This window comes from Amycolatopsis sp. M39 (assembly GCF_001651785.1).
Classification (GTDB): domain Bacteria; phylum Actinomycetota; class Actinomycetes; order Mycobacteriales; family Pseudonocardiaceae; genus Amycolatopsis; species Amycolatopsis rubida.
Map to the genome: position 1 here is coordinate 1 of NZ_LWSF01000022.1, position 55,881 is coordinate 55,881.

A 55,881-nucleotide genomic window follows, 5' to 3' on the forward strand; every position below is an offset into this window, starting at 1 on the left:
CGGCAAGACGTTCGTCATGCCGGAGCCGTTCATCGTCAAGGACACCGCGAAGATCTACGACCTGCAAGAACCGACAGCGAAGATGAGCAAGTCGGCGGCGACCGGCAACGGGCTCGTCGAGCTGCTCGAGGACCCGAAGCGCTCGGCGAAGAAGATCCGTTCCGCGGTCACCGACACCGGCCGCGAGGTCCGCTTCGACCGCGAGGAGAAGGCAGGCGTCTCCAACCTGCTCACGATCTACTCCGCGCTGACCGACCGCACCGTCGCCGACCTCGAAACCGCCTACGAGGGCAAGGGTTACGGCGACCTCAAGAAGGACCTCGCCGAGGTGCTGGTCGACTGGGTCACGCCGCTGCAGGAGAGCGTGCAGTCCTACTTGGACGATGTCGCCGAGCTGGACCGGATCCTCGCCGCGGGTGCGCACCGGGCGCGCGAGGTCGCGTCGGCCACGCTCGCATCGGTCTACGAGCGGATCGGGTTTCTTCCCGCGGGCTGAGCGGGGCGCACACACTAAGTTCTGGTCCGGGGGGATGGAATAGCGTGAAGTTCACAACCGGTCTGTGGCCGATCAGTGCCGCGACGCTGGTGCTGGTCACCTCGTGCGGCGGAATGTCTGGATCGGACGTCGAAAACGCGAAGGACCCGAACGGCGACGGCCAGACCGTGCAACGGCCGGGTTATGCGAACTCGCAGTATCCAGACCCTGCCCCGATCAAGGAAAAAGCGAACCCGCAGGCGGTGCGGATCGGCGGCAAGCCGGTGGTCCAGGCGTGCAACCTGCTGACCGTCGCGGACCTCGTCTCGCTCGGGATCAGGGCCGGCTCGCGGCCGGACCCCAACGGGGCCACCTTCGAGCGCCGCTACCTGGTGGGGGACGGTTCGGGACCGCTGCGGTCGTCCGAAATCACCTACGCCAAGGCGCTGACCTCGGGGGTGAACCACTGCGTCTACAGCCTGGAAGACAACCAGGGCAATCAGACGCAGGAGGAGCTGGCGGTCGCGGTGTCCCAGCCGGCGTACGTGCCGACCGTGGACACCAAGCCCTACCTCGCCGACGCGGAGCCCAGCCTGACCGTCGGCCCGGTGAAGGTCTTCTCCAAGCGCCGCAAGACGGAGAGCCCGTCGGACGCTTCCGGGGACGCGGTGCTGGTGCTGGGGGACACGCTGGTCGACTTGGACTTCGACCTGAAGGCGGACAAGAGCGCGGGCAAGCTGCAGGATCTCGGCAAGAAGGTCGCCGAGAACTTCGCGAAGCAGGTGAGCGCGCCGGCGGGGGCGAACGTCATCGGCTACGACAGCGCGGCATTCCCGAAATCGGTCGCGCAGCCCTGCCCGATGCTCACGCCCGACGCGGTGACCCCGGCGATCGGCACCGATGCTTCGCCGATGGTCGCCGAAACTCCCGGCACCGCGGTCGGCGACATGATCATGACCAACAGCACCAAGCACAACTACGTGCGGATCGACTGCGAGCGCGGCACCGGTCACGACAACGGCATCGACCGGCGCGCGCTGCACCTGACCGCGATCAGCTTCCTCGGCGAAGACGCGGCGAAGAGCTACCTCGGATCCGCGCCGAACGACGGCCAGTCCGCGCCCGCCCAGGTCGGAGACGAGGGGCAGGTGCGCAGCAAGGGCCAGACCCACGGCGAGGTGCTGTTCCGCAAGGGCCGTTTCGCGTTCAAGCTCTACCTCGCCGACCACAACGCCGCCCCGGACGGCATCAGCGGCGCGGACGCGACCCGGCTGCTGGTTCCCGCCGCGCGGAAGATGCTCTCCGCCTTCCCCGACCAGTAACCGCGCGGGCACGCTCGCGTTGCGGGGTCCGGTTGGCGTAGTTAGCGTTTTCCAGTGGCGAACGAGACTGGTGACAAGGAAAAGCTGCTGCCCCGGCTGCGGCGGAAGTACCCGTGGCTGGATCACCTGATCCGCGCCAACGACTCCTTCAACGAAAACTACGGCAACCATTACGCGGCGGCGATCACGTACTTCAGCGTGCTGTCGGTGATCCCGATCTTCATGGTGGGGTTCGCGATCGTCGGCATGGTGCTCGGGCACAACGAGGCGGTGATCGCCCAGATCACGCACGGGATCGACACTTCGGTGCCGGAGGGCCTGCGCGGCCTGGTCAAGCAGATCACCGACGCGGCGTTGAAGTCCGGCAGCGGCATCGGGATCTTCGGGCTGCTGCTGGCGCTCTACTCCGGCGTCGGCTGGATGGCCAACCTCCGCGACGCGCTCACCGCGCAGTGGGGCCAGGAGAAGAAAGCGGAACCGTTCGTCAGCAAGACGATCAAGGACCTGCTGTCGCTGATCGGGCTCGGGCTGGCGCTGATCGTGTCGTTCGCGATCACCGCGGCGGGCAGCGGTCTCGGCGAACTGCTGCTGAAGCTGGTCGGGCTGGAAGGCCAGGGGTGGGCGAAGCTGCTGCTGCACGTCGCGACGATCGTGCTCAGCCTGATCGCCAACGCGCTGGTCTTCCTCTGGGTGATCGCCCGGCTGCCGCGGGAGCACGTCGCGTTGCGGAGTGCGGTCAAGGGCGCGATCTTCGCCTCCATCGGCTTCGTGATCCTGCAGCAGGTCGCGACGGTGTACCTGACGAGCGTCACGAAGTCGCCGTCGTCCGCGTTGTTCGGTCCGGTGATCGGATTGCTGGTGTTCGCGAACCTGGTGTCGCGGTTCCTGCTGCTGGTGACGGCCTGGACGGCGACCGCGCGGGAGAACCAGCGGCGCGTCGTGCAGCCGCCCGCTCCGGTGTTGCTGGAGCCGCGGGTGACGGTGCAGCACGGGCTCGGGCTCGGCTCGGTGGCGGGCGCGTTCAGCGCCGGTGCGCTGCTGGCCTGGCTGGGCAGGCGGAAGGGCTGATGCGGAAAGGGCCTCCTTGAGCGAATCAAGGAGGCCCTTTTCCGTCGTCATTACGAGCGGACGTTGCGCTTCCGCTGATAGCTGAGGACGAACCCGGCCACAATGATCACGAGCACCGCTACCGTCAGCACCCAGCCGGTCGTCCCGAACGGGTCCGGTTTCCGCGCCGCCGCGCTCGTCGCGCCCGCGGGGGTGACTTCCTTGCCGGACATCGGGGCGGAGTCGGCGGTCAGCGGCTGGTAGGCGATCTGACCGACCGGTTGCGCGCCGTTCTTCTCCAGCGCGAAGCCGTAGTCGAGCAGTTTCGCCGCCTGGTCCACCACTCGCGTCGGACGCTGCTCGGCCCGCATCATCACGATCGCGAGGCGGTGGCCGTCGCGTTCCGCGCCGCCGACGTAGGTGTGCCGCGCGTCGTCCGTGAAGCCCGTTTTCCCGCCGAGGAAACCCGGATACACGCCAAGCAGCTTGTTGTCGTTGAACACCGGGATCGGCGGCTTCCCGTCGATCGCCGGGATCGTGTACGCCTTCGTCGCGACCGCTTTGGCGAACTCCGGCTGCTTCATCGCATGGTGGAAGACCATGCTCAGGTCGTACGCCGAGGTCGACATGCCCGGTCCGTCGAGACCGGACGGGGTCGCCGCGCGAGTGTCCGTCGCGCCGATGCGGGCGGCGAGCGCGTTCATCTTGGCGACCGCCGCGTCGACGCCGCCCAGCGCCGTCGCGAAGGCGTGCGCCACGTCGTTGCCCGAGTGCATCAACAGTCCGTGCAGCAGCTGGTCGACCGTGTAGTGCCCGCCCGCGGTGATGCCGACGCAGGTGCATTCCTGCTCGGCGTCCTCCTTCGTCGGGACGATGACCTGGTCCGGCTTCAGCTCAGTGACCACGACCAGCGCCAGCAGTGTCTTGATCAGCGACGCGGGCCGCTCCCGCGCGTGCGGGTCCTTCGCCGCGACGACCGCACCGGTGTCGAGATCCTGGAGGACCCACGACGCCGAGGTGTCGCCAGGAGGCAGCACGGGCGCGCCCGGCGGGAGGATCGGGCCGCAGCCGCCCAAGCGGTCGCCGCCGACCGGCTGGGCGGGCACCGGAAGCGGCGGTGGGACGATCTGGCCCGGCTTCGGCTTCTCCGAGGTGTCCACCGGTGCCGGCGGCACGGCGTGCTCAGTGCATTGCTCCGCCAGCGCCGGCGCGGCGAGGGCGACGGGCACGGCGACGGCTACGAGGGCTGCGGCGAGTGTCGCGGCGAATGCTCGCAGCGACCGGGCGAAAGCGGGGTGCACCCACGCAATCTAGCGCCGATGGTCCGGCGGCATACTCGAGACATGCGCATTTCACGAGGTACAGCGATGGCCTTGTTCGCTTTCGGCATCTGGTCCTGGATCATTTGGATCACGTTCGCCAAGAATCTGTGGGCCAGCAACCAGTCGTGGGCGGCGGACGGTTCACCCACGGGGTACTTCATCGTGCACGCGGTGCTGACCGTGGTTTCGTTCGTGCTCGGCACCGCGATCGGGCTGCTCGGCTGGCGCGGCATCCGGGCGACCTCGAAGGAACGCGCGAACACCTGATCCGGCGAAGCGTCCTTTGGTCGGTGGCGGGGCGCGTCCGGGCTGGCTTAGTTTCGGGCGACCGACCATGGAGGCTAAATGTCCCGTTTACGTCGATTGCTCGTTCCGGTCGCGGTAGCCGGCGTCGCCGCCGGTGCGGTGGCCGTGCCAGCGTCCGCCGCGCCCGCGCCGTCGTGCGACACCACCAGCACCCAGTACAGCTACGTCGTGCTGTACCAACCGGGCGAGAAGCAGCGTTCGGTCGACGCGGAGCTGACCGCCAAATGCGGCAAGCGGATCGCGTACTACCCGGAGATCGGCGTCGCGGTCGCCAGCTCGCGCAACGCGGATTTCGCCGACCGGATCGGGGTGAAGCGGGCCTACTCAGGGGGCAAGGACGTCGCCGCGAAGGCCGCCGCCCGTGCCGGACTGCGTTCGGCGGTCGGGATGCTGGAGCGGACGGAGAGCGTCGCCGCCGGTGACGATCTGTCGGCTCAGCAATGGGACATGCGGGCCATCCACGCTCCCGAAGCGAACAAGATCAACCCCGGTTCGCGGTCGGTCACCGTCGGCGTGCTGGATTCCGGCATCGACGCCAAACACCCCGCGCTCGCAAATGCGGTAGATGCGCGCTCGTCGACCGGCTGTGTCACCGGCGCGCCGGACGCTTCCGGGTGGGGCCCGACGAACTCCGATCACGGCACACACGTCGCCGGCACCATCGCGGGCAAGGACCCGTCGCGCGGCTTCACCGGCATCGCGCCGGGCGTGCGGCTGGCGTCGGTGAAGGTCGTGAACGACGACGGCTACATCTTCCCGGAGGCAGCGGTCTGTGGCTTTGTCTGGGCCGCGAAGCACGGTTTCCAGGTGACGAACAACAGCTACTACATCGACCCCGGGATGTTCTACTGCCGCAACGAAGCGGGCGATGCTGCCGCGTACGAGGCCGTACGGCGCGCCGTGACTTACTCGACGCAGCGTGGGACTCTCAATGTCGCTGCGGCGGGCAACTCGGGCTTCGACGTCACGAAGCAGACTGTCGACCCGAACCGTCCACACAAGATTGACTCTTCGTGCGGCATCCTGCCTAAGGCGATCGACGGCGTGGTGACGGTGTCTGCGGTTGGTTACGCGGGGACGAAGGCTTACTACTCCAACTACGGCTCGGTCACTGTGACTGCGCCGGGTGGTGACTCGGGACAGGCTCCGCCTTCTGGCCAGGGCGCAGGGTGCCCGCTGTCGACGGTCTTTAACGGCGCTTACGGCACCAAGTGCGGCACTTCGATGGCTTCGCCGCATGCGGCTGGGGTTGCGGCGTTGTTGGCTTCCACGCATCGGCACGCACCGCCGCGCGCTTTGGCGGCTTTGCTTACGGCAGAGGCGGATCCGGTGGCTTGCGATGTGTCGGAATGCTCCGGACCGGCGCGGAACAACTCCTTCTACGGACACGGGCTGGTCAACGCGCTGGACGCGGTCCACTGACGTACGTGAGGGGAACCCTGAGGGAATCAGATTCCCCCAGGGTTCCCCTCACGTACCTTCGGAGGTCAGACGCGCTTGAAGAGGAGGGCGCGTTTTACTTCCTGAATGGCCTTGGTCACCTGGATGCCGCGCGGGCAGGCGTCGGTGCAGTTGAAGGTCGTGCGGCAGCGCCACACGCCTTCGCCGTCGTTCAGGATGTCCAGCCGCTCCTCAGCACCCTCGTCGCGGGAGTCGAAGATGAAGCGGTGGGCGTTGACGATCGCCGCCGGGCCGAAGTACGAGCCGTCGTTCCAGTAGACCGGGCAGGACGACGTGCAGCAGGCGCACAGGATGCACTTGGTGGTGTCGTCGAACCGGTTGCGGTCGGCCTGGGACTGGATCCGCTCGCGGGTCGGCTCGTTGCCGTAGGTGATCAGGTACGGCTTGATCGCCCGGTACGCCTCGAAGAACGGGTCCATGTCGACGTAGAGGTCCTTCAACGTCGTCAAGCCCTTGATCGGGGCGATGGTGATCTCGGTCTTCTTGCCGTTCTTTTCCAGCAGGTCCTTCAGCAGCACCTTGCAGGCCAGCCGGTTGATCCCGTTGATCTGCATCGCATCCGAACCGCACACGCCGTGCGCGCACGAGCGGCGGAAGGAGAACGTGCCGTCGAGGTAGTCCTTGACGTAGAACAGCAGGTTCAGCACGCGGTCGGTCGGCTGCGCCGGGACGTCGTAGGACTCCCAGTGCGGCTCCTGGTCGACCTCCGGGTTGAACCGCAGGATCTTCAGCGTGACCTGGATCGGCGTGTGCTCGTCGGACGCCTTGGCGGAAGGCGCTTCAGGGGTGGCCGTCGTCATCAGTACTTCCGCTCCATCGGTTCGTAGCGGGTGAAGGTGACCGGCTTGTAGTCGAGCCGGATGTCGGACGACAGCCCCTCGCCCTGCTTGTAGGCCATGGTGTGCCGCATGAAGTTCGTGTCGTCGCGGTTCGGGTAGTCCTCGCGGGCGTGGCCGCCGCGGGACTCCTTGCGCGCGATCGCGCCGACGACCAGCACCTCGGCCAGTTCCAGCAGGAAGCCGAGCTCGACGGCCTCGAGCAGGTCGGTGTTGTACCGCTTGCCCTTGTCCGCCACGGTGATCCGCTGGTAGCGCTCCTTGAGCGCCTGGATGTCGGTCAGCGCCTGCTTCAGCGTGTCCTCGGTGCGGTACACCGAAGCGTGCGAGTCCATCGTCTGCTGCATTTCCTTGCGGATGTCGGCGACGCGCTCGTCGCCGTGCTCCGACAGCAGCAGCTCCAGCTGTTCCTCGACCAGGGTGGTCGGGTTCTCCGGCAGCTCGACGTGCTCGTGCGCCAGCGCGTACTCCGCGGCGGCGATGCCCGCGCGGCGGCCGAACACGTTGATGTCCAGCAGCGAGTTCGTGCCGAGGCGGTTCGAACCGTGCACCGACACGCAGGCGACCTCGCCCGCGGCGTACAGGCCGGGGATGACGTGCTCGTTGTCGCGCAGCGCCTCGCCGTGGATGTTGGTCGGGATGCCGCCCATCACGTAGTGACAGGTCGGGAACACCGGCACCGGCTCCTTGACCGGGTCGACGCCCAGGTAGGTGCGGGAGAACTCGGTGATGTCCGGCAGCTTGGTCTCCAGGACCTCGACCGGCAGGTGGGTCACGTCGAGGACGACGTAGTCCTTGTTCGGCCCGCAGCCGCGGCCCTGCAGTACCTCCTGGACCATCGACCGGGCGACGATGTCGCGCGGGGCGAGGTCCTTGATGGTGGGGGCGTAGCGCTCCATGAACCGCTCGCCGTCGGCGTTGCGGAGGATGCCGCCCTCGCCGCGCACCGCCTCGGAGATCAGGATGCCGAGGCCGGCCAGGCCGGTCGGATGGAACTGGAAGAACTCCATGTCCTCCAGCGGAAGGCCCTTGCGGAAGATGATGCCGAGGCCGTCGCCGGTGAGGGTGTGCGCGTTCGAGGTGGTCTTGAAGATCTTGCCCGCGCCGCCGGTGGCGAACACGATCGACTTCGCCTGGAACACGTGCAGTTCGCCGGTGGCCAGCTCGTAGGCGACCACGCCGGTGGCGATCGGGTTGCCGTCCTCGCCCTCGGACAGGACCAGGTCGAGCACGTAGAACTCGTTGAAGAACTCGGTGCCGTGCTTGACGCAGTTTTGGTACAGCGTCTGGAGAATCATGTGCCCGGTGCGGTCCGCGGCGTAGCAGGCGCGGCGCACCGCGGCCTTGCCGTGGTCGCGGGTGTGCCCGCCGAACCGGCGCTGGTCGATCTTGCCCTCGGGCGTCCGGTTGAACGGAAGGCCCATCTTCTCCAGGTCGAGGACGGCGTCGATGGCCTCCTTGGCCATGATCTCCGCGGCGTCCTGGTCGACCAGGTAGTCACCGCCCTTGACGGTGTCGAAGGTGTGCCACTCCCAGTTGTCCTCTTCGACGTTCGCCAGCGCGGCGCACATGCCGCCCTGGGCCGCGCCGGTGTGGGACCGGGTCGGGTACAGCTTGGTGAGGACCGCGGTGCGGGCGCGCTGACCGGATTCGATGGCCGCGCGCATGCCCGCGCCGCCCGCGCCGACGATCACCACGTCGTACTTGTGGAACTGCATAGGGAAAGACTCCGCTAGCTAGTGGTGGGTGCGCCTTCAGGAGGCAGGCATCTCGGGGTCGAAGGTGAAGATCACCATCGTGCCGACGGCCAGGATGAGCGCCATCGAGACGTAGAGCAGGATCTTCAGCCAGAACCGGGTGGAGTCCTTGCGCGCGTAGTCGTCGATGATCGTGCGCAGCCCGTTGCCGCCGTGGATCTCGGCGAGCCACAGCATCGCCAGGTCCCAGAACTGCCAGAACGGCGAGGCCCAGCGGCCGGCGACGAAGCCCCAGTTGATGCGGTGCACGCCGCCGTCGAGGATGTTCATGATGAACAGGTGGCCCAGCACCAGGATGATCAGCGCGAGCCCGGAGATGCGCATGAACAGCCAGCTGTAGAGCTCGAAGTTGCTGCGCCGGGCGGACGGGCGCCGCGGCGAGCGCGGCTTCTCGAGGATCAGAGCGTCGGCCATGGGATCAGGCACCCCCGAAAAGCGTCTCGACGGTGCGCTTCAGCATGAAGAACGCACCCGGAACCATCACGACCACCCATACGACGCCGATGACCCAGAGCATCGTCTTCTGGTACTTCGGGCCCTTGGCCCAGAAGTCGACCAGCAGGACGCGCAGCCCGTTGAGCGCGTGGAACAGCACCGCGCCGACAAGGCCGACCTCGAGCAGGTTCACGATCGGCGTCTTGTACGTCTCGATGACCTGGTCGTAGGTGTTCGGCGACACGCGCACGAGCGCGGTGTCGAGCACGTGCACGAACAGGAAGAAAAAGGTCAGCACGCCGGTGATGCGGTGCAGCACCCAGGACCACATGCCGGGGTCGCCCCGGTAGAAAGTTCCCTGCCGGCGTGAGGCACCCGCCCGATCGCCAGCTCCTGCCCCGCTTTCGGTGGCAGTGCTCGCCGTGGTGGACATCGGTGAACGGCCTCCAACGTCATGACTGTCGTGCCCGGGTGACCGGTGAGGTCCGCACCCGCGGCCGGGGTCGGTCCACTGGGGACAACTCCGGCGACGGTGCCGAGATCAGGGGCCATCGAGCGTGGATGAATGGATGCTAGACCCGACCCCTACGCGCGGCTCACCTCCGGGTTCCTCTCTGTGACAGACCAGACACCGGTGACCAGGCAGACCACTCGGACGTGTGGTCTGGAGCACGTCTGAGCTGGCCGTGCGGGGCTTATTCCGGGAACCGGATTCCCGCAAGGAGTCCTGCCCGGACAGGTCCCGGGACCGGCGGTGCCACGGGGAGTGAGCGCGCGGGTCGCGAGGACGGCTGTTGATCACGGTCGGCGCCNGTCGGCGCCGGATCGGTCGCGGATCGAACCTCCGAGTAAACGTTTGTGTTACGTAGCGTGCCGTTCCTATGGCGGTTACCCGGCGGTTGGGTACGGTCTGCCAGTTGAGCCCGGCGACCGTGACCGGGCCGTTCCTGGATCGTCCGCTGGATCAGCGGGGAGGGAGACACACGGTGCGTCGCATGCGTGGAACCGCGCTGGCCGCCGCGACCATGGCTGGGGTGCTTGCACTGGCCGGGTGCGCGAAGGACACCGGGGGAAGCAACAACAACGCGTCCGGAACGGATGGCAATTCGGGCTCGAACTGCATCACCGCGCCGAAGCCGCCCGCCGCGCCTGCCGCCGCCACGAGCAGCAGCGCCGCCTCGGGCAAGGTCGACGGCAGCAAGCTCAAGGTCGGCCTGGCCTTCGACGTCGGCGGTCGCGGTGACGCTTCCTTCAACGACGCGGCCGCCGCGGGCACCGACCGGGCGAAGTCCGACCTCGGCGTCCCGACGGTCAACGAGAGCACCGCGAGCGCGAGCGAGAGCGAAGCCGCCAAGCAGCAGCGGCTTGAGCAGATGGCGCAGTCGGGCCTGAACCCGATCATCGCGGTCGGCTTCGCCTACGCGCCGTCGGTCAAGGCGATCGCCGCCAAGTACCCGAACACCAAGTTCGCGATCGTCGACGACGACTCGATCACCCTGCCGAACGTCACGCCGCTGGTCTTCGCCGAGGAGCAGGGCTCGTTCCTGGCCGGTGTCGCCGCCGCGTACAAGAGCAAGAAGTGCCACGTCGGCTTCGTCGGCGGCGTGAACACCCCGCTGATCCAGAAGTTCGAGGCGGGCTTCCTGCAGGGCGCGAAGGCCGTTTCGAGCAAGATCAAGGTCGAGGACGAGTACCTGACGCCGGCCGGCGACTTCTCCGGTTTCCAGGACCCGCCGAAGGGCAACGCGAAGGCCGCCGCGGAGATCTCCCGCGGCGCGGACGTCGTCTACCACGCGGCAGGCGCCTCCGGTAAGGGCGTGTTCGACGCGGCGAAGCAGAACAACGCGCTGGCCATCGGCGTCGACTCCGACCAGTACAACCAGAAGACGGTCGCCGCCGACAAGGACATCATCATCACCTCGATGATCAAGCGCGTCGACGTCGCGGTCTTCGAGTACCTCCAGGCCGTCGCGAAGGGCGACCTGAGCACGGTGCCGAAGCGCTTCGACCTCAAGTCCGACGGGGTCGGCTACTCCACCTCCGGCGGCAAGGTCGACGACATCAAGGACGTGCTCGACGGGTACAAGGCCCAGATCGTCTCCGGCGCCATCAAGNGCTCACGACGCGGCAGGGCTCGGAAGGATCTTCCTTCCGGGCCCTCACGCGTTTCCGACAGAACGGGATGTCCCCTCCGATGACCGAGATCGAGGCCGAAGCCGTCCCCGACCGGGGCGTGCCTGCCGTCCAGCTGACCGGGATCACCAAGCGGTTCCCCGGCGTCGTCGCGAACTCCGACGTCAACCTCACCGTCGCGGCGGGCGAGGTGCACGCGCTGTGCGGCGAGAACGGCGCGGGCAAGTCGACCCTGATGAAGATCCTGTACGGGATGCAGCAGCCCGACGAGGGCAGCATCGCCATCAACGGCGGCGAGGTGAGACTGCGCAACCCGCAGGACGCCATCCGCGCCGGGATCGGCATGGTGCACCAGCACTTCATGCTCGCCGACAACCTGACCGTCGCGGAAAACGTGTTCCTCGGCGCGGAGGCGCTGCACGGCATCGGCCGCGCGGCGCGGACGCGCTTGGCGGAACTGTCGAAGCGGACCGGGCTGCACGCGAAGCCGGACGCGCTGCTGGAGGAACTCGGCGTCGCCGACCGCCAGCGCGTCGAGATCGTCAAAGTCCTTTACCGCGGCGCGAAAATCATCATTCTCGACGAGCCGACCGCCGTGCTCGTGCCGCAGGAAGTGGACGCGCTGTTCACGACCGTGCGCGAGATGCAGGCCGACGGCTACACGTTCCTCTTCATCTCGCACAAGCTCGACGAGGTGCGGGCGATCGCCGATACGGTCACCGTGATCCGGCGCGGCACCACGGTCGGCACCGCGGATCCGAAGAGGATCACCAGCCGCGAGCTGGCCGAGATGATGGTCGGTTCGGAGCTGCCGAGCCCGGAGACGCGCGAGTCGACGGTGACCGACCGCGAGGTGCTCGGGGTGCGCGAGCTGCGGCTGTCCGCCGAAGGGTCCGAGCGCAACGTGCTGGACGACATCTCGTTCACCGTGCACGCGGGCGAGGTGCTCGGCATCGCGGGTGTCGAGGGCAACGGCCAGACCGAACTGGTCGAGACGATCATGGGGATGCGCAAGGCGAGCGGCGGCCACATCGAACTGACGCCGCCGGACGGCGAGACGCACGACCTGGTCAAGCTGGGCACGCTCGCCCGGCGCGAGGCGGGCATCGGCTACATCGCCGAAGACCGTACGCGGCACAGCCTGCTGCTCACGCAACCGTTGTGGGTCAACCGCATTCTCGGTTATCAGACGCGAGAACCGGTGTCCGGCGGGCAACTGCTCAACATCGCGGGCGCGCGCGAGGACACCGAACGGATCGTGCGCGAGTACGACGTCCGCACGCCCGGCATCGACGTTCCGGCCGCCGCGCTGTCCGGTGGCAACCAGCAGAAGCTGATCGTCGGCCGCGAACTGTCCGGCAACCCGGTGCTGCTGATCGCTTCGCACCCGACCCGCGGCGTCGACGTCGGCGCGCAGGCGCTGATCTGGGAACAGATCCGCCAGGCGCGTGCCGACGGCCTCGCCGTGCTGCTGATTTCCGCGGACCTCGACGAGCTGATCGGACTGTCCGACACCATTCGCGTGATGCTGCGCGGCCGGCTCGTGAGCGAGGCCAACCCCGCCACCGTTACCCCGCAGGAACTCGGTTCCGCCATGACCGGCGCCGAAGAAGGTGAAGACTCATGAGTTCGTGGCGCACGCGGCTGTTGCCGCCTCTGCTCGCGATCGCGTTCGCGGTGATCCTGTCCGCGATCGCGCTCGTCATCTCCGGCGCCGACCCGTTGCAGGCGTACGGGACGATGATCGGCCAGCTGTTCAAGGGTTCCACCGCGGTCGACACGGTGAACCTCGGATGCGTGTACTACCTGTCCGGCCTGGCCGTGGCGATCGGGTTCCAGATGAACCTGTTCAACATCGGCGTCGAGGGCCAGTACCGGTTCGCCGCCGTGATCGCCGCGATCGTCGGCGGGGCGCTGCAATTGCCGCCGGTCATTCACACCATCGTGATCCTGCTGGTGGCCATCCTTTCCGGCGCGCTGTACGCGACGATCCCGGCGGTGCTCAAGGTGACCCGCGGCGTCAGCGAGGTCATCTCGACGATCATGCTGAACTCGATCGTCGCCGGCATCATCGCCTTCCTGATCAACGCCGACCAGTTCGGCGTGCAGACCGGCAACAACATCGGGACCAGGGTGATCGCGCCGTCCGGCCGGATCCCGGGCATCCCGCTGGGGTCGGGCACGCTGTTCGGGTTCGTGTTCATCGCGATCGTGATCGGCGGCGCGTACTGGTTCATGCTCAACCGCACCAGGTTCGGCTTCGAGCTGAAGGCCAGCGGCGAGTCCGCGACGGCCGCCGCGGCCGGCGGCGTGAGCGCGAAGAAGATGACGCTCATCGCGATGCTGCTCTCCGGTGCGGTGGCCGGTCTGGTCGCCATGCCGGAACTGCTCGGCCGCGACTACAGCTACGGCATCACCGCGACCCAGATGTACGGCTTCACCGGCATCGCGGTCGCGCTGCTCGGCCGCAACCACCCCGGCGGCATCGCGTTCGGCGCGCTGCTGTGGGCGTTCCTGGACACCTCGGCGGTGTCGCTGGAGCAGATCAACGTGTCCAAGGAGATCGCGACGATCATGCAGGGCATCATCGTGCTCTCGGTCGTCGTGGCGTACGAGATCGTGCGCCGGGCCGACCTCGCCGCGGAACAGCGCAGGGTGGGCAGGGCGCTCGCGGGCAACGGCCGCAAGGGCGCCTCGGTCGCGGAAGGCGGTGCGGTGTGACCACCACAGAACTGTCGAGGCCAGGACCGGAGTCAGGGATGCCGGTGCCGGTCAAGCGCAAGCGGCCGCGGATTCCCGGCTGGCTGCGCGGCGTGATCTGGGCCGTGGTCGCGATCGCGGTCATGTCGACCGCGTCGTACGCCACCGGTGTTTCGGCGCTGACGTCCAGCAACACCGCGTCGACCGCGCTGCGGCTGGCGCTGCCGATCCTGCTGTGCGCGCTCGGCGGGCTGTGGGCCGAGCGCGTCGGCGTGATCAACATCGGCCTCGAAGGCATGATGATCCTCGGCACCTGGGGCGCGGCCTGGGGTGCGTACTACGGCGGCGCGTGGGTCGGCCTGCTGGCCGCGATCGCGTTCGGCGCGCTGGGCGGGCTGCTGCACGCGGTGGCGACGGTGACGTTCAACGTCAACCACATCGTCTCCGGGGTCGCGATCAACCTGCTCGGGCTCGGTGTCGCGAAGTATCTGGCGAACCTGATTTTCGAGCCGCTGTCGGGCAACCCGCGCCAGTCGCCGCCGGTGCCGAAGTTCGACACCTATTCGGCGGCCGGGCTTTCGGACTGGCTGGGCTCGCTGGAAGACCAGCAGCGCGTCGGATTGTCCGACGTCGCGGGCATTTTGCGCGGGCTGGTGACCGGGGTCGCGCCGCTGACCATGCTCGCGATCGTGCTGATCCCGGTGAGCTACTGGATTCTCTGGCGCACCCGGTTCGGCCTGCGGCTGCGTTCGTGCGGTGAGAACCCGGTCGCGGCGGAGTCGCTCGGCGTGAACGTGTACCGCTACAAGTACGTCGGCGTGCTGATCTCCGGCGGCTTCGCGGGCATGGGCGGTGCCTCCCTGGTGCTGCTCAAGGGCGGCGCGGACTACCTGGAGAACCAGACCAACGGCCGCGGGTACATCGGTCTGGCCGCGATGATTTTCGGCAACTGGCGACCGGGCGGGCTGCTCGGCGGTGCCGCGCTGTTCGGGTACTCCGACGGTCTGCAGCTCGCCGGCGGCGGTGACGCGGTGCTGGCGTTGCTGTACGGCGCGGTGATTCTGCTGGCGATCATCGTGATCGTGCAGCTGATCCGGAAGCGTTGGCTCGCGGCCGCGCTCGGCGTGGTCGGCGCCGGCATTCTGTACGCGATCTACTGGACCAACGACACGCTGCCGAGCGACTTGATCCCCTACACCGCGCATTTCGTGACGTTGATCGTGCTAGCTGTTGCGTCGCAACGACTTCGGCCGCCCAAGGCGGACGGTGCGCAGTATCGGCGAGGTGAGGGCGACTGATGTCCGAAGTGGACTGGGAAGCTCTGCGAGCTGAGGCGGTCAAGGCGGCTTCGCACGCGTACGCGCCTTATTCGGGACTGCACGTCGGCGTCGCGGCCATTGTGGACGATGGCCGTCAGGTGACCGGTTGCAACGTCGAAAACGCTTCCTACGGTTTGGGTTTGTGCGCTGAGTGCACAATGGCCGGTCAATTGCGACTGTCCGGCGGTGGCCGTTTGGTCGCCGTGGCTTGCCGCAGCGGCGCGGGTGAGCTGTTGATGCCTTGTGGACGCTGCCGCCAGATTCTGTTTGAGCTTGGCGGATCTTCGTGCCTGGTGGACACTCCGCGCGGGGTGCTGCCGATGTCGGAGGTGCTGCCGGACGCGTTCGGGCCGGAGGACCTGCCGTGACGTTCGCCGCGGTAGATGTCATTCGGGCCAAGCGTGACGGCGGACGGCTGAGCGACGAACAGATCGACTGGGTCGTCGACGCCTACACCCGCGGAGTGGTCGCGGAAGAGCAGATGGCCGCACTGGCCATGGCCATTTTCTTGCGCGGCATGGACGACGGCGAGATCGCGCGCTGGACCGGCGCGATGATCGGCTCGGGTTCGCGGCTGTCGCTGGACGTCGCGCGCCCGACCGTGGACAAGCACTCGACCGGCGGGGTCGGCGACAAGATCACCTTGCCGCTGGCTCCGCTGGTCGCCGCGTGCGGTGCCGCGGTGCCGCAGCTGTCCGGTCGCGGACTCGGCCACACCGGCGGGACGCTGGACAAACTGGAGTCGATCCCGGGTTGGCGCGCGGCTTTGTCGCTGGACGAGATCGCGGCGCAGCTGAACTCGGTCGGCGCGGTGGTCTGCGCGGCGACTGAGGGGCTGGCTCCGGCGGACAAGAAGCTGTACGCGCTGCGGGATGTCACGTCGACGGTCGAGTCGGTGCCGTTGATCGCCAGCTCGATCATGAGCAAGAAGATCGCCGAGGGTGCTTCGGGGCTGGTGCTGGATGTGAAGGCCGGCTCCGGGGCGTTCATGAAGACCGTGCCGGAGGCGCAGCTGCTGGCGCGGACGCTCGTGGACATCGGCACCGCGCACGGGGTGGCGTGCACCGCGTTGATCACCGACATGAGCACGCCGCTCGGGCGGGCGGTCGGGAACGCGGTCGAGGTCGCGGAGGCGGTCGAGGTCCTGCGCGGCGGTGGCCCGGCGGACGTGGTCTCGCTGACGGTGGCGCTGGCGCGGGAAATGCTTGCTTTGGCGGGGATTTCCGTGGATCCGGCTGAGGTGCTGGCGTCCGGTGAGGCCTATGAGGTGTGGGCTCGGATGATCACCGCGCAGGGCGGCGATCCTTCGGCCTCCTTGCCGCGACCTTCTTCGGTGCACGTCGTCCCAGCACCTGCTTCCGGGGTGCTGACTTCGCTGGACGCCTACGCGGTGGGTGTCGCGGCTTGGCGGCTCGGGGCCGGCCGGGCGCGCAAGGAAGACCCGGTGCAGGCCGCGGCGGGAATCTTGTGCCACGCGAAGCCGGGCGACGCGGTGGTGGCGGGGGAGCCGTTGCTGGAACTGCACACGGACACTCCGGAGGCGATCCCGGCGGCCCTCGCGGCGCTGGAGGGCGGGTTCGAGGTGGGTGCGGAGGCACCTGCTGCGACGGGGATCGTGCTGGACACCGTTCGGCCCTGACCGCGGAAACGCCGAAGCCCCGTCCGGATCCCGGACGGGGCTTCGGTCATTCAGCTCAGTCAGTCGGCTCGTCCGCGTCGCCGCCAGCCTTGGCCTTGGCGTCCGCGGCCTTGGGCGACCGCCCGTTGCGGGAGCTGCGACGAGGCTGCCGCGGCGCGGGCGGCGGCGGGGCGATCTGCTGCACCGCGGGCCCGCCGCCCAGCATCAGTTCCGCGAAGGTCGCCATCGCCTCGTCCAGCTGGCCGCCGATCCGCCGCACGGATTCGTCGTTGCTGCGGCGCACCAGCGAGTCGACCGCGTCGGTGTCCGGCTGCTTCGACAGCGTGCCTTCGACCTTCGACAGGCCGCTGCGGACCGAGCCGTCCAGGTCGCCGATGCGGCCGGTGACGTCGTCCTCGACCTTGTCGATGCGGCTGGACAGGTCGTCGAGACGCTGGGTGATCGTTTCGAGCTTCGTGCCGACGCTGTCGAGGCGGGCGGCCGGGTCGATCATCTCGCCGGTGTCGGAGACCGCGCTCTTCAGCGCGTCGGTCGCGGTGGCGATGCGTTCCTTCGTCGCGCGGTCCAGTTCGTCCACGCGCGAGCGCAGTTCCTGGTCGGTGGTCTCGATCCGCTCGCGCAGCGACGTCTCGGCCATCTCGATCCGGTCGCGGATCGGGCCCTGCGTCGTCTGCGGCAGCGACTCCAGCTTCGCGTCCTGCTTGTCCAGGTGCCCGCCCAGCTCGTCGAGACGGCGGTGGATGTTCTGCAGCTTGTCCTCAAGCCCGTCCATCCGGCCCGCGACGCCCTCGAACCGCGCCGCCACGCCGTCGAGGCGGCCGTCGAGCTGGGCGAAGGGCTTCGCCAGCTTGTCGACGATGCTCTCCACCGCGTGCGTGAGCGCGGCGATCGCGTTGTCCTGGGACTCCAGCCGTGTCATCGCCTCGTCGAGGCGTTCCGCCAGCACCCCGACCTCGGTCCGGTCCGGCAGTTCCGACAGCCGCTTGCGCACCGCGCCCAGGGAGTCCACCGGCGCGAGCCGGGCGTAGATGTCGTCGAGCGCGTCGAAGATCTGCTGCTGCTCGCTCTCACGAACCTCGGCCGCGCGCACCAGCATGTTGCGCATCCGGTCGAACGACGGAGCGGCAATGTGGTTGTCAGTGGTCACTGCGGTGTCCTTCGTCGGCGGGGAAAATGGAAGGGACTGACCCGAGCTTATCGATGAAGAAAATTGCTGTGCGTATGGCCCCCGGGGAACGCGGATAACGACCGTGCCACCCGGATGGCCGATTCCTTGCGCACAGTGCTGAGCAGAGGGTTGTTCCGGTGCTCTCGGTTACGGCCAGGTAGGGGAATGACTGCGAGGCTACCGTTGGAGGATGTCGGACGTAACCCCGCTGAGCGCGGAGATCCTGCGCCGTGCCCCCAAGGTCCTGCTCCACGATCACCTCGACGGCGGTGTGCGCCCGGGCACGGTCGCCGAACTCGCCGAGGATCTCGGCTACCGGGACCTTCCCGCGACGGATCCGGACGAGCTGGGCCGCTGGTTCCGCGCCGCGGCGGACTCCGGTTCCCTGGTGTCGTACCTCGAAACGTTCGCCCACACGTGTGGTGTCATGCAGACGGAGGAAGCACTGGTCAGGGTTGCCGCCGAGGCGGTGGAAGACCTGGCCGCGGACGGAGTGGCCTACGCCGAGCTGCGGTACGCGCCGGAGCTTTTCGTGGAACGCGGGCTGTCACTCGATGCAGTGGTCGAGGCTGTCCAAGAGGGCTTCGCCGAAGGGATGCGGAGGGTAGCCGCGGGCGGCGGGCGGATCCGGGTGCGGACCCTGCTGTGCGGGATGCGCCAGCACGCCCGTGCGCTCGAGATCGCCGAACTCGCGGTGCGCTACCGCGACGCCGGGGTGGCCGGATTCGACATCGCCGGACCGGAGGACGGATTCCCGCCCACCCGAAATCTGGACGCATTCGACTATTTGCGCCGGAACAATGCGCACTTCACTATTCATGCCGGCGAAGCGTTCGGACTTCCCTCGATCGGCGAGGCAATCCAGTACTGCGGCGCGGAACGGCTCGGGCACGGCGTGCGGATCGTCGAGGACATCACCACCGACGCCGACGGAAATGTCCATCTTGGACGGTTGGCGGGCTACGTCCGGGACCGGCGGATCCCGCTGGAGATCTGCCCCTCGTCGAACGTCCAGACCGCAACCGTGCCGTCGCTGGCCGAGCATCCCATCGGCCTGCTCGCCCGGCTGCGCTTCCGCGTCACCGTCAACACCGACAACCGGCTGATGAGCGGCTGCACGATGACCAGTGAATTCGCCGCGCTGGCCGAGACGTTCGGCTTCGGCCTCGACGACTTCCGCTGGTTCACGATCAACGCGATGAAATCCGCGTTCCTCGATTTCGACGAGCGGCTTGAGCTGATCGAGAAGGTCGTCAAACCCGGGTACGCGGCGCTCGGCTGAATCATCGAGCTGTCGGACGCGGCCGCCTCCGAAAGGCGGTTGCGTTCGTTAGCCATGCCAACTATCGTTCACCATGTAAGACGTATATCTCAGATATTGAGACGGTGGCGGAATGGCGCAGGTCGGGGCTGGGGAGCAGGTGCGGCAAAAAGGCAGTTCGCGACGGTGGCTGATCCTCGCGCTTGGCCTCGCCGCGCAGACCGCCAGCTGCTCCTTTCTTTACGGGCTGCCGTTTCTCGTGCCCGCCATGCGCGAGGCCGACCATCTGACGCTGGCGCAGGCGGGCACGGTCGTCGCGGCGCCGAGCATCGGCCTGCTGCTCACGCTCATCGCCTGGGGCGCGGCTGCGGACCGTTACGGCGAGCGCCTCATCATGGCGCTGGGCCTGGGCGTATCGGGGTTACTCCTCGTGTACGCCGCCCTGTGGCACCACCCGGTCGGACTTCTCTTTGGGGTGTTTCTCGTAGCCGGTGCGTGCACGGCTTCGGTGAACGCGGCGAGCGGCCGGGTCGTCATGGGCTGGTTCGCCAAATCCGAGCGTGGCGTCGCGATGGGCATCCGGCAGACGGCGCAGCCGCTGGGGGTAGGAGTGGCCGCGCTCGGGCTGCCGCCGCTGGCCGCGCAGTGGGGGTTCCAGGCGGCGATGCTGCTTCCTGCCGTGCTGGCGGTCGGTGTGGCGCTCTTGGTGGCGCTGTTCGTCGTGGACCCGCCGCGGCCGCCGCGTGCGGCGAAGGGGGAGCGGCCGCCGTCGCCGTACCGCAAGCCGTGGCTGTGGCGAGTGCACGGCGCGAGTGCGCTGTTGGTGGTGCCGCAGTTCGCGGTGTCCGCGTTCGCGCCGGTCTATCTGGTCTCGCAGCATCAATGGACCGCCGCGCAGGCGGGGGTGTTCGTCGCGGTGGCTCAGGTGCTCGGCGCGCTCGGGCGACTGGCGTCGGGGTATTGGTCGGACCGGGTCGGCAGCCGGTTGCGGCCGATGCGGCAGCTCGCTGTCGCGAGTGTGGTCGTGATGCTGCTGGTCGCGGTCGGGGACGCGACTTGGCTGTGGCTGGTGCTGGCCGCGCTCGTGCTGGCGGCGGTGATCACGGTGGCGGACAACGGTCTCGGCTTCACCGCGTCGGCCGAGCTGGCCGGTGTCGCGTGGTCGGGGCGCGCGATGGGGACGCAGAACACCGCGCAGAACATCGCCGCGTCGGCGACGCCGCCGTTGCTGGGACTGGTGATCGGGGACAGCCGGTACGCGCTGGCGTATTGCGTGGCGGCGGTTTTCCCGCTGCTGGCAATAGGGGTGGTGCCGATGCGGGCGGAGGGGCGCGAGGAGGTAGGTGGCTCGTGAGTGGCGATCGCGGTTCTCCCCGGGATCGCCACTCACGAGCCACGCAGGCCGTCGACAAAGAACGCCAAGTGCCGACGCCAGGTTTCGGGTGATTCGCGGATCAGCTGCGACATCGCGGCGACCAGCGGGGCGAGATCCGCGGGTTCGAAATCGGCGCGCAGCTGTCCGGATTCCTTTGCCCGGTCGATAATGCGCTCCGCATGCTCGAAACCGGTGCGGCACGCCTCCCGTACGGCCGGGCTCAACGGCAACCTGCGGGCGAGCGCGTCGCTGAGGCCGTGATCCTTGGCCTGCAACGCGAACAGCCCGTCGAGAAACCCGGTGAAGCCCTGCCACGGGTCCGGCTCCGCCAACGCCTTCGCCGCCAGATCGTCCAGTGCGGCGATCTGCGCGGGCAGGATCGCGTCGACAAAGGCGTCCCGGGTCGGGAAGTGCGCGTACAGCGTGCCGATGCTGACCCCGGCGCTGCGGGCGATCTGCTCCAGCGGCGCGTCGAGGCCGTGCTCGCCGAACGCGCGCGTGGCGGCGGCCAGCAGTTTGCCGCGGTTGCGGGCGGCGTCCGCGCGCAACGGCTTCGATCCGGTGGCCATGGGCCCATCGTACAAAGTCGAGGGCGTCCTCGGGTTTTGTGGTACCTTGGCGAACGAAATCGAGGGTGCCCTCGACTTAATGCTGGGGAAGGAAACCAAGCCATGACCACTCGCCCGACCGCTGTCGTTCTCGGAGCCGGGCCCGGCCTCGGAATGTCGATGGCCCACCGGTTCGCCAAGGAGGGATACAGCGTCGCGCTCGTTTCGCGTACCGCTGAGCGGCACCCGGCTTACCTGGCCGGACTCGACAACGCGGAAGCGTTCGCCGGCGACGTCCGGAACGGAATCGGAGCGACGCTCGACGAAGTCACCGAACGGTTCGGCGGCATCGACGTCGCCTACTACGGCCCGGCCGCGATCGAACCGGACAGCTTTCCCACGGACATCACCGAAGCGACTGTCGACGCCGTCGAGAAGGCGATGAGCTGGGTGTATCCGGCCGTCGAGGTGGTCGGCAAGCTGCTGCCGGGCATGCTGGAGCGCGGCAGCGGCGGATTCCTGTTCGCCGGCGGGCTCAGCGCGGTGCGGCCGATGCCCGCGCTCGGCGCGCTCGCGGTGTCGTCAGCGGCGTTGCGGAACTACGCGCGGACGCTGCACGAGGGGCTGGCCGGGACCGGCGTGTACGCGGGCAGCCTCATCATCGGCGGCTTGGTCGAACGCGGCGACATTCACCGGATGGTCGTCGCGCGGCGGGAAAAATACGGCGACGCCGGCGGTCGCACCCTGGATCCGGATGCGATCGCCGGCGTCGCCTGGAAGATGTTCTCCGCCGGTGACCCGGCCGAGAGCGTGTTCGACGCCGTCTAGCAGGTTCAGACCACCGTGAGGCGGTTCTCGAAGTCCTCCACCAGCTTGCGCCAGGCGCTCTGCTCGGTGTCGAACGGAGCGCTCGGCTCAAGCCGGCTCGGGTCCGGCCGCAGCACGAACGACACCAGCCAGCCGAGGCTTTCGTTGGCCGCCAGCGCGGTTTCGACGGTGTCGTCGCCCGCCCATTCGGCGGCGTCGGTGATCAGCTCGACGGCCAGCTCCAGCTGGGTCGGGTCGATCGACTCCGGGCCCTCGGCGATGTCCTCGTCGAGACCGGGGAACACGTAGGTGTTGTCGGTGTCGACCTCGATCTCCAGCTCGTCGGCCGCCGCCTTCTCGCGCACCTCGTCCCAAGTGGACACGCTCGCGAGGTCGGTGTCGGCGAGTTCGTCACCCGCCTTGATCGCCTTGAGCAGCGCCTTCGGCGAGCTGAACACGTCGATCTCGCCCTCGTTGCCGAGGAAGACCGGCTTGTCGTCGAGGTAGCAGCGCAGCGTGTAGTACTCCGCGCCGGAGGTGACGATCTTGATCGGGTCGATGCCGACCTCGCCCCAGAAACCGACCGGCTCGTCCTCGGCGTCCTCGTCCTCGGCGTCGACCGCTTCGAGGTCTTCCGGCCCGCCGTCCTCTTCACCGGCCTCCGCCTCGGCGGATTCCTCGTGGAAGGCGGCCAGCTCTTCGGCGGTCTGCTCCAGCACCGCGGCGTCGACGTCCGGCACCGTCACCAGGTTGTCGATCGCGTCGAGCACGGTGTCCCACTTCTCGGAGACGGCCTTCGACAGGTCGTTCCACAGCGCTTCGCCCTCGCGCCCGGTGAAGGGCAGCCGGCCCTGCTCCAGCAGCGAGAAGCCCTCGTAGGCGTCGAGCACCTCGTGCACCTCGTCCAGCTCGCACACGTCGGCGAGCGAACGGACGATGCCGACGATCTCGGCCAGCTCGCCGATCGTCCACGAGTCCGGCTCCTCGGCGACCAGCTCGGGCACGCCGACGAGGTCGTAGGAGTGGTCGTCGTCGGGGATCAGCTCGGGCACGTTCAGCGCGGGCACCGCGTCCCACGCCGGGTGGTCGAGCAGGTCGTGCTGCTCGGCTGTGCGCACGAAGGCGGCAAGGTGCGCGGCGTCCGGGAAGGCGTACAGGTCGTCCTCGTCGCCGAGGAACGCTTCCCACTCCTCGCCGTCCTCCCGCCACCGCGGGGCCCAGAGGGTGACCACGTCGCCCTGCGGCAGCCCGAGCTCGATCGGGATGATGTCCTGTGCCATTGCCGAATCCTCCGCGAGTACCGCCCGTGTGCGCGCCCGCCTGTCCGTCCCCTCCGGCAGCGCGCGGTACGGGAAGCCTACGGGTTAGGGCAAGCACCCGCGATCTCCCCTGCACCTGCGGGCGGCGGCGGGATGGCACGATGGTCGCCACGATGACTCTCACCGACCTCCTGCCAGCGGATCCCGACGCAGATGCCCTGTTCGAAGCCTTCACGACGTGGACGGCCGAACGGGGTATCGAGCTGTACCCCGCGCAGGAGGAGGCGGTGATCGAGGTCGTCTCCGGGGCCAACGTCATTCTGTCGACGCCGACCGGCTCCGGCAAAAGCCTCGTCGCGGTCGGCGCGCACTTCACCGCGCTCGCGCACGGTAAACGCAGTTTTTACACCGCGCCGATCAAAGCGCTGGTCTCGGAGAAGTTCTTCCAGCTCATCGAGATCTTCGGGGCCGATCAGGTCGGCATGATGACCGGCGATTCGAGCGTCAACGCCGACGCGCCGATCATCTGCTGCACCGCGGAAATCTTGGCGAACATCGCGTTGCGCGACGGCGCCGGCGCCCCGGTCGGCCAGGTCGTCGCGGACGAGTTCCACTTCTATGCGGAACCGGACCGCGGCTGGGCGTGGCAGGTCCCGCTGATCGAGCTGCCGAACGCGCAGTTCGTGCTCATGTCGGCCACGCTCGGCGACGTTTCGTTCTTCGAAAAGGACCTGACCCGGCGGACCGGACGGCCGACCGCGGTGGTCACTTCGGCGCAGCGGCCGGTGCCGCTCACCTTCCGGTACGCGCTCACGCCGCTGCACGAGACGATGTCCGAGCTGCTCCACGGCGGCCAGGCACCGGTGTATGTCGTGCATTTCTCGCAGGCCGCGGCCATCGAACGGGCGCAGACGCTGATGAGCATCAACGTCACGACCAAGGCGGAGAAGGAGGCGATCGCCGACCTGCTCGGCGACTTCCGGTTCTCCGCCGGGTTCGGCAAGACGCTCTCGCGGCTCGTGCGGCACGGCATCGGCGTGCACCACGCGGGCATGCTGCCGAAATACCGGCGGCTGGTCGAAACGCTCGCGCAGTCCGGGCTGCTGAAGGTGATCTGCGGGACGGACACCCTCGGCGTTGGCATCAACGTGCCGATCCGGACCGTGGTGTTCTCGGCGCTGACGAAGTACGACGGCGTGCGGCAGCGGCATTTGAAGGCGCGCGAGTTCCACCAGATCGCCGGACGCGCGGGCCGGGCCGGGTACGACACCGACGGTTATGTGGTCGTGCAGGCTCCGGATCACGTGGTGGAGAACGCGAAGGCGCTGGAGAAGGCGGGCGACGACCCGAAGAAGAAAAAGAAGATCGTCCGGAAGAAGGCTCCGGAGGGCTTCGTCAACTGGACCGAGAGCACGTTCGACCGGCTGATCGCGGCCGATCCGGAACCGCTCACGTCCAGTTTCCGGGTCAGCCACTCGATGCTGCTGAACGTGATTTCCCGGCCGGGCAACGCGTTCGACGCGATGCGGCATCTGCTGGAGGACAACCATTCGGACCGGCCGGCACAGCGGAAGCTGATCCTGCGGGCGATCGAGATCTACCGTTCGCTGCTCGCCGCCGGTGTGGTGGAAAAGCTGCCCGAACCGGATGCCGAGGGGCGCATCGTCCGGCTGACGGTGGACCTGCAGTTCGATTTCGCGTTGAACCAGCCGCTTTCGCCGTTCGCGTTGGCTGCCATCGAATTGCTGGACCTGGAGTCGCCGTCGTACGCGCTGGACGTGGTGTCCATTGTGGAATCCACAGTAGACAACCCGCGGCCGGTGTTGTCGCAGCAGCAGTTCAAGGCGCGCGGGGAAGCCGTGCAGGCGATGAAGGCCGACGGGATCGAGTACGACGAGCGGATGGAGCTGCTCGAATCCGTCACGTACCCGAAACCGTTGGAGGAACTGCTTAACGCGGCTTACCAGTCGTATCGTGCTGGGCACCCGTGGGTGGCGGATTACGAGCTGTCGCCGAAGTCGGTGGTGCGCGATATGTACGAGCGCGCGATGAACTTCGTGGAATACGTGGGCTTCTATCAGCTCGCGCGTTCCGAAGGCCTGGTGCTGCGCTACCTCGCCGACACCTACGACGCGTTGCGGCACACCGTGCCGGACGAGGCGAAGACCGAATCGCTGCAGGATCTCATCGAATGGCTCGGCGAATTGGTGCGGCAGGTCGACTCCAGCCTGCTGGACGAATGGGAAGCGCTGCGGCATCCGGACGAGGAAGGCCCGGTGTCGCACCGGCCGCCGCCCGAGCCGCCCGCGGTCACGCGCAACGAGCGAGCGTTCCGCGTACTGGTGCGCAACGAGTTGTTCCGCCGGGTGGAGCTGGCTTCGCGCCGGGCGTACGACGAACTGGGCTCGCTGGACGCCGCGTCCGGCTGGGACTCCGGCGCGTGGGAAGACGCGATCGAGGACTACTTCGACGAGCACGATTCACTCGGAATCGGCCCGGACGCGCGCGGCCCGGCCTTGCTGCTGATCGAGCAGGAGCCGGACCTGTGGCGGGTGCGGCAGATCTTCGACGATCCGGCCGGCGACCATGACTGGGGGATCAGCGCGGAGGTCGATCTGCGCGCGTCGGACGAGGCGGGCAGCGCGGTGGTGCGGATCGTGGACGTCAATCAGTTCTGAGTGCCGGGACCGTCCTTGGCCGGCGGTTGCCAGCGGGTGTAGCGCAGCATCGACCGCGCCATCACCGACGTCGGCATGGCCCGGAACGCCAGATTCCGCATCGCGATTCCGAACGGGTTCGTCAGCTGCTGGCCCATCCGGCCGGTTTGCCGGGCGGCTCGGGCGATGGCCTGGCTACGCGGGCGGCGCTCTGCGTCGTATCGGGTGAGCGCGGTGTCGACGTCGGTTGAGGACAGCGCATGCGCGAGCGTCACGGCGTCTTCCAACGCCTGGCAGGCACCCTGGCCGAGGTTCGGTTGCATCGCGTGCGCGGCATCGCCGAGCAAGGCGACTCGACCGGACACATAGGACGGCAGCGGCGTCACCAGTTCGTACACATCGTGGTGCAGAACGGCTTCCGGTTCGGTCGCGTCGAGCAGGGCGGTGACCGGCTCGTGCCAGGAACCGAAGCGGCGGCGCATTTCGGCGATCGGGTCAGGATAACGGGTGCCTGCCGGGATGGTCAGCACGGCGTGCCATTCGGCTCGGCCGTCCGCCAAGCCGATGTACCCGAACTCGACTCCTCGGCCCCAAGTGAGATTGAAGTCCGAAGAGGACAGTGTGAACGGCTCGGTCGTGATGGCGCGGATGACGGCCGATCCACTGTAGACCGGGCCAGGATGTGCGGGGAAGAAACGTTTGCGCAGCCGGCTGTTGACGCCATCAGCGGCGACAATCACCTCGGCTTCGTGACGGCCGGAGGTGGTGACCACGGCGTTGCCCTCGACGGCGGTGACCTCCTCCCGCACCACCGGCGTGGGCAGCAGCGTACGCAGCAACCGATGCAATTCGTACCGTGCGATGCCGACGATCGGCGTGCCGGCGACGCGTTCGAGTTCGGCTCCGTCCATGCGGGCCAGCCAAGTCCCGCGCGGGCTGCGGGTGCTGACCCTGCGCTGGAAACAGCCGGCGGCGCGGAGTGCGTCGCCGGCTCCCAACGCGTCCAGGGCGCGCACACCGTTGGCGGCAAGGGAAATTCCGGAACCGGCGTCGTCCAGATCACCGGGCAGGCGTTCGAAGACCGTGACCTGCCAGCCGGCTCGCGACAATCCGATCGCCGCGGCCAGGCCACCGATTCCCCCGCCGACGACTACCGCCGATCCACTTGTGGGCACCAGGCCAGGATAGGCCCGATCAGCTGGCCATGAGCATGGAACGCGCATCCAGGCCGTCGAACCACAGGCCGATCGCCAACCCGGCGGCGGCTTCCAGCAGGGCGGCTCGGTCGAGGCCGCCGGCGGGCAGGGGAGTGCAGCCCAGGTCCTGGACCAGCTCCGTCGCGACGGCGACGGCCTCCGGGGTGCCGCACAGCGGGACGCCGAGCGGGCGACCTTCGAACAGCGGCGGGGTCATTCGCCAGACGTCCACGTGGGCGAGGTTGAACGCCTTCACCACTGAAGCGCCCGGGGCGTATTCGGCGATCCGCGCGGCAACGGGTTCGCCGGTCGCACCGGGGGTGTTGGTGCAGTCGACGAGGACCTTGCCGGTGAGGTCGAGCGGGGTGAGCAGGGCTTCGAGGGCGGTGGTCGGGACGGCCAGCAGGATGGCGTCCGCTCGGGCGGCGGCCTCGGCCCAGTCCACGGCCTCGGCGCCAAGCTCGGCGGCCAAGGCGGCGGCGTGCGCGGGGGAGCGGCCGGACACGGTCAGGTCGTGCCGGGTCCATTGGCTGCCGAGAGCGGACGCCACGGCGCCGGTGCCGAAGAGGGCGATGTGCATGGGAAGGTCTCCTGTCGTCGCGTGGTTGTACGCAAACGACGTTAGGAACCCCGGCAGGAACCGAAAGGTAACCATGGACTTCATCGCCGACTGCCGTACCCGGCTCGCGTTCGACCTAGTGGCGAACACCTGGCATCCGGTCGTGCTGTGGGCGTTGAAGAACGGCCCGCTGCGGCACGGCGAACTGCGCACGCGCATCGGCGGGATCAGCGCGAAGGTGCTGACCGAGGCGGTGCGCAAGCTGGAACGCGACGGGCTGGTCGAGCGCGTGGGCGGGGCGTATCAGCTGACGGGGCTGGGGGTGAGTTTCCTCGGACCGATCGAGGGGTTCGGAAGGTGGGCGGCGGAGTACGGGGATCGGGTGGTGCAGGCACAGAGCCGGGGGGCGTGAGTGGCAATGCCGGTTCTCACCGGAGCCAGCACTCACGAGGGCAGTGGCCTGGCCCGCGCCAGCTCCAGCAGCGGTACGGCCGCCGCGGCGTCGGTGACCAGCGTCGACACCAGCCCGGACCGCAGTACGGCGTCCACCGCCTCGGCTTTCGGCTGGCTGTAACCGATCGCGATCACCTCGGGGACCGCCATCAGCTCCTCGTGGCTGATCGCCAGCACGTGGTGCGCCAGGCCGGTGCCGAGCGAATTGCCGTCCGCGTCGAACAGCCGCGCGGCGACCTCGGCGGTCGCGCCCCGGGCGGCGATGGCGGCGCGTTCGGCCTCGTCCAGCGCGTCGTACACGGTGGACTCCCCGGTCTCCCACGAACCGATACTCACCACGGCCTTGGTGAGTTTCCCGAACTGCGCGAACGTTTCCGCGATGCCCGGCTGGTGCCGCAGGATCTCGGTGGTCCGCCGGTCGGGCAGGACGAGCGGGCCGAAAATCGGGTACGAATCGCCGCCGGACACCGACGTCACGCGGCTGACCGTCTCCACCGAACGGCCGCGCATGTCCATCCCGGCCTGCACCCCGCACAGCTGCACGATCGGGCAGCGCGGCAGGGTCCGGATCGCCTCGGTCATCGCGTTGACCGAGCGCGCCCAGGACAGCCCGATGACGTCGTCCGGGGTCGCGATCTCCTCCAGCAGCCGGGCGGCCAGCGCGCCGACCTGCTTGCGGACGATCTCCCTCGGCTCCGTTTCGGATGCTCGTTCGAGCACGAGCACGCGCTCCAGCCGGTAGGCCCGGCGGATGTCGTCGGACAGTTCGACGTCGATCGGCGCGGGCAGGTCGAACTCGATCCGCACCAGCCCGGACTCGAGCGCCGCGTCCAGCATCCGCGCGACCTTGAACCGGCTCACGCCGAACTCGTCGGCGATCTCCAGCTTCGAGGCGCCCTGCACGTAGAACCGCCTGGCCATGGTCGCCAGCAGCAGCGTTTCGGTCAGCGGTAGTGGCCCCTTTTTCCTGCTCACATGAGCAGGATAGCGCAAAAATGAGCTTTGCCGGTTGACGGATCCGCAGGCAGCAGCCTCTAATGCCTACGCATGTTACCTACGGCATAAGTCAAAATCGCTCAAACGAGCATCTTGGAAGGTGATGACGCATGCGCGCCGCGATCGTGGACCGGCCCGGGGAGATCCGGGTCGGCGAGGTTCCCGATCCGAAGCCCGGGGAGCGCCAGGTCGTCGTGAAGGTGGGTGCCTGCGGGATCTGCGGCACGGACCTGCACATCGCCGACGGGCATTTCCCGCCGACCCCGTATCCCATCGTTCCCGGGCACGAGTTCTCCGGGGAGATCGTCGAACTCGGCGCGGACGTGCCCGCCGAGTGGAAGGTCGGTGACCGGGTCGCGGTCGACCCGTCGATCTACTGCGGATACTGCACCCCGTGCCGGTCCGGGCACGGCAACCTCTGCGCGAACTGGAACGCCACCGGCGACACCGTCAACGGCGCGTTCGCCGAGTACGTCGCGGTGCCCGCGGACACCTGCTACCGGATGCCCGACTCGATGACCTGGGAACAGGGTGCGCTGGTCGAACCCGTTTCCTGCGCGGTGCACGGCGTGCGCCGGATCGGCGTGGAGGCGGGCGAACGCTTCCTCGTGGTCGGCGCGGGCACGATGGGCCTGATCATGCAGCAGCTCCTGCTCCGCGCGGGTGCGCACGTGACGATGGTCGACCGCAACGCCGCCCGGCTGCCTCGCGCGACCGACCTCGGCGCGGCCGCAGTGGCCGCCGACATGTCCGAACTGGACGATGAACGCTTCGACGCCGCAGTGGACTGCACCGGCGCGGCACCCGCGATCGAGGCAGCGTTCAACGCACTGCACCGCGGTGGCCGGTTGCTCGTGTTCGGCGTCGCTCCGGCCGAAGCACGCGTCGCGCTTTCGCCGTTCCGTATCTACAACGACGAAATCACCATCGTCGGTTCGATGGCCGTGCTGAACAGCTACGGCAACGCGCTCGACCTCGTCGCGAACGGTTACCTCGACACCGAAGCGCTGATCACCGACACCCTGCCGCTCAAGCAGTACCCCGAGGCGCTGGCGAAGATGCGCAGCGGGTCCGGCCTCAAGATCCAGGTGCTGCCCGGAGGTGGTGGCGGTGCGTAAACTCCTGTGCCTCCTTGCCGCGACAGCGTTGTTAGTGACGGGATGCGCCGGAGCCGGGGCGCTCGGCACCGGCGGGCGGACACTGGTCGTCGCGATCGTGTCCAATCCGCAGATGAAGGACGCCATTTCGCTCAAGGGCGAGTTCGAGCAGGCCAACCCCGGGATCAAGCTCAAGTTCGTTTCCCTGCCGGAAAACGAGGCCAGGGCGAAGATCACCGCGTCCACCGCCACCCAGGGCGGCGAGTTCGACGTGGTGATGATCAGCAATTACGAGGCTCCGCAGTGGGCGGCCAACGGGTGGCTGGAGAACCTCGAACCGCACATGAAGGCGACGCCGGGATACGACGAGGCCGACTTCATCCCGAGCATCCGCCAGTCGCTGTCGTATGAAAACCAGATGTACGCGGTGCCGTTCTACGGCGAATCGTCCTTTGTGGTCTATCGCAAGGACCTGTTCCAGCAGGCCGGGTTGAACATGCCCGCGCATCCGACGTGGCAGCAGATCGCCGATTTCGCCGCGAAACTCGACAACAAGCAGGCGGGCATCGCCGGGATCTGCCTGCGCGGCAAGCCGGGCTGGGGCGAGAGCCTCGCGCCGTTCACCACGGTCGCGAACACCTTCGGCGCGCAATGGTTCGACAAGGACTGGAACGCGAAGCTGACCAGCCCGGAGTTCACCAAGGCGGCGAACTTCTACGTGAACCTGCTGCGCGACCACGGCGAGGTCGGCGCCTCCAGCGCCGGGTTCACCGAATGCGGCACGAAGTACGCCCAGGGCAACGCCGCGATGTGGTACGACGCCACCTCGATGACCGGCACCACCGAAGACCCGAAGACCAGCCACGTCGGCGGAAAGAACGGCTACGTCGCCGCGCCGGTGGACAAGACGCAGGCGAGCGGCTGGCTCTACACCTGGGCGCTGGGCATTCCGAAGGTCGGCAAGAACAAGGACGACGCCTGGAAGTTCATGGCGTGGATGACGAACAAGGAGTACGCGAAGAAGGTCGGCCAGACTTACGGCTGGAACCGGGTGCCGCCGGGCACGCGCAAGTCGACGTATGAGATCCCGCAGTACAAGGAAGCCGCGAAGGCCTACGCCCAGCCGACGCTGGACGGCATCGCGGCGGCGAACCAGCAGAAGACGATGGTGAACCCGGTGCCGTATCCGGGCATCCAGTTCGTCGGGATCCCGGAGTTCCAGGACCTCGGCACCCGGGTGAGCCAGCAGCTGTCCGCCGCGATCGCCGGTCAGACCTCCGTGGCCGACGCGCTCGCGCAATCGCAGAAATACGCGGAAACCGTCGGAAAGTCGTATCAGGAGGTGCAGCGATGAGCACCCTCTCCGTCCCCGCCGGAACCGCGCCGGCGACCGCCAAGCCAGCTGCGAAGAAGGTGACCGGTTCGGCCGGGAAACGGCGGCTTCCGCTGTTGCCCGCGCTGATCTTCGTGATCGCGGTGACGCAGATTCCGTTCCTGCTCACCTTGTTCTACTCGTTCCAGTCGTGGAACCTGGTGCGTCCGGGCTCGCGGCATTTCGTCGGTTTCCGCAACTACGTCGACGTCTTCACCGACACGACGTTCCTCGGCGCGCTGCTGAACACCGTGGTGCTCACCGTGGTCTGCGTGTTCCTTTCGCTGCTGCTCGGGCTCGGGCTCGCGGTGCTGCTGGACCGGAAGTTCGCCGGTCGCGGCTTCGTCCGGACGCTGCTGATCACGCCGTTCCTGATCCTCCCGGCGGCCGGTGCGCTGCTGTGGAAGACCACGGTGTTCGACCCGACGTACGGGTTGCTGCACTTCGTGTTCGGCACGGACACCGACTGGCTTTCGCAATTCCCGCTGGCCGCGGTGATGGCGCAGATCATCTGGCAGTGGACGCCGTTCATGACTCTGCTGATCCTCGCCGGGCTGCAGAGCCAGTCGAAGGAGGTGCTGGAGGCGGCGTCGGTGGACGGGGCGAGCCGCTGGCGGACCTTCGTGTCGATCACGCTGCCGCACCTTTCGCGGTTCCTGCAGCTGGCCACGCTGCTCGGCGCGATCTACATCGTGAACAGTTTCGACGCGATTTTCCTGATGACGCAAGGCGGTCCGGGCACGGCCAGCACGAACCTGCCGTTCTACATCTACCAGCGCGCGTTCGAGGGCTTCGATATCGGACAGTCGTCCGCGATGGGCGTTGTGGTGGTCATCCTGACGATGATCGTCGCGACGTTCGCGCTGCGGCTGATGTTCCGCGCGTTCTCCGTGGACGGAGGAGTCAAGTGAGCACCGCAACCGCCACCGCCTCGCCCGCCGCCACCGACTCCGCGCCGCCTCCGCGGCGCCGGGCCAAACGCCGCTACGGTCCGGGCACGCTGACCGTCGCGACCTGGATCATCGCGATCCTGTTCGTTTTCCCGTTGCTGTGGATGATTCTCACCGCGTTCAAACAGGAGAACGACGCCTACACCGATCCGCCGAAGCTGTTCTTCACCCCGACGTTCGACCAGATCTCGAACGTCCTCAACAGCGGTTTCCTGCCGTACCTGGGAAATTCGGCGTTCGTCACGGTGATTTCGACGCTGCTCGTGCTGCTGCTGGGAATCCCGGCCGCGTACGCGCTGTCGCTGGCTCCGGTCAAGGGCACGAAGAACGCGCTGGGCTTCTTCCTGTCGACCAAGATGCTGCCGATCGTGGCCGCGATCATCCCGCTGTACGTGATCTCGCAGAACACCAACCTGCTGGACACCGTGTGGGCCCTGATCATCCTGTACACCGCGATGAACCTGCCGCTCGCGATCTGGATGATGCGGTCGTTCTTCCTGGAAGTCCCCGGCGAAATGATCGAGGCGGCGCGGATCGACGGGGCGAACCTGCCGACGTTGCTGCGCAAGATCATCATGCCGGTGGTCGCGCCCGGCATCGCGGCGACCGCGTTGATCTGCGTGATCTTCTCCTGGACGGAGTTCTTCTACGCGGTCAACCTCACTGCCGCCAGGGCCGGCACGGTGCCGGTCTTCCTGGTCGGCTTCATCACCAGCGAGGGCCTGTACTGGGCCCAGTTGTCCGCCGCCGCGCTGCTGGCTTCGCTGCCGGTGATGATCGTGGGCTGGATCGCGCAGAACCACCTGGTGCGCGGGCTGTCCATGGGCGCTGTGAAGTAAGGGAGAACGCAGATGTCCGCTGAAGTGATTTACGACCAGGCGTCGCGGGTCTACCCCGGCAATCCGGGCGTCCGCGCGGTCGACCAGCTGAGTCTCGAAGTGCCGGACGGCGAATTTCTCGTGCTCGTCGGCCCGTCCGGATCGGGCAAGTCGACCGCGCTGCGGATGCTCGCCGGGCTGGAGGACGTCAACGAGGGTTCGATCCGGATCGGCGACCGCGACGTCACCGACCTGCCGCCGAAGGACCGCGACATCGCGATGGTGTTCCAGTCCTACGCGCTGTACCCGCACATGACGGTAGCCGACAACATGGGTTTCGCGTTGAAATTGCGCGGGTTCTCGGCGGCTGACATCAAGAAGCGGGTCGACGAGGCCGCCAAGATGCTGGACCTGTCGCGGTTCCTCGATCGCAAGCCGAAGGCGTTGTCCGGCGGGCAGCGGCAGCGGGTCGCGATGGGCCGGGCGATCGTGCGCGAGCCGAGCGTGTTCCTGATGGACGAGCCACTGTCCAATCTGGACGCGAAACTGCGCGTGGAAACCCGTGCCAACATCGCGAAACTCCAGCAACGGCTCGGCACGACGACCATCTACGTGACCCACGACCAGGTCGAGGCCATGACGATGGGCGATCGGGTGGCCGTGCTGAAGGACGGCGTGCTGCAGCAATGCGCGTCGCCGCGGTCGCTGTATGAGAAGCCGGAGAATTCGTTCGTGGCCGGGTTCATCGGGTCGCCGGCGATGAACCTGGCGACGCTGCCGCTATCCGAGGCCGGCGTGCAGCTGGGCGACCTGGTGGTGCCGCTGCCCGCCGAGGTGCGGACGGCGGCGGCTGGGCTGCCGGAGATCGTCTTCGGGATCCGGCCGGAGTCGCTGCGCCTGGTCGGCGAGGCGGACGACGGTTTCGAGCTGGTGGTGGAGCTCGTCGAGGAACTGGGTGCGGACGCGTACCTGCACGGCAAGGTCGGCGACGACCGGTTCGTGGTCCGCGTCGACGGTCGGACGCCGCCGCGGATCGGCGACAACGTCCGGGTGGCGTTGCGCGGCGAGGGCGAGACGCACGCGTTCCATCCTGAGACGACGCTGCGGCTGGGCTGAGTGCGTCGTGAGTGTTCATCCCGGCGAGAACCGGGATGAACACTCACGACTACCTCCCACGGGGACCCGCTTCCCCCGCGCGCCGGATCCCTTCCGCCGCGCTCCCGGCGACGCTTGACGCATGTCGCCGAAGCAAGCCGAGTTGCGCAAATGGCCGGGTTACGCCGCCGCCGTCTGGGGAGTGGTGTTCGCGATCCCCAGCTTCGTCTGGGTGACTGGCAGCATCTTCGGCGCGTGATCGACTTCGTCTGGGTGACCGGCAACACTTTCGGCGCGTGATCGACTTCGTCTGGGTGACCGGCAGCATCTTCGGCGCGCGATCGACGTTTTCGCCGTCGCTGGTGAAGCTCACGCAAGACCGGGTGCCGTGGTTTGTGGCCGTCATGGTGATTACCGGGCTGCTGAAGGTTTTCGGTGCGGTGATCGGCGTCAGTCTGACGCGGCCGGTGGCTCAGCCGCACGATGGTGTTCTGCGGCGATTCTGCTGGCCTGGCACGGCGGGCTGTTCGTCGTGCAGGGCGTGCTGGTCAAAACCGGAGTGGTGGCCGTCGATCCAGCGCTGTCCGACCTGGCCGGCTGGTACCTCTACTTGTGGGGGCCGTGGTTCATAGCTGGTGGTTTGGCGTTCGCCGGGGCTGCTCATCGCTGTACCTCCGGCACCGCGATGAGCAGCGCACGCTGACGCGCTACGGCGTCGTGGGCGCACTCACGAGCACCGCTCCCACCATCTGCCGCACCGCTTCCCCGCTAGGCGCTGCCCCCGTACGATCAGCGAACAGCAGATGTCCCGCCCCGATCAGCGTCGGAGCCAGCGTCTGCACGTCCGCATCCGGCGCGATCCGGCCAAGTTTTTGTTCCGCGGCAAGGTAACCCGCCAGCACGTGTGCCGCGTCCGTCGCCAGCGGGATCCCCGGACCCGGCCGCGCCGCGCGAAGCCGGTGCCGCAGTTCGTCGCGGAAGGTGATCAGGGCGACGATCGACACCGCGACCGGCGAGAAGACCTCGGTGAGCATCTCGGCCACCGTTTCGACCAGGTCGCCGGTCCCCGCGCGCAAGCCTTCCGCGTGTGCTTCGAGGCGATGGATCCGGTCGAGCACCAATGCGGCGAGGAACGCGTCGAAATCCTCGAAATGCCGGTGCAGCACGCCTTTCGCGCAATCCGCCTCGGCGGTGACGGCGCGGCTGGTGAGTCCGCTCGGGCCTTCGCGCAGCAAAACCCGTTCCGCGGCGTCGAAAAGCTGAGCGCGGACGTCGCGGAGATGGATCCCGGTGGGCAACTCGACGGTCCTTCCTAGCCATAGTGGGCACTTGCCCACTATGGTGGGCACATGCCCACTTTACCCCGTCCCGAACCGCATCAGCACCGGACCATGGCGGAGTCGTTCGGCGTCGATCCCGAGCGCTACGACCGGGCCCGCCCGCGTTACCCGGACGAACTGGTGACCGCTGTCCTGGAGGCCAGCCCGGGCAACGAACTTCTCAACGTCGGCTGCGGCACCGGCATCGAAGGGCGGCAATTCCGCACCCGCGGCGCCGCCGTGCTCGGCGTCGAGCCGGACGCGCGGATGGCGGAGTTCGCCCGGCGCGATTTCCCGGTCGAGGTCGCGAAATTCGAGGATTGGGACCCGGCCGGGCGGACGTTCGACGCCCTCGTGTCCGGGCAGGCGTGGCACTGGGTCGACCCGGCCGCGGGAGCCGCGAAGGCCGCGCAGGTGCTCCGCCCTGGCGGCCGGTTCGTCGCGTTCTGGCACGTGTTCATGCCGCCGGAAGAAATTTCGCACGCGCTGGCGGACGCGCTGCGCCGGGCGATGCCGGACTCGCCGTTCAGCGGCAACTACCTGAAAAGCCCCAGCGCCGATGCCTACCAGCCGATGCTCGACAAAGCCGCGGCGGGCTTGGCCGGGACGGGCGCGTTCGCCGAAGCGGAGAACTGGCGCTACGACTGGACCCAGGAGTACAGCCGCGACGAGTGGCTGGACCTGCTCGCCACCCAGGGCGGCGTCACCGTGGCGACGCCGGAGCAGCGCGATCAGGTGCTGGCCGAGGTCGGTGCCGCGATCGACGCGCGCGGCGGCCACCTGACGACGAAGTACTCGACCGCCGCGGTGACCGCCGTTCGCTTGTCTTCTTGAGGCGTTGTCACTCCTCCAGCGAAAGCGCTTGGCTCGGGCAGATGTTCACGGCCTCGCGCGCCTTCTCGACCAGCTCGCCGTCCGGAGTGTCGTTGAGGACGATGACCGTGCCGTCGTCCTCGCTCTGGTCGAACAGCGCGGGCTCGGTGAGCACGCACTGGCCGGCGCCGACGCACTTGCCGGTGTCCGCGATGATCTTCATGATGGCCTCTTCCTGGCTTGTGGTGGGAGCACTCTGATCTCTACCAGGTCACTGGCAACTGGTACAGGCCGAAGATCGTGGCGTCCTTCTTCACCGGCAGCTCGTCGGCCGGGAGCGTGCACGTGAGCGTCGGGACGCGGCGGAACAGCGTGTCGAACACGATCTGCAGTTCCATCCGCGCCAGGTTCTGGCCGAGGCACTGGTGCGGCCCGAACCCGAACGCGACGTGGTGGCGCGCACCGCGTTCGAGATCGAGCTTTTCCGGGCTCTCGAACACGTCCGGGTCCCAGTTCGCGGCGTAGCCCAGCACGAGTACGCCCTCGCCGGCCTTGATCGTGACGCCGCCGATCTCCACGTCCTCGGTCGCGACCCGCGCGGTCGCGCCTTCGACGATCGTGAAGTAGCGCAACAGTTCCTCGACCGCGAGCAGCGTCTTGCCCGGATCGGCCTCGATCGTCGCGCGCTGCCCAGGGTTCTCCAGCAGCCCGATGGTGCCGAGCGAGATCATGTTCGCGGTGGTCTCGTGCCCGGCGANAGCAGGAACGCCAGCCCGATCATCGCGTCGTGGTCGTACTTGCCTTCCTCGCGGCGCTTGACGATCTGCCTGCCGAGCAGGTCGTCGGCCGGGTCCTTCTCCTTCGCCGCGACCAGGCCGCTGAGGTACTCGCGCAGTTCTTCGGACGCCTTCTTGCGGTCCTCGATGCTGGTGCTGCGCCGGATGAGCGCCATGGTGCGCTCTTGGAAGTAGTCGTGGTCGGCGTACGGGACGCCGAGCAGCTCGCAGATCACCAGCGACGGCACCGGCAGCGACAGCTTTTCCACCAGGTCCGCCGGTTTCGGCCCGGCGAGCAGTTCGTCGATCAGGCCGTCGACGATCTCCTGGATCCGCGGCCGCATCGCCTCGACCCGCTTCACGGTGAACTCGCCGAGCACCTCCCGGCGGGCCTCGCCGTGCTCGGGCGCGTCCATCCCGATCATGGCTTTCTGCCTGGTGTTGGTGAGGATCGCGGCCCCGCCCTCGGCCAGGAACGGGAAATTGGGCAGGAACCGGTCGGAGGAGAACCGGCGGTCGCCGAGGATCTGCCGGGCTTCCTCGTGCCGCGCGGCCACCCAGGCCTGTTTGCCGCCGGGGATCTGCACGCGGGTGAGCGCGCTCTCCTCGCGCATCCGGACGTACTGCTCCGGCTGCGCGAACGGGCAGGTGCGGGCGACCGGCATGCGGAGTTCTTCAGTGGCAGTCATCGTTTCCCCTTCACCAGGTCACCGGGAGGCAGTACAGCCCGAAGACGCCGGAGTCGTGTTTGAACGGCAACTGGTCGACCGGCGCGGCGAGACGCAGCGTCGGAATACGGCGGAACAGCGTGTCGAACACGATCTGCAGTTCCATCCGCGCGAGGTTCTGGCCGAGGCACTGGTGCGCGCCGAAGCCGAACGCGACGTGGTGGCGGCCGCCGCGGGTGATGTCGAGCTGCTCGGGCTCGGGGAAGACGTCGGGGTCGAAGTTGGCCGCGTAGCTCAGGCCGAGCACGCCTTCGCCCGCCTTGATGGTGACGCCCGCGATGTCCACGTCTTCGACGGCGACGCGGGTGGTGGCGAATTCCGCGATGGTGAAGTAGCGCAGCAATTCCTCGACGGCGTCGAGGGTTTTGCCCGGATCCTGCTTGATGGCGGCGAGCGCGGCCGGGTTCTCCAGCAGTGCGACGGTGCCGAGCGAAATCATGTTCGCGGTGGTCTCGTGCCCGGNCGTCGTGGTCGTAGTCGCCCTCCTCGCGCTTCTTCGCGATCTGCCTGCTGAGCAGATCGTCCGCCGGGGCGGTTTCCTTCGTTGAAACCAGGTCGGACAGGTAGTTCTGCATAGCTTCGACCGACTTGCCGCGTTCCTCGAAGCCGGTTTCCCGGTTGAGGAGCCGCGAGCTGTGCTGCTGGAAGAAGTCGTGGTCGGCGTACGGGACGCCGAGCTGCTCGCAGATCACCAGCGACGGCACCGGAAGCGAAAGCGCGGACACCAGGTCGGCGGGCTTGTCCCCGGCCAGCATCGCGTCGATGTGCTGGTCCACGATCTCCTGGATGCGCGGCTGCAACGCCTTCATCCGCTTGACGGTGAACTCGCCGACGACGCTGCGCCGGGCCGGGCCGTGTTCCGGCGCGTCCATCGCGATCAGCGACGGGCGCAGCCTCGGGCGGCGCTGCTGGCCGTCCTTGAACAGGACCGGGAAGCCGGGGTTGAAGCGGTCCGAACTGAATCGCGGGTCGTTCAGCATCGCCCGCAGGTCCTCGTGCCGGTTGAGCACCCAGGCGCGCTGGCCGGTGTGCTCAAGTTCGACGTAGTGCGCGCGAGCGTCGCGGAACCGGTCGTAGCCCGGCGGCGGCGCGAACGGGCAGGTGCGCTTCATCGGGAATGCGGCCTGCTCAGGCTGGGTGCGGCTGGGCTGGGCGACTTCGGTCATCTGAACCCCCTGTGGTGGGTTTGCCCCGTTACGGAATGAATGTGGAGGATTACATTCCGGTTCACTGCCCAAGGTACCGAAGTGGAGGATCGTCGTCCACTAGCAACGGGGTGACAATTGCTGTCCAGTCCCGTTCGCCGCCACGTTTGCGCAGCTGGCCCGGCGTGCGAGAATGCGCGCCAACCGGGAAGAGGGAAGGCCGGGTATGAGTGCAGACCCCGAGACGCCGCTGCGGGCGGACGCGCAACGCAACCGCGACCAGATCATCGCCGCGGCTCGCGTCATCTTCGCCAGCCATGGTCCCGAGGTCCCGATGGAGGAGATCGCGCGCGCGGCAGGCGTCGGCGTAGGCACCCTCTACCGGCGCTTTCCGGACCGCGACGCGCTCATCCGCGCGGTGGCGGTGGACAACTTCGCGGGCGTGCTGGACCACGCCCGGCGGTTGGCGGTAGAAGCACCGACCGCGTGGGAAGCGTTGGTGCAGCTGCTGTACCACGGCGCGGAACTGCAGTTGTCGATGCAACTGTCCATGCTGTCGCAGCGTGCGCACGAAATTCTCAAGGACGACCCCGAAGTGGCTCACCTGCGCGAAGCGGTGCTGCTCGAGGTCGAAGGGCTGGTCGGCCGGGCGCAGGCCGAGGGAACGCTGCGCAAGGACGTGGGCGCGGGCGATGTCGCGGTGCTGTTCGCCCGGCTGATCCGCCAGCTGCCCGCGCACCGGTTGAAATCGCCGGAGATGGCGACGGCCCGCAACATCGCCATCATGATCGACGGCCTGCGCGCCGGTCCCGCCACGACGCTGCCGGGGCGGCCGATCAGCAAAGAAGACTTGCTCTGACCGTTACTTCGGACGCGACGGGCCGTCCGGGGTTGCTCCTGCGGGGGTGATCTCACAACGGGCCATCGTCTTCCGGGCGGGGACGTCTTATCTCGTGAAAGCCGGTGCGGAGGTGCCGGAAAACGCGAGAGGGGACGAATCATGAAGAACATCCGCCGAATTGCCGTTGCTGTCGCAGTCGCCGGAGGCGCTGCCGCGGTTTTCGCCGGGACGGCCGGTGCCACGACCACGGACTCGTCGGCGCTTCCGTGCACGGCGAACCAGTTCAGCACCAAGCTCGTCTACGGCGGGGCCGGCGCGGGCCAGCGCAACGCCGCGATGCAGTTCACCGCGAACGAGGGCGAGCGGTGCGTCTTGTCCGGCCGGGCCGAGGTCAACCTGGTCGGCGCGCACAACGTCCTGGTCAACAACGAAGCGCCGGCCGATGCGCCGCCGGTGCTGATCGCGAACGGTTCGTCGGCCTACGTGCCGCTGCACTGGACCGCGATCGGGTCCGACGACGAGCAGCAGACGCCGAACGCGGTGACCATGACCGCGCCGGCCGGCTCCAACCCGCACGGGGACCCGATCGACCCGAACGTGACGGTGGACTGGACCTTCGGCGCGGTGGACGCCGGAGCCGACAGCCACACCATCGACGTCGGCGCACTGACGGCGGGCGAAGCACCTGCCGCGTAGGGAATTCCTGGTCAGCCGGGCGGGGCTGCGCGGGTGAGCGAATCGAGCACCCGCAGCAGCACCGCCCTGGCGGCGTCGCCCTCGGCCGCGACTGTCCACAGTAGATCCGCGACCTCGTGGTACGGGTCGACGTCGCTCGCGATGTGCTCGCCTTCGGGGGTTTCGACCATCGCGACGTCGTCGACGACCCAGAAGTCCGAGGTGACCGGGTAGGGCACGACGACGTCCGCGGGGATGATGCCGAAGCGGATGTTGGGGGTGCCGAGCAGCGCGAGCAGCTTGTGCACCTGTCCGATCATCACCTCCCGCGGCGCGTTCGGATAGCGCAGCGCGGCCTCGGAGGTGAGCAGTTCGATGGTCCGGCCGGGTTCGTAGAGGATCTGCTGGCGCTGCATCCGCGCCCGGACCGCCTCGGTGAGGTCCTGTCCGCCGCCGTGGATCCGGGCGTGGGCGAGCAGGGTATGCCGCGCGTACTCCGGAGTTTGCAGTAATCCGGAGATAATTCGGAGGTCTACCGCCCGAATTCGTAGCGCTCTGGCCTCTCGGGCAATGGATTCCTCTTGTCTAGCCCGGTGTCCGTCGCGGACCTTGTCCTTCCAGCTGGCGTGCGCGTCGCGGACCTCGACCAGTTGCTCCCGCAGTTGCGCGGCCAGCTCCGGCGGCCCGCCGACGGCGGCGACCCAGGCGTCGAGGTCGTCGTCGCCGACGGTCTGCCTGCCGTTTTCGATCTTGCTGACCTTGGGTGCGTTCCACCCGATGGCCGTGGCGAAATCCTTTCCGGTCTCGTAGCCCGCGTCGACCCGGAGCCGGCGCAGGCGGTCGCCAAGCTCTGCCCGGCGTTTCTCGAAACTGGTAGGCACTCGCCCTCGCTATCGCATGCGGAATTCCTCGAACCCGATGGCATCTTCCCACACCTGGGGTCGAGTTTCGAGAAATCCTGGGCGACTAGTGCGTCTGAATCGCCGGGCTGCCCTTGCCGCGCCTGCGCCTGCCGTCGTGCTCAGGCTTCCTGCGGGAAGAACTTGAGCAGGCCGACGGGGATTTCGACGGCCGTCTCGGTGTCCGGCATGCCGCGTTCGTGCAGTTGCCGCAGCGCCTGCTCGTCGGTGACCCGGTATCCCTGGACGACGTACGTGCCGCGGTTGGTGCGATAAGCGTTGGGGCAGTTGCCGCCCGCGCTGGTGGTGCCGAGGAACTCAAGGGCAAGTGCTTCTTCGGACGGGGCGGGATACGGGGTCATGCGGAGTCCTCCTGACGTGCTGGCGGCGCCTGTACCGGACACGGGGTCGTCGAAATTTCCCCAATGGCACATGTTGGCAGAGAATTTCGCGAAAGGATAGAGGTGTGGTGCGAAATGTTGCGGCCCGCTGATCCTCGTTCAGGCAAGTTCGGCGAGCGTCAGCGTGAGCGCGTCGACGAGGTGGGTGCGGGTGCCTGAGTAAACGTTGATCTGCAGCCCGCCTGCGCCGTCCGGGCTGAGGAAACTGAGCACGCGCCCGCGTCCGGCGAGGTCGATCGCGGACAGCGGGGTGCTGTGCGTCCGGCTGCCGTCCTGCCCGCGGACAGCGGCGTGCATCAGATGCACCGCGTCTCGCCGGGCCCGCATCAGATGCCGCAATTCGTCCGCGCTGGCCGACGATTCGGCGAGCGGATCGGCGGCGGCGCTGTCGTAGTAGTCCCTGGGCACCTTGAGCGGCCGGAGCTTCGCCGGATCGCAGCCAGGCAGCAGATCGACCAGCCTGCCGCCGATGTCGCGCGGGGAAACAGGTTCGAGCTGCACGGACCGGCTGTCGGTCACGAGCCGCACGGCCTCCCGCCCGGCCGCCGCGACGAGAATCGCGCCGTTGTCCCCGCGACGGGCACCGAAATCGCTCCAGGAGTACACCTCGCGCCGTGCCTCGGCGAGGAGTCCGAGCGTGTCGCGCAGCCGCGGACTGGGCGCACCGCTCGCCGCGAGCCCGAACCGGGCCAGCAGCCCGAACGACTGGACCCGGAGTTCGTCCGCGAACTCGTCGGTCATGAACATCGGCGCGTGCTCGACCACGACGGGCGGGTCGCCGAGTTTCTCGTGCCCCCACACGGCGAGAAACGCCAACCGGGGCATCCGAATCGGTCGCTCGAGGATCGGCATCGCGCGGTCCCCTTAGCCGCCGATGGTCGGTGGTGTCGGAGGCAGGCCGGTACGGGGATCTACGGCGCGTTCGCCGTCGTCGTCGGTGAGGGAGAAGGCGGAGTCGGTTTCCAGGCCGTACTTGCGGTGGTGGTCCTTGGAATCTTCGGCCTTGCCGCGGTGGGGGGTCGGTCCGCTTACGCCTGGGGCGCCTCGGGAGCCGGGGGCACCGGTGGTGGTGCGTGCTGGGGTTGTTGCGGGGCGGCCTTCTTCGCCGGCGCCTTTTCCCGCGCCCGGTCTTGACGAGCTGCCCGCGCGGGCTTCGCTATTCCCGCCTGTGCGACCGGTTTCCCCTCGGCTGTTTCGTCCGACATTGCTCGGGTCTCCCCGTCCGCTTTGGACGGGAAGCCCGCCGGCCGGTCCCGGTGACCACGTGCTGCCGCTCTCGGATCCGTCCGCGCGAGGCGCGCCGATGGGGTGGAGCCAATCCCGGGTCGTCGCTGGGTTCGGCGTCCATCCGGTGGTCGTCGTCTGGTCGCTGGTTCTTGGGTGCGGTGCCGCGCCCGGCGTGGATACGCCGCCTGGCCCGTGCGCCAAGCCGGGCATGGCCGGTCCTGCCGGTCTGTCCGCCGGTGCCGGCGCGCCGTCCCGCGCGTGCGGTTCCTCTGGGCTGCTGGGAGGGCGGTGGGAAATCGCCGTCGGAAGCCGAGCGCTGCGGTCCTTGTTGGGCGGGCCCTGGCCGGGACCGGGCGAGGGGTGCTGCTCGCCGAATCCGTCGATGCCGCCGTAGTCGGATTGCAAGTTCTGACTGTTCGTCCTGGCGTGCTGAGCGTAGGCCTGGTAGCGGTCGACGTTCTGCTGGGCCACTGCGTTGTATTCGCTGATTTCCTTCTCCGTGTCGGTCTCCCACGGGGAGATCCGGTCGAAGAAGTTCCGGTGCGGAGGGACTGGCGGCAGCTGCTGCAGTGACGACTTCATGGCGTCGAACCCGTGCGCGATATCGGTCAAATTGGAGCCGTTGACACCATAAATCGCCGCGGACGAGGCCGCCGTCTCCGCCAAATTCCTGACGCGGGCCTTCGCGGCCTCCGAGCCCGCGCCGGTCCACGCGGACTCCAGGCCGGAGTTCACCCGGGAGAGCAGGTCGCCGGCCTCGTTGTGCTGGCTGGAGAGTGTCTGAGCCTGACCGGCCCCCACGTGCCAGCTATTCGTTCCCCCGCCGGTCAGGACTTTCTGGATCAGCTCGGGCGCGGGGAGCGCTTCTCGGCCAGGGCCGTCCTGCCAGAGGGACGAGGCGAACTTGCCGAGGTCGTCGATGCGATCGCCGATCCAGTGACCGGCACCCTCGATGATCTCGAAGAAGCCCATCACGCGCCCGCCCGTTGGCGCAGGTTGGTGACGACGATGTCGGCGGCTTGCGCGGCGACCGCGCAAGGATCGGCCTTTCCGGCCTTGCTTTCCCCGAGGGTGATCGACACATCGACGGACAGGTCGTCGGAAGTTCCGAAGCTGACCTGACACGCGCTGTTGAGTCCGATGCCGTCGAAATCGGAGAAGGCGACCGCCGGAAACCCTTGAATCGGCGGGAGCGGCCTCCAGACCTTAACTTTCGGCCGGCTGTTCTGGTAGACGGCGCTGAGTCCCTGATGGTCGTCGGTGACATAACCTACCCGAACGGCGGCACCGGAATCGATATTGCTCCAATCGCAGGTGGGGCCCAGCCCGGAGAGAGTGCGTGCTTTGCCGGCCGGCATGGTGGTGATGATGCGCCCCACCTGCGTTTTGGTCAGCGCGGTCCGGCAGGGGTCTCCGGACAGGACTGACGAGGGCAATGGATGCTCGACCTTGGGTGCGCCGCTGTGCGGCAACGCCGCGGGGGCCGACGGCCCGGTCTCGGGCACGCTGGTCGGTGCTGGCGTCTGTCCGCCGGAACAAGCCGCGGCGAGCGAGGCAAGACCGGCAGCGACAAGCACGGCGGGAAGGCGGCGGGTCATCCTGCGAGTCCCGTCGCCTTGTCGCCGGAGGCAGCGTTTTTCACGGCATTAGCTGCGGCTGCTTCGGAATCCTCAGTGAGATCTAGTGCCTTTTCCAGTTTCTGCACAAGTTCGTCGGCGTAGGCGTACAGGCGGTGAACGTTCGCAACACCTGCGCCGAACGCGCCGTTCGAGGATCCGTCGCCGATCAATTGCGACTGGTAGGCGGTGCTCGCGATGTCATCCGCGGGGGCGACGATCCGCAGCAAGGTCGTCGCAGTCGTTTGCATGTCCCGGAACTGTTGACGGGCCCGCTTGGCCAGGCTGAGCATGCTGCGGGCGTCGTCGCGGCTCATGGTGAAGCCCGGGCCGGGCGGTGCTGCTCCGGTGCCGGTGATGGTGAAGTCCGGCAACCAGTTCGTACCTGCGTCAGCGGCAGGCTGGTCCATGTCCTCGCCCTCCCCACGACACGGCGGACACTTCGCACAACGGTCGGTTCGGTGCCTCACGGCGATATTCACCGTAGCCGACAGAACACGGTAAGTCGTGGGAGTGGAGTGTATTTGCGGGAAATCGCTAGAGGTGGCGAGAAATTGCGCGAATCCGGCCGTTTGATAAGCGAAAAACTGCGATAATATTATCCTGGTAAATGGAGTACGCGGCTTGCTGGGCACAGAGTAGTTCACGGTGGTCCTTTCGGGCTAGTCGCCCACCTTAAGGACGTGAACCCGTTCACCGCGCGTCTTGTCTCAGAAAATAGACAAGGCCAGTCCTCCGGGTGATGGACCGGAGGACGGGCCTTGGCTAACTCGAATGTCAGACGCCCATGGGGTGCCAGACCGTTTTCGCTTCCAGGTACCGCCGAAGGCGGGACAGGTCGGGTTCTGCTGTCCAGTCCGGTTCAGCGTCGGGGACGGACAGGACTCGTTTCACTGTCCCGGCGGCTTCCTGGGCCAGGGTGACACGGTCTCCGGGGGTGGCACCGGTCGGGTCGAGGGCGTTGACGTCTCCGTGGGAGGCAAGCCATGGGCCCAGTTCCGCGGCGTGGCCGGTGAGGATGTTGGCGACGCCGCCGGGGACGTCGGAGGTGGCCAGGACCTCGGACAGGGTGATGGCGGGCAGGGGGCGGTCCGCGCTGGAGACCAGGACCGCCGTCGAGCCGGTGGCCAGGACGGGGGCCAGTACTGTCACCAGGCCCAGCAGGGAGGACTCTTGCGGGGCCAGGACGCCCACGACGCCGGTGGGCTCGGGCGTGGTGAAGGAGAAGTACGGGCCGGCGACCGGGTTGGCGGCGCCAAGGACCGAGGCGATCTTGTCGGTCCAGCCCGCGTACCAGACCCAGCGGTCGATGGCGGCGTCCACAAGGGACTCGGCCTTTTTCGCGGGGACGCCCTCGCAGGCGGCTACCTCGGCGGCGAACTGGGCGCGGCGGCCCTCCATTACCTCGGCGACGCGGTAGAGCACCTGGCCTCGGTTGTAAGCAGTTGCCGACGACCAGCCGGGGAACGCCTTGCGCGCGGCGGACACCGCGTCGCGCAGGTCTTTGCGGGACGCGTGGGCCGCGTTGGCCAGGAAAGCGCCCTGGGAATCGGTGACCGGGTAGACCCGGCCCGATTCCGAGCGCGGGAATTTGCCGCCCAGGTAAAGCTTGTAGGTTTTGGCGACGGAAATCCGGTCAGACATTGAGGTAGGCCTCCAAACCGGTGCGTCCGCCTTCGCGGCCGAAACCGGACTCCTGGTAGCCGCCGAACGGGGCGGCGGGGTCGAAGCGGTTGAACGTGTTGGCCCAGACGACGCCTGCCCGGAGCTGGTTCGCCATCCACAGAATGCGCGAACCCTTCTCGGTCCAGATGCCCGCGGACAACCCGTACGGCGTGTTGTTCGCCTTCGCCACGGCCTCTTCCGGGGTACGGAAGGTGAGGACCGACAGCACCGGTCCGAAGATCTCCTCGCGGGCGATCCGCATCGACTGGTGAACCTCGGAGAACACCGTCGGTGCGAAGAAAAAACCGCGGTCGGGCACCGGGCACGGGCTGGTCCAGCGTTGTGCGCCTTCCGCGTCGCCGGATTCGACCAGGCCGCGGATCTTCGCCAGTTGCTCGGCCGAGTTGATCGCGCCGAGGTCGGTGTTCTTGTCCAGCGGGTCGCCCAGGCGCAGCGTCGACACCCGGTACCGGAGCTTCTCCAGCACTTCCTCGGCCACCGATTCCTGCACCAGCAGCCGCGAGCCCGCGCAGCAGACGTGGCCCTGGTTGAAGAAGATCCCGTTGACGATCCCCTCCACCGCCTGGTCCAGCGGGGCGTCGTCGAACACGACGTTCGCCGCCTTGCCGCCGAGTTCCAGGGTCAGCTTCTTGCGGGTGCCCGCGACGGTGCGCTGGATCAGCTTGCCGACCTCGGTGGAGCCGGTGAACGCGATCTTGTCGACGTCCGGATGCTCCACAATGGACGCTCCGATGTCACCGGCTCCGGGCAGGATGTTCACCACGCCCGGCGGCAGCTCGGCCTGCTGGCAGATCTCGGCGAACACCAGCGCGGTCAGCGGCGTGGTCTCGGCGGGCTTCAGCACAACGGTGTTGCCGGTGGCCAGCGCCGGCGCGATCTTCCACGCCAGCATCAGCAGCGGGAAGTTCCACGGGATCACCTGGCCCGCGACGCCGAGCGGCTTCGGATCCGGGCCGTAGCCGGCGTAGCCGAGCTTGTCCGCCCAGCCCGCGTGGTAGAAGAAATGCGCGGCCGCGGTGGGCACGTCGGAGTCGCGCGACTCCTTGATCGGCTTCCCGTTGTCCAGCGTCTCCAGCACCGCCAGTTCGCGCGAGCGTTCCTGGATCAGCCGCGCGATGCGGAACAGGTACTTCGCCCGCTCGGCTCCCGGCATTTTCGACCAGACCGACGTGTACGCCTTGCGTGCGGCCTTCACCGCGGTGTCCACATCGGACACCGACGCGGTGCCGACCTCGGCGAGGATCTCCTCGGTGGCCGGGTTGACCGTCTTGAGCGGCTCGCCGGAACCGTCGACGAACTCGCCGTTGACGAACGGCTTGTACTGCTCTTTCAGATTGGCCAGTGCGCGCGATTCCGGCGCGGGCGCGTATTCGAAGATGCCCATGTCAGTCCACCGTCACGTAGTCAGGGCCGCTGTAGTGGCCGTCCACCTGGGTGCGCCGCTGCAGCAGCAGGTCGTTGAGCAGGCTCGACGCGCCGAACCGGAACAGTTCCGGCGTGAGCCACTGCTCGCCCGCGACCTCGTGCACGGCGACGAGGTACTTGATCGCGTCCTTGGTCGTCCGGATCCCGCCCGCGGGCTTGACGCCGCGCAGTTCGCCGGTGCGCTCGTGCCAGTCGTGCACCGCCTGCAGCATCACGTGCGTGACCGGCAGCGTCGCGGCGGGCGACACCTTGCCGGTGGACGTCTTGATGAAGTCCCCGCCCGCCAGCAGCGCGAGCCAGGACGCGCGGCGGACGTTGTCGTACGTCGCCAGCTCGCCCGTTTCGAGGATCACCTTGAGGTGCGCCGAGCCGCAGGCCGCTTTCACGGCGCGGATCTCGTCGAACACTTCCAGGTAGCGGCCTTCGAGGAAGGCGCCGCGGTCGATCACCATGTCGACCTCGTCCGCGCCCGCCTCGACCGCGAGCCGGGTGTCGGCCAGCTTCACCTCGCGGCTCGTGCGGCCCGCCGGGAAGCCGGTGGCGACGCTCGCCACCCGCACCCCGCTGCCCGCGAGCGCTTCGACGGCTGTCCCCACCAGGTCCGGGTACACGCACACGGCCGCGACGCGCGGGCAGTCCTGCCGCTCGGGGTCCGGCCGCATCGCCTTGGCGGCGAGGCCGCGGACCTTGCCGCGCGTGTCGGCTCCTTCGAGCGTGGTCAGGTCGACCATCGACACCGCGGTGTCGATCGCCCACCGCTTGGCTTCCTTTTTGATGCTCCGGGTCGCGAGCCCTGCCGCGCGCTGCTCGACGCCGACCTGGTCGACACCGGGCAGCCCGTGCAGGAACCGCCGCAGGCTCGCTTCGTCGCGAGTGACGTCCGTCAGCGGCGACGGGGTTTCCGGCACCGATGACGGGCTGGTGGTAGCTGTCATACCGCTGAGTGTAGGTGCGCGACAGCAGGTGCCGGAGCGCTCACCGGAATCTGTGGACAGCTGGTCACAGGCTCGCGGTTGTCCACAGCGCCGCGGTGCGGGCGGCGGTTTTTGTCGGTGGTGTGTGCAGTCGGGTTCAGGACTCGATCTGCGGTGCGTTCAGATCCTTGGCCGGCTTGCGGTACACGACGACGCCGCCCCAGAAGCCGAGGCCGTTGATTGTCACGGTCGGGGCGGTCGGCGGTGCCGGCGGCGCGCCGGACTTGTCCTCCAGCATGAACGCGCCCATGAAACCGATGCCGGTGACGTTCACGTTGATGTCGTCGGGGACGGTGATCTCGATCCCGCCCATGATCGCGACCGCGGTGATCGTGCAGGATTTTTCGGCGAACCGGGCGCTGCGCAGGTCGATTTCGGCACCGCCCCAGAACGCGAAAGTCGTGTGCTGCTGCGGCAGGACCCAGCTGCCCTTGCGTACGGCCCCGGACATCACGCCGATCGACACGGCGGAACCGGGATGCCCGCCGACGCGGTTGTCCGGCAGCCCGAGCACGCGCGAAGGGGCGGGCTGCAGCGAAGCCGACGCGGTGGTGGCGACCGCCGCGCTGCCGGGCAGGTCGGCGGTCACCGGTTTGAGGTCCGCGAACGTTTTCGCGGAGTAGACGCTGGAGAGCCGCTCTTCCAATTCGTCGATCGTGATGCGGCCTTCGGACAGCGCCTGGTGTAGCACCTGCGCGACCTGCTCCCGATCGGCGTCCGACACGCGCATCTGGTCCGGGCCCGGCGTGGCTGGGTCTTCACTCACCTGGGGCAGCCTAGCCCTGTCGGGTTTGCCTCGGGTCCATCGAACGGTGGATAGGGGACGATGGCGTGATGGATTCTGCGTTGATGGGGACTCTCGTGCTTCCGGATGGGGCCCGGTTGCGGGCGCGCGGGCTGGGGAAGCCGAAGCCGGCGGGGCCGGAGCCGGAGTTCGGGTTGTATCTGGGGTCGCGGCGGATGCGGGCCAAGTACGACGCTTCGTTGCGCTGGGAGCGTCGGTGGGTGTTGTGGCCGGACTTCCTGCTGCCGCGTGATCGGGAGGGGGCCCGGCGGGAGATTCTGGAGTTGCACGCTCGGGCTGTCGCCGGGGAGGCCGTGGAGGTGGCTTGTCTCGGCGGGGTCGGGCGGACTGGGACTGTGCTGGCTTGTTTGGTGACGATGGGTGGGATGGGGGCTGAGGAAGCTGTGGCTTGGGTTCGGGAGAACCATCACGCTCGGGCGGTGGAGACGCCTTGGCAGCGGCGGTGGGTTCGGTGGTTTGCTGAGTCTCGGTAGGGGGGCTCGTCGCCTGGGGGCGACATTGGCCTGGTTGCTGGCGTGGGGCACCCCGAAGGTTGAGTGTGCTGACGGGCGGCGGGTGCTTGTCAAGGCGGGGAAGATGCCTTGACAAGCACCCGCCGCCNGCGGGGGAGGGGCTGGGTGCCTCGATGGTCGGGTGCGTCGGCTGCGGGGGAGGGGCTGGGTGTCTCGGTCGTGGGTGCATCGGCTGCGGGGGAGGGGCTGGGTGTCTCGGTCGTGGGTGCGCCGGCTGTGGGGGAGGGGCCGGGTGTCTCGATGGTGGGTGCGCCGGGGGCGGTTTGCGGGCGGGGCCGCGAAGGGCTCCTTGAGGGAACCCGCGTTCGTGAAGGGGGCGTCTCACGGGCTGGTGGAGGGTCGTGAGGGGAACCCTGCGGGAATCAGAGTCAATGAGGGTGGCCCTCACGAAGTAAGCGGGCCCACGAACGCGCGGGGAACGGGTGGCGTCCCCGAAACGGGCAGCTAAGTTGTGCGGCATGGATGTGCATGTAGTCGATCACCCGCTGGCCAAGGCTCGTCTCTCGACCATGCGGGACGCTCGGACGGACAGTGCTGCGTTCCGGGCCGCGCTGCATGAGTTGACTGTCATGCTCGTTTACGAAGCCACGCGGGACGCGCCGGTGCGTACCGAGCGCATCCATACTCCGGTCGCGCGCACTGACGCGTATCGGCTCGCCAGTCCGCCGTTGCTGGTGCCCGTGTTGCGGGCCGGACTTGGCATGGCTGACCAGGCGCACAAGCTGATCCCGGACGCGCAGATGGGGTTCGTGGGGCTCGCTCGCGACGAGGAGACGCTCAAGCCGACCCCGTACCTGGAGTCGCTGCCCGAGTCGCTCGCGGACCGGCCGGTGCTGGTGCTGGATCCGATGCTCGCGACCGGTGGCTCGATGGAGTACACGATCCGCCTGCTGACCGGCCGTGGCGCTACTGACGTCACCGCCATCTGTGCGCTCGCCGCGCCGGAGGGGCTGGCGCATCTGGAGCAGACCGGGCTGCCGGTCCGGGTGGTCACGTCGAGCATTGACGAGCGGCTCAACGACTCCGGCTTCATCGTGCCGGGCCTCGGCGACGCGGGGGATCGACAGTACGGCGCTAGGTAAGCCAGCCGGAAGCGTTGGCGTGCAAGGCTTTCTCGTACGCGTCGGAAACGCTGAAGCCGTCGGGCAGGCGGCCGGACAGTTCCAGCGACACCAGGCCGTGCACGAAACCCCACAGGCTGACGGTGATCAGCTCGGGCGCGACGTCCTGAAAGCGGCCGGACGACACGGCGGCGCGGACTACCCCCATCAACGGGGCGAGGGTGGCTTGGGCGACCTCGTCGGCCTCGGCGTTGGGTTCGAAACCCGGCACGGAGCGGCTGAACATGATCGCGTACAGGTGCGGGTCGGCGAGGGCGCTTTCGCGGTACGCGATGCCTAGCCGCACGACGTCGGCTACTGCGTCGCCGGACCGGGGGACCCTCGCCAGGCGGGTGCCGAAGCGGCGGAAGCCTTCCACGTACAGTGCGTTCACCAGGTTCGGTTTGCTGCCGAACAGCGAGTACACCGCGGTGGTCGAGGTACCGGAGTCGGCGGCCAGTTTGCGCAGCGACAGGGCTTTGGGGCCGTCCGCGGAGATCAGTTCGCCTGCCCGGTCCAGGAGCTTCAGCCGGAGGGTTTCGTCGTGCGTACGGGGACGAGGCATGTACCCAGCGTAACGCAACAACGTTATAAAACGCGACCATAGCCGCCGGTTCAAGATTTGACCTGGAGCGTACTCCAGGTCGTACTGTCGAGCGCATGAGCTACTCGATAGCGGAAGCCGCACGACGTAGCGGCCTGTCGATCGACACCCTCCGGTACTACGAACGGATCAAGCTTCTCGAACCGCCCGCGCGCGATTCGGCTGGGCGGCGCGCCTACTCCGACGAGGACCTGAACTGGCTCGGCTTCCTCACGAAGCTGCGGCTCACCGGGATGCCGATCAAGAGCATGCGCGAGTACGCCTCGCTGCGCAGGCACGGGGTGGCCAGCGCGGGACGGCGCAAGGCGATCCTCGTGGAGCAGCGGCAGTCGGTCGCCGACCGGATCGCCGAGCTGCGGGGTTGTCTCGACATTTTGGACTACAAGATCGCCAACTACGAGCAGATCGAGCGCAATGCCTTCGGCGTCGCGCCCGAAATGGAGGGAATTTCCGCGTGATCGGTACGAGGAAGCTCGGCGCACTGGAGGTCGGGGCGCAGGGGCTCGGCTGCATGGGGATGAGCTCGGCCTACGGCGTGCGCGACAACGACGGCGAGTCCGTCGCCACCGTGCACCGGGCGCTGGAACTGGGGGTGACCCTGCTCGACACGGCCAACGTGTACGGCGCGGGGGAGAACGAGAAGCTTGTCGGAAAGGCGATCGCGGACCGTCGCGACCAGGTGGTTCTCGCGACGAAGTTCGGCATCGTGCACACCGGCGAGGGCATGACCGCGCGCGGTGACGCCGCATACGTGAAGCAGTGCTGCGACGAATCGCTGCAGCGGCTCCGGGGCGACCACATCGACCTCTACTACCAGCACCGGGTCGACCCGAACGTCCCGGTCGAGGAGACCTGGGGCGCGCTCGCCGAGCTGGTCCAGGCCGGGAAGATCCGTTTCGCCGGGATCTCCGAGGCAGGCGCGGAGACCATCCGGCGGGCGCACGCGGTGCATCCGGTCACCGCGCTGCAGAGCGAATGGTCGCTGTGGACGCGTGGCATCGAGGACGGAATTCTCGGCACCTGCCGAGAGCTGGGGATCGGAATCGTGCCGTTCTCGCCACTGGGGCGCGGGTTCCTGACCGGTGCGGTCACCTCGGTGCGGGAGCTGCCCGAGGGCGACATGCGGCGCGGCCTGCCGCGGTTCGCCGAGGACAACTTCGCACGCAACATGGCGATTGTCGAGGCGCTGCGCGCGCTGGCCGCGGACAAGGGCGTCACGGCGGGGCAGCTGGCGCTCGCCTGGGTGCAGGCCAAGGGTCCCGACGTCGTGCCGATCCCGGGCACGAAGCGGCGGAAGTACCTGGAAGAGAATGTCGGCGCGGCCGAACTCGAACTGTCCGAAGACGACCTCGCGGCGATCGAGAAGGCCGCTCCGGCCGAGGCGGTCGCCGGCGAGCGGTACCCGGAGGCGCTCGCGCGCGTCACCGGCAAGTAGCGGCCGCATCAGTGGCGAAGCTGCCCCTGCCCGATGGGCGCGGCCCGGCCGGGTGCACGTACGTGAGGGGAACTGTGAGGGAATCAGATTCCCTCACAGTTCCCCTCACGTACGCCGGCGGGAGCGGGGAGAGCCACGCGGCCCGGGTGTCCCGAAGACCGGGTACGTTCTGAGGGATTTCTGAGATCTTCCGACCACTCTGATCGCCGTCAGATCAAGGCGACGCGGGAGGTCGGTGTCATGGCGGACGTGCTGGACTACCTGGTGGTCGGAGCCGGGCCGGCGGGATTGCAGCTCGGGCGGCAGCTGGGCGGGGCCGGGCGCAGCTACCTGGTCCTGGAGCGCGGGTCCGTGCCCGCGGCGTTCTTCACGCGTTTTCCCCGGCACCGCACGCTCATCTCGGTCAACAAGAAGTACACCGGATGGACCGAACCCGAGCTGAACCTCCGGGTCGACTGGAACTCGCTGCTCGACGACGGGCCCGACCCGCTCGTCTTCACCGACTACAGCGCCGAGATGTTTCCGCCTGCGGAAGCGTTCCTGCGCTACGCCGCCGATTACGCGGCGAAACACGAACTCAAAATCCGGTACGACACCGAGGTTACGCGAATTTCGCGCGTGGACGATGTCTTCACGGTCACCGCCGCGGACGGGGAAACGTTCAGTGCGCGCCGGCTGATCATGGCGACCGGCGTGACCAAACCGTATGTCCCGGACGTGCCGGGCATGGAACTGGTCGACCAGTACGCCGATTACGACACCGAGCCGGAGCAGTTCATCAACCAGCGCGTTCTCGTGCTGGGAAAGGGAAACTCCGCATTCGAGACCGCGGACAGCATCAACGCCTACGCCGCGGTGCTGCACGTCGCGGGTCCGCGGCCGGTAAAGCTCGCCTGGCGGACGCACTTCGTCGGACATCTCCGCGCGTACAACGCTGGCGTGCTCGACATGTACCAGCTGAAACTGCAGCACGCGATTCTCGACGGTGACGTCCGCGAGATCACCAAGGCTGACGACGGATACCACGTCAAGTTCGCCTTCGCCCGCGCCAACGAACTCCTCAAGGAGATCCGCTACGACCGGGTCATCGCGGCGACCGGATTCCGGTTCGACGCCTCGATGTTCGACGAGGACTGCCGTCCGGAGATGACGATCAACAACCGGTTCCCGGCGCAAACGTCCTCGTGGGAATCGGTGAACGTGGCTGGACTCTACTTCGCCGGGACGATCACTCAGGTCCGTGATTTCAAGAAGTCCACCAGTGCGTTCATCCACGGCTATCGCTACGGCGTGCGTGCGCTGTCCAAGGTGCTCGACGAGCGTTACCACGACACCGAATGGCCGAACACGGTGGTGGCCAGCAAAACCAGCGAAATGGTCGACGCCGTCATCCGCCGGATCAACCGTACTTCCGCGCTGTACCAGCAATTCGGCTTCCTCGCCGACGTCCTCGTGGTCNCGTGGTCGACGGCGACCAGGCCCGCTACTACCAGGAAGTCCCGGTCGGCCGGTTCAAGGACACCCCGCTGGGCGAGAGTGCCAACGCGTTCGTGATCACCCTCGACTACGGGCCGGACCACGACAAGATCGACCCGTTCGACTTCACCGTCACCCGAGCGAGCCAGGACGTCGCGAACGATTCCGGCGAGGGGCATTACCTGCACCCGATTGTCCGGCATTACCAGGGCGGGGAATTGGTCGCGACGCACCACGTGACGGAGAATCTCGAAAACGAGTGGAACCGTCCGGTGCACGTGGACGCGTTGACCGCCTTCTTCACCAAGCAGCTCTGACATGCGCACGATCGCCGAGCTGGAATCCATCGCGCGGGAACGGATGGAACCAGCGCACTACGACTATTACGCGGGCGGAGCGGGCGAGGAAGCCACCTTGCGCGCCAACGAAGAAGAATTCCGCCGCCGGGTGCTCGTGCCACGCGCACTGCGCGGAGTCGGCAAACGCGACCTGACGGCGGAAATCGCCGGGGTGTCGATGTCGATGCCGGTTCTGGTGTGCCCGACGGCATTCCACCGGCTCGCGCATTCGGACGGAGAACTCGCGACCGCGCGAGCGAGCGCCGAGGCGGGAACCGTCTTCGTGTGCAGCATGGCCTCGACGACGGCGGTCGAGGAGGTCGCCAAGGTCGCCGACGTGTTCTGGTTCCAGCTGTATGTGCAGTCAGACCGGGAGTTCACCGAATCGGTCATCAGCCGGGCGGCGAACGCGGGTGCGCGAGCGCTGGTGGTGACGGTCGACTCCGCGGTGCACGGGCGGCGGGAACGCGACCACCGCAATGCCTTTCACGATCTCCCTCCCGGGCTGGCCGCGGAGAACATGCGTGACGCCACCGGCCGGGTACGCGACATCGAGATGCCCGTCGACCTGACCTGGGAAGACCTGGACTGGCTGCGCAAAACCACGAAAATGCCGATGCTGCTCAAGGGTGTGGTACATCCGGAGGACGCTCGGCGCGCGGTGGCGGCCGGAATCGACGGGCTCGTGGTGTCCAACCACGGCGGCCGGCAACTCGACGGCGC

General features: G+C 68.0%; 55 protein-coding genes and 3 pseudogenes (1 of these 58 only partly in view). 32 read left to right on the forward strand and 26 right to left on the reverse strand.

What is annotated here, in order from left to right:
* From A4R44_RS33340 to yhjD, 3 genes and pseudogenes are all read left to right on the forward strand, one after another.
* Positions 1–496, forward strand: a pseudogene (locus A4R44_RS33340) (tryptophan--tRNA ligase); the annotation flags it as partial.
* Positions 497–540: 44 nt separating this feature from the next.
* Positions 541–1,797: a hypothetical protein gene (locus A4R44_RS33345; RefSeq protein WP_067589543.1), complete on the forward strand. Its 1,257-nt coding sequence runs from the start codon at positions 541–543 to the stop codon at positions 1,795–1,797.
* 54 nt (positions 1,798–1,851) lie between these two features.
* Positions 1,852–2,865: an inner membrane protein YhjD gene (yhjD, locus tag A4R44_RS33350; protein WP_067589546.1), complete on the forward strand. Its 1,014-nt coding sequence runs from the start codon at positions 1,852–1,854 to the stop codon at positions 2,863–2,865.
* Between the two features lie 50 nt (positions 2,866–2,915).
* Here the strand turns inward: yhjD and A4R44_RS33355 are convergent, their stop codons facing one another.
* The gene (locus A4R44_RS33355) at positions 2,916–4,145 is read right to left on the reverse strand and encodes a D-alanyl-D-alanine carboxypeptidase family protein (RefSeq protein ID WP_067589549.1); all 1,230 of its coding nucleotides are present in this window, start codon (positions 4,143–4,145) and stop codon (positions 2,916–2,918) included.
* A gap of 42 nt (positions 4,146–4,187) precedes the next feature.
* Between A4R44_RS33355 and A4R44_RS33360 the strand changes: the two genes are divergently transcribed.
* Together A4R44_RS33360 and A4R44_RS33365 are read left to right on the forward strand one after the other, a co-directional pair.
* A complete protein-coding gene (locus A4R44_RS33360; RefSeq protein WP_095213783.1) occupies positions 4,188–4,433 on the forward strand; it encodes an SCO4848 family membrane protein in 246 nt (81 codons plus the stop codon).
* A gap of 78 nt (positions 4,434–4,511) precedes the next feature.
* Entirely contained in the window at positions 4,512–5,894 is a 1,383-nt protein-coding gene (locus tag A4R44_RS33365; RefSeq protein WP_067589555.1) for a S8 family serine peptidase, read from the forward strand.
* A gap of 65 nt (positions 5,895–5,959) precedes the next feature.
* Here the strand turns inward: A4R44_RS33365 and A4R44_RS33370 are convergent, their stop codons facing one another.
* Genes A4R44_RS33370 through sdhC form a run of 4 tightly spaced genes read right to left on the reverse strand, consistent with a single transcriptional unit; the run spans position 5,960 to position 9,394 of the window.
* Complete coding sequence (locus A4R44_RS33370) at positions 5,960–6,733, reverse strand: succinate dehydrogenase iron-sulfur subunit (RefSeq protein WP_067589558.1); 774 nt, start codon at positions 6,731–6,733, stop codon at positions 5,960–5,962.
* Positions 6,733–8,487 (reverse strand): succinate dehydrogenase flavoprotein subunit, encoded by a 1,755-nt coding sequence (gene sdhA / locus A4R44_RS33375; RefSeq protein WP_067589561.1) that lies wholly within the window; start codon positions 8,485–8,487, stop codon positions 6,733–6,735. Before sdhA ends, A4R44_RS33370 begins: the two co-directional genes overlap by 1 nt.
* Before the next feature lie 36 nt (positions 8,488–8,523).
* A complete protein-coding gene (locus tag A4R44_RS33380; RefSeq protein WP_067589564.1) occupies positions 8,524–8,940 on the reverse strand; it encodes a succinate dehydrogenase hydrophobic membrane anchor subunit in 417 nt (138 codons plus the stop codon).
* Between the two features lie 4 nt (positions 8,941–8,944).
* Entirely contained in the window at positions 8,945–9,394 is a 450-nt protein-coding gene (gene sdhC / locus A4R44_RS33385) for a succinate dehydrogenase, cytochrome b556 subunit (protein WP_093575903.1), read from the reverse strand.
* Positions 9,395–9,956: 562 nt separating this feature from the next.
* Here sdhC and A4R44_RS33390 point away from each other — a divergent pair.
* From A4R44_RS33390 to A4R44_RS33415, 6 genes are read left to right on the forward strand one after another with little or no spacing between them, the layout of a single operon-like run.
* Positions 9,957–11,159 carry a BMP family protein gene (locus A4R44_RS33390; protein ID WP_232791891.1) on the forward strand — a complete coding sequence of 401 codons (1,203 nt, stop codon included), beginning with the start codon at positions 9,957–9,959 and terminating at the stop codon, positions 11,157–11,159.
* Complete coding sequence (locus tag A4R44_RS33395; RefSeq protein ID WP_095213784.1) at positions 11,156–12,721, forward strand: ABC transporter ATP-binding protein; 1,566 nt, start codon at positions 11,156–11,158, stop codon at positions 12,719–12,721. The genes A4R44_RS33390 and A4R44_RS33395 overlap by 4 nt, the downstream gene beginning before the upstream one ends.
* On the forward strand, positions 12,718–13,815 hold the full coding sequence (locus A4R44_RS33400; protein ID WP_067589570.1) for an ABC transporter permease: 1,098 nt from the start codon (positions 12,718–12,720) through the stop codon (positions 13,813–13,815). Before A4R44_RS33395 ends, A4R44_RS33400 begins: the two co-directional genes overlap by 4 nt.
* Positions 13,816–13,853: 38 nt before the next feature.
* A complete protein-coding gene (locus A4R44_RS33405) occupies positions 13,854–15,092 on the forward strand; it encodes an ABC transporter permease (protein ID WP_093575900.1) in 1,239 nt (412 codons plus the stop codon).
* A complete protein-coding gene (locus A4R44_RS33410) occupies positions 15,092–15,481 on the forward strand; it encodes a cytidine deaminase (protein WP_067589577.1) in 390 nt (129 codons plus the stop codon). The genes A4R44_RS33405 and A4R44_RS33410 overlap by 1 nt, the downstream gene beginning before the upstream one ends.
* The gene (locus A4R44_RS33415; protein WP_067589580.1) at positions 15,478–16,752 is read left to right on the forward strand and encodes a thymidine phosphorylase; all 1,275 of its coding nucleotides are present in this window, start codon (positions 15,478–15,480) and stop codon (positions 16,750–16,752) included. Before A4R44_RS33410 ends, A4R44_RS33415 begins: the two co-directional genes overlap by 4 nt.
* Positions 16,753–16,807: 55 nt before the next feature.
* Here A4R44_RS33415 and A4R44_RS33420 read toward each other — a convergent pair whose 3' ends face one another.
* Positions 16,808–17,899, reverse strand: a complete 1,092-nt coding sequence (locus A4R44_RS33420; protein WP_067589583.1) for a PA containing protein — start codon at positions 17,897–17,899, stop codon at positions 16,808–16,810.
* A 211-nt stretch (positions 17,900–18,110) separates the two neighbouring features.
* On the opposite strand from A4R44_RS33420, the gene A4R44_RS33425 reads away from it, so the two are divergent.
* Entirely contained in the window at positions 18,111–19,202 is a 1,092-nt protein-coding gene (locus A4R44_RS33425) for an adenosine deaminase (protein WP_067589586.1), read from the forward strand.
* Positions 19,203–19,314: 112 nt separating this feature from the next.
* Complete coding sequence (locus tag A4R44_RS33430; protein ID WP_067589589.1) at positions 19,315–20,535, forward strand: MFS transporter; 1,221 nt, start codon at positions 19,315–19,317, stop codon at positions 20,533–20,535.
* 32 nt (positions 20,536–20,567) lie between these two features.
* On the opposite strand, the gene A4R44_RS33435 is transcribed toward A4R44_RS33430, so the two are convergent.
* On the reverse strand, positions 20,568–21,125 hold the full coding sequence (locus A4R44_RS33435) for a TetR/AcrR family transcriptional regulator (RefSeq protein WP_067589592.1): 558 nt from the start codon (positions 21,123–21,125) through the stop codon (positions 20,568–20,570).
* 102 nt (positions 21,126–21,227) lie between these two features.
* Here A4R44_RS33435 and A4R44_RS33440 point away from each other — a divergent pair, with 102 nt between their 5' ends.
* A complete protein-coding gene (locus A4R44_RS33440; protein WP_067589595.1) occupies positions 21,228–21,932 on the forward strand; it encodes an SDR family oxidoreductase in 705 nt (234 codons plus the stop codon).
* A 5-nt stretch (positions 21,933–21,937) separates the two neighbouring features.
* On the opposite strand, the gene A4R44_RS33445 is transcribed toward A4R44_RS33440, so the two are convergent.
* Complete coding sequence (locus A4R44_RS33445) at positions 21,938–23,191, reverse strand: hypothetical protein (RefSeq protein WP_037816131.1); 1,254 nt, start codon at positions 23,189–23,191, stop codon at positions 21,938–21,940.
* A 152-nt stretch (positions 23,192–23,343) separates the two neighbouring features.
* Here A4R44_RS33445 and A4R44_RS33450 point away from each other — a divergent pair, with 152 nt between their 5' ends.
* Positions 23,344–25,848, forward strand: a complete 2,505-nt coding sequence (locus tag A4R44_RS33450; RefSeq protein ID WP_067589981.1) for an RNA helicase — start codon at positions 23,344–23,346, stop codon at positions 25,846–25,848.
* On the opposite strand, the gene A4R44_RS33455 is transcribed toward A4R44_RS33450, so the two are convergent.
* Complete coding sequence (locus A4R44_RS33455) at positions 25,839–27,002, reverse strand: FAD-dependent monooxygenase (protein WP_067589598.1); 1,164 nt, start codon at positions 27,000–27,002, stop codon at positions 25,839–25,841. The two genes, A4R44_RS33450 and A4R44_RS33455, sit on opposite strands and share 10 nt — an antisense overlap.
* 19 nt (positions 27,003–27,021) lie before the next feature.
* Positions 27,022–27,603 (reverse strand): NADPH-dependent F420 reductase, encoded by a 582-nt coding sequence (locus A4R44_RS33460; RefSeq protein ID WP_067589601.1) that lies wholly within the window; start codon positions 27,601–27,603, stop codon positions 27,022–27,024.
* Between the two features lie 73 nt (positions 27,604–27,676).
* Here A4R44_RS33460 and A4R44_RS33465 point away from each other — a divergent pair, with 73 nt between their 5' ends.
* Positions 27,677–27,994, forward strand: a complete 318-nt coding sequence (locus tag A4R44_RS33465; protein WP_067589604.1) for a helix-turn-helix domain-containing protein — start codon at positions 27,677–27,679, stop codon at positions 27,992–27,994.
* Positions 27,995–28,026: 32 nt separating this feature from the next.
* Here A4R44_RS33465 and A4R44_RS33470 read toward each other — a convergent pair whose 3' ends face one another.
* Entirely contained in the window at positions 28,027–28,956 is a 930-nt protein-coding gene (locus tag A4R44_RS33470) for a sugar-binding transcriptional regulator (protein WP_067589607.1), read from the reverse strand.
* Between the two features lie 185 nt (positions 28,957–29,141).
* On the opposite strand from A4R44_RS33470, the gene A4R44_RS33475 reads away from it, so the two are divergent.
* The 6 genes from A4R44_RS33475 to A4R44_RS49460 all read left to right on the forward strand — a co-directional run bounded on the left by A4R44_RS33475 (position 29,142) and on the right by A4R44_RS49460 (position 34,995).
* Positions 29,142–30,149 (forward strand): zinc-dependent alcohol dehydrogenase family protein, encoded by a 1,008-nt coding sequence (locus A4R44_RS33475; protein WP_067589610.1) that lies wholly within the window; start codon positions 29,142–29,144, stop codon positions 30,147–30,149.
* On the forward strand, positions 30,142–31,482 hold the full coding sequence (locus A4R44_RS33480; RefSeq protein ID WP_369805989.1) for a sugar ABC transporter substrate-binding protein: 1,341 nt from the start codon (positions 30,142–30,144) through the stop codon (positions 31,480–31,482). Before A4R44_RS33475 ends, A4R44_RS33480 begins: the two co-directional genes overlap by 8 nt.
* Positions 31,479–32,411 carry a carbohydrate ABC transporter permease gene (locus A4R44_RS33485; RefSeq protein WP_067589616.1) on the forward strand — a complete coding sequence of 311 codons (933 nt, stop codon included), beginning with the start codon at positions 31,479–31,481 and terminating at the stop codon, positions 32,409–32,411. The genes A4R44_RS33480 and A4R44_RS33485 overlap by 4 nt, the downstream gene beginning before the upstream one ends.
* 89 nt (positions 32,412–32,500) lie before the next feature.
* Positions 32,501–33,289: a carbohydrate ABC transporter permease gene (locus A4R44_RS33490; RefSeq protein WP_037716491.1), complete on the forward strand. Its 789-nt coding sequence runs from the start codon at positions 32,501–32,503 to the stop codon at positions 33,287–33,289.
* A gap of 12 nt (positions 33,290–33,301) precedes the next feature.
* Positions 33,302–34,384: an ABC transporter ATP-binding protein gene (locus A4R44_RS33495; RefSeq protein WP_067589619.1), complete on the forward strand. Its 1,083-nt coding sequence runs from the start codon at positions 33,302–33,304 to the stop codon at positions 34,382–34,384.
* Positions 34,385–34,659: 275 nt separating this feature from the next.
* Positions 34,660–34,995 carry a DUF3995 domain-containing protein gene (locus A4R44_RS49460; protein WP_198545534.1) on the forward strand — a complete coding sequence of 112 codons (336 nt, stop codon included), beginning with the start codon at positions 34,660–34,662 and terminating at the stop codon, positions 34,993–34,995.
* Between the two features lie 75 nt (positions 34,996–35,070).
* Here A4R44_RS49460 and A4R44_RS33500 read toward each other — a convergent pair whose 3' ends face one another.
* Positions 35,071–35,661, reverse strand: coding sequence for a TetR/AcrR family transcriptional regulator (locus tag A4R44_RS33500; protein WP_067589622.1), 591 nt, complete (start codon positions 35,659–35,661; stop codon positions 35,071–35,073).
* A 51-nt stretch (positions 35,662–35,712) separates the two neighbouring features.
* Here A4R44_RS33500 and A4R44_RS33505 point away from each other — a divergent pair, with 51 nt between their 5' ends.
* A complete protein-coding gene (locus tag A4R44_RS33505; protein ID WP_067589625.1) occupies positions 35,713–36,516 on the forward strand; it encodes a class I SAM-dependent methyltransferase in 804 nt (267 codons plus the stop codon).
* A gap of 7 nt (positions 36,517–36,523) precedes the next feature.
* Here the strand turns inward: A4R44_RS33505 and A4R44_RS33510 are convergent, their stop codons facing one another.
* The 3 genes and pseudogenes from A4R44_RS33510 to A4R44_RS33520 all read right to left on the reverse strand — a co-directional run bounded on the left by A4R44_RS33510 (position 36,524) and on the right by A4R44_RS33520 (position 39,165).
* Positions 36,524–36,718 carry a ferredoxin gene (locus A4R44_RS33510; protein WP_037356317.1) on the reverse strand — a complete coding sequence of 65 codons (195 nt, stop codon included), beginning with the start codon at positions 36,716–36,718 and terminating at the stop codon, positions 36,524–36,526.
* Between the two features lie 40 nt (positions 36,719–36,758).
* Positions 36,759–37,960: pseudogene (locus tag A4R44_RS33515) on the reverse strand (cytochrome P450).
* Positions 37,961–37,970: 10 nt separating this feature from the next.
* Positions 37,971–39,165, reverse strand: a pseudogene (locus A4R44_RS33520) (cytochrome P450).
* A gap of 205 nt (positions 39,166–39,370) precedes the next feature.
* Here A4R44_RS33520 and A4R44_RS33525 point away from each other — a divergent pair.
* Together A4R44_RS33525 and A4R44_RS33530 are read left to right on the forward strand one after the other, a co-directional pair.
* Entirely contained in the window at positions 39,371–40,003 is a 633-nt protein-coding gene (locus A4R44_RS33525) for a TetR/AcrR family transcriptional regulator (protein WP_067589628.1), read from the forward strand.
* A 141-nt stretch (positions 40,004–40,144) separates the two neighbouring features.
* On the forward strand, positions 40,145–40,681 hold the full coding sequence (locus tag A4R44_RS33530) for a DUF4232 domain-containing protein (protein WP_067589629.1): 537 nt from the start codon (positions 40,145–40,147) through the stop codon (positions 40,679–40,681).
* Positions 40,682–40,692: 11 nt separating this feature from the next.
* Here A4R44_RS33530 and A4R44_RS33535 read toward each other — a convergent pair whose 3' ends face one another.
* From A4R44_RS33535 to A4R44_RS33580, 10 genes are all read right to left on the reverse strand, one after another.
* Positions 40,693–41,541, reverse strand: a complete 849-nt coding sequence (locus tag A4R44_RS33535; RefSeq protein ID WP_067589632.1) for a helix-turn-helix transcriptional regulator — start codon at positions 41,539–41,541, stop codon at positions 40,693–40,695.
* A gap of 140 nt (positions 41,542–41,681) precedes the next feature.
* Positions 41,682–41,921: a hypothetical protein gene (locus A4R44_RS33540; protein ID WP_067589635.1), complete on the reverse strand. Its 240-nt coding sequence runs from the start codon at positions 41,919–41,921 to the stop codon at positions 41,682–41,684.
* A gap of 138 nt (positions 41,922–42,059) precedes the next feature.
* Positions 42,060–42,785, reverse strand: coding sequence for an ESX secretion-associated protein EspG (locus A4R44_RS33545; protein WP_232791903.1), 726 nt, complete (start codon positions 42,783–42,785; stop codon positions 42,060–42,062).
* A 39-nt stretch (positions 42,786–42,824) separates the two neighbouring features.
* Positions 42,825–44,162, reverse strand: coding sequence for a hypothetical protein (locus A4R44_RS33550; RefSeq protein ID WP_157905065.1), 1,338 nt, complete (start codon positions 44,160–44,162; stop codon positions 42,825–42,827).
* The gene (locus tag A4R44_RS33555; protein ID WP_067589644.1) at positions 44,159–44,785 is read right to left on the reverse strand and encodes a DUF3558 domain-containing protein; all 627 of its coding nucleotides are present in this window, start codon (positions 44,783–44,785) and stop codon (positions 44,159–44,161) included. Before A4R44_RS33555 ends, A4R44_RS33550 begins: the two co-directional genes overlap by 4 nt.
* On the reverse strand, positions 44,782–45,213 hold the full coding sequence (locus A4R44_RS33560) for a hypothetical protein (protein WP_067589647.1): 432 nt from the start codon (positions 45,211–45,213) through the stop codon (positions 44,782–44,784). Before A4R44_RS33560 ends, A4R44_RS33555 begins: the two co-directional genes overlap by 4 nt.
* 367 nt (positions 45,214–45,580) lie before the next feature.
* Positions 45,581–46,447: an aldehyde dehydrogenase family protein gene (locus A4R44_RS33565; protein ID WP_067589650.1), complete on the reverse strand. Its 867-nt coding sequence runs from the start codon at positions 46,445–46,447 to the stop codon at positions 45,581–45,583.
* Complete coding sequence (locus A4R44_RS33570) at positions 46,440–47,873, reverse strand: aldehyde dehydrogenase family protein (protein ID WP_067589653.1); 1,434 nt, start codon at positions 47,871–47,873, stop codon at positions 46,440–46,442. Before A4R44_RS33570 ends, A4R44_RS33565 begins: the two co-directional genes overlap by 8 nt.
* Before the next feature lies 1 nt (position 47,874).
* Positions 47,875–48,849, reverse strand: a complete 975-nt coding sequence (deoC, locus tag A4R44_RS33575) for a deoxyribose-phosphate aldolase (protein ID WP_067589656.1) — start codon at positions 48,847–48,849, stop codon at positions 47,875–47,877.
* A gap of 136 nt (positions 48,850–48,985) precedes the next feature.
* Positions 48,986–49,618: a DUF1707 domain-containing protein gene (locus tag A4R44_RS33580; RefSeq protein WP_067589659.1), complete on the reverse strand. Its 633-nt coding sequence runs from the start codon at positions 49,616–49,618 to the stop codon at positions 48,986–48,988.
* Between the two features lie 104 nt (positions 49,619–49,722).
* Here A4R44_RS33580 and A4R44_RS51075 point away from each other — a divergent pair, with 104 nt between their 5' ends.
* Both A4R44_RS51075 and upp read left to right on the forward strand, forming a co-directional pair.
* A complete protein-coding gene (locus A4R44_RS51075; RefSeq protein WP_067589662.1) occupies positions 49,723–50,166 on the forward strand; it encodes a protein tyrosine phosphatase in 444 nt (147 codons plus the stop codon).
* 497 nt (positions 50,167–50,663) lie between these two features.
* Positions 50,664–51,287, forward strand: a complete 624-nt coding sequence (upp, locus tag A4R44_RS33590; RefSeq protein WP_067589665.1) for a uracil phosphoribosyltransferase — start codon at positions 50,664–50,666, stop codon at positions 51,285–51,287.
* On the opposite strand, the gene A4R44_RS33595 is transcribed toward upp, so the two are convergent.
* Positions 51,280–51,870, reverse strand: coding sequence for a TetR/AcrR family transcriptional regulator (locus A4R44_RS33595; RefSeq protein ID WP_067589668.1), 591 nt, complete (start codon positions 51,868–51,870; stop codon positions 51,280–51,282). The genes upp and A4R44_RS33595 overlap by 8 nt on opposite strands.
* Positions 51,871–51,965: 95 nt before the next feature.
* Here A4R44_RS33595 and A4R44_RS33600 point away from each other — a divergent pair, with 95 nt between their 5' ends.
* The 5 genes from A4R44_RS33600 to A4R44_RS33615 form a co-directional block, all read left to right on the forward strand.
* Complete coding sequence (locus A4R44_RS33600; RefSeq protein WP_067589671.1) at positions 51,966–52,367, forward strand: MerR family transcriptional regulator; 402 nt, start codon at positions 51,966–51,968, stop codon at positions 52,365–52,367.
* A complete protein-coding gene (locus A4R44_RS33605) occupies positions 52,364–53,344 on the forward strand; it encodes an aldo/keto reductase (RefSeq protein ID WP_067589674.1) in 981 nt (326 codons plus the stop codon). The genes A4R44_RS33600 and A4R44_RS33605 overlap by 4 nt, the downstream gene beginning before the upstream one ends.
* A gap of 240 nt (positions 53,345–53,584) precedes the next feature.
* Positions 53,585–54,898 carry an NAD(P)-binding domain-containing protein gene (locus A4R44_RS33610; RefSeq protein ID WP_232791892.1) on the forward strand — a complete coding sequence of 438 codons (1,314 nt, stop codon included), beginning with the start codon at positions 53,585–53,587 and terminating at the stop codon, positions 54,896–54,898.
* Entirely contained in the window at positions 54,895–55,137 is a 243-nt protein-coding gene (locus tag A4R44_RS51080) for a hypothetical protein (protein ID WP_232791893.1), read from the forward strand. The genes A4R44_RS33610 and A4R44_RS51080 overlap by 4 nt, the downstream gene beginning before the upstream one ends.
* Before the next feature lies 1 nt (position 55,138).
* Positions 55,139–55,881 carry the 5' portion of an alpha-hydroxy acid oxidase gene (locus A4R44_RS33615; RefSeq protein ID WP_067589677.1) on the forward strand. 283 nt of this gene lie beyond the right edge of the window, so 743 of the gene's 1,026 nt are visible here — the first part of the coding sequence; its start codon is at positions 55,139–55,141; its stop codon lies off the right edge, out of view.

Coding starts and splice junctions, on each gene's coding strand:
- A4R44_RS33360 (WP_095213783.1), top strand. CDS start 4,188: ATGCGCATTTCACGAGGTACAGCGATGGCCTTGTTCGCTTTCGGCATC.
- A4R44_RS33365 (WP_067589555.1), top strand. CDS start 4,512: ATGTCCCGTTTACGTCGATTGCTCGTTCCGGTCGCGGTAGCCGGCGTC.
- A4R44_RS33370 (WP_067589558.1), bottom strand. CDS start 6,733: ATGACGACGGCCACCCCTGAAGCGCCTTCCGCCAAGGCGTCCGACGAG.
- sdhA (WP_067589561.1), bottom strand. CDS start 8,487: ATGCAGTTCCACAAGTACGACGTGGTGATCGTCGGCGCGGGCGGCGCG.
- A4R44_RS33380 (WP_067589564.1), bottom strand. CDS start 8,940: ATGGCCGACGCTCTGATCCTCGAGAAGCCGCGCTCGCCGCGGCGCCCG.
- sdhC (WP_093575903.1), bottom strand. CDS start 9,394: ATGTCCACCACGGCGAGCACTGCCACCGAAAGCGGGGCAGGAGCTGGC.
- A4R44_RS33395 (WP_095213784.1), top strand. CDS start 11,156: ATGACCGAGATCGAGGCCGAAGCCGTCCCCGACCGGGGCGTGCCTGCC.
- A4R44_RS33400 (WP_067589570.1), top strand. CDS start 12,718: ATGAGTTCGTGGCGCACGCGGCTGTTGCCGCCTCTGCTCGCGATCGCG.
- A4R44_RS33405 (WP_093575900.1), top strand. CDS start 13,854: ATGCCGGTGCCGGTCAAGCGCAAGCGGCCGCGGATTCCCGGCTGGCTG.
- A4R44_RS33410 (WP_067589577.1), top strand. CDS start 15,092: ATGTCCGAAGTGGACTGGGAAGCTCTGCGAGCTGAGGCGGTCAAGGCG.
- A4R44_RS33425 (WP_067589586.1), top strand. CDS start 18,111: ATGTCGGACGTAACCCCGCTGAGCGCGGAGATCCTGCGCCGTGCCCCC.
- A4R44_RS33430 (WP_067589589.1), top strand. CDS start 19,315: ATGGCGCAGGTCGGGGCTGGGGAGCAGGTGCGGCAAAAAGGCAGTTCG.
- A4R44_RS33435 (WP_067589592.1), bottom strand. CDS start 21,125: ATGGCCACCGGATCGAAGCCGTTGCGCGCGGACGCCGCCCGCAACCGC.
- A4R44_RS33440 (WP_067589595.1), top strand. CDS start 21,228: ATGACCACTCGCCCGACCGCTGTCGTTCTCGGAGCCGGGCCCGGCCTC.
- A4R44_RS33445 (WP_037816131.1), bottom strand. CDS start 23,191: ATGGCACAGGACATCATCCCGATCGAGCTCGGGCTGCCGCAGGGCGAC.
- A4R44_RS33450 (WP_067589981.1), top strand. CDS start 23,344: ATGACTCTCACCGACCTCCTGCCAGCGGATCCCGACGCAGATGCCCTG.
- A4R44_RS33460 (WP_067589601.1), bottom strand. CDS start 27,603: ATGCACATCGCCCTCTTCGGCACCGGCGCCGTGGCGTCCGCTCTCGGC.
- A4R44_RS33465 (WP_067589604.1), top strand. CDS start 27,677: ATGGACTTCATCGCCGACTGCCGTACCCGGCTCGCGTTCGACCTAGTG.
- A4R44_RS33470 (WP_067589607.1), bottom strand. CDS start 28,956: ATGGCCAGGCGGTTCTACGTGCAGGGCGCCTCGAAGCTGGAGATCGCC.
- A4R44_RS33475 (WP_067589610.1), top strand. CDS start 29,142: ATGCGCGCCGCGATCGTGGACCGGCCCGGGGAGATCCGGGTCGGCGAG.
- A4R44_RS33485 (WP_067589616.1), top strand. CDS start 31,479: ATGAGCACCCTCTCCGTCCCCGCCGGAACCGCGCCGGCGACCGCCAAG.
- A4R44_RS33495 (WP_067589619.1), top strand. CDS start 33,302: ATGTCCGCTGAAGTGATTTACGACCAGGCGTCGCGGGTCTACCCCGGC.
- A4R44_RS33505 (WP_067589625.1), top strand. CDS start 35,713: ATGCCCACTTTACCCCGTCCCGAACCGCATCAGCACCGGACCATGGCG.
- A4R44_RS33510 (WP_037356317.1), bottom strand. CDS start 36,718: ATGAAGATCATCGCGGACACCGGCAAGTGCGTCGGCGCCGGCCAGTGC.
- A4R44_RS33525 (WP_067589628.1), top strand. CDS start 39,371: ATGAGTGCAGACCCCGAGACGCCGCTGCGGGCGGACGCGCAACGCAAC.
- A4R44_RS33530 (WP_067589629.1), top strand. CDS start 40,145: ATGAAGAACATCCGCCGAATTGCCGTTGCTGTCGCAGTCGCCGGAGGC.
- A4R44_RS33540 (WP_067589635.1), bottom strand. CDS start 41,921: ATGACCCCGTATCCCGCCCCGTCCGAAGAAGCACTTGCCCTTGAGTTC.
- A4R44_RS33545 (WP_232791903.1), bottom strand. CDS start 42,785: ATGCCCCGGTTGGCGTTTCTCGCCGTGTGGGGGCACGAGAAACTCGGC.
- A4R44_RS33555 (WP_067589644.1), bottom strand. CDS start 44,785: ATGACCCGCCGCCTTCCCGCCGTGCTTGTCGCTGCCGGTCTTGCCTCG.
- A4R44_RS33560 (WP_067589647.1), bottom strand. CDS start 45,213: ATGGACCAGCCTGCCGCTGACGCAGGTACGAACTGGTTGCCGGACTTC.
- A4R44_RS33565 (WP_067589650.1), bottom strand. CDS start 46,447: ATGTCTGACCGGATTTCCGTCGCCAAAACCTACAAGCTTTACCTGGGC.
- A4R44_RS33570 (WP_067589653.1), bottom strand. CDS start 47,873: ATGGGCATCTTCGAATACGCGCCCGCGCCGGAATCGCGCGCACTGGCC.
- deoC (WP_067589656.1), bottom strand. CDS start 48,849: ATGACAGCTACCACCAGCCCGTCATCGGTGCCGGAAACCCCGTCGCCG.
- A4R44_RS33580 (WP_067589659.1), bottom strand. CDS start 49,618: ATGCGCGTGTCGGACGCCGATCGGGAGCAGGTCGCGCAGGTGCTACAC.
- A4R44_RS51075 (WP_067589662.1), top strand. CDS start 49,723: ATGGATTCTGCGTTGATGGGGACTCTCGTGCTTCCGGATGGGGCCCGG.
- upp (WP_067589665.1), top strand. CDS start 50,664: ATGGATGTGCATGTAGTCGATCACCCGCTGGCCAAGGCTCGTCTCTCG.
- A4R44_RS33595 (WP_067589668.1), bottom strand. CDS start 51,870: ATGCCTCGTCCCCGTACGCACGACGAAACCCTCCGGCTGAAGCTCCTG.
- A4R44_RS33600 (WP_067589671.1), top strand. CDS start 51,966: ATGAGCTACTCGATAGCGGAAGCCGCACGACGTAGCGGCCTGTCGATC.